The organism is Saccharopolyspora indica (assembly GCF_027853965.1).
GTDB lineage: Bacteria > Actinomycetota > Actinomycetes > Mycobacteriales > Pseudonocardiaceae > Saccharopolyspora > Saccharopolyspora indica.
In genome coordinates this window covers 343512-401182 of the sequence record NZ_JAQGLB010000005.1, presented here as the reverse complement: position 1 = coordinate 401182, position 57671 = coordinate 343512, and the positions used below count along the sequence as shown (strand labels likewise).

The window sequence follows — 57671 nt, the reverse complement described above, 5'->3', positions numbered from 1 at the left end:
CCGAGCTGCCCGCGGAGCTGTGCACGCACAGCTCGGCGCACGACGACCTCAGCTCGTTCGACGGCCAGGACGTCATCGTGGTCGGCGCCGGGCAGTCGGCGCTGGAGACGGCGGCGCTGCTGCACGAGAACGGCGCGAGGACGCGGCTGGTGGCGCGGCGGCGCCGGCTGAGCTGGAACGGCTACCCGCTGCTGCCGGACCGCTCGCTGTGGCAGCGGATGCGGGAACCGGAGGCCGGTCTGGGCTCGGGGCTGTCCACCTGGTTCTACTCCGAGCACCCGGAGTGGTTCCGGCACCTGCCCGAGCAGGTGCGCATCGAGCGGGCGCGCACCGCGCTGGGCCCGGCGGGCGGCTGGTGGCTGCGGGAACGGGTGGAGGGCTGCTTCCCGGTGCACGTCGGGCACCGGCTGGACTGGGCGAAGGCCACCGGTGACCAGGTTCGGCTGGGCGTGCGGGTCGGCGGGCAGGTGCGCGAGTTCGCCGCCGACCACGTCATCTGCGCCACCGGCTACCCGCCCGCGCTGAGCAGGCTGCGGATGATCGGCTCCGGGCTGCGGTCCTCGATCGCGCTGGTCGGCGGAACTCCGCGGGTGGACGCCGATTTCGAGTCCTCGGTGCCGGGGCTGTACTTCACCGGCCCGATGGTGGCGCCGAGCCACGGCCCGGTCATGCGGTTCGTCTACGGGGCCGACTACGCGGTGCGGCGGATCGCCTCGCGGATCGAGCGGAGCGCGACCCGGCCGCTGGTCGCCGGAGGTGCCGGATGAGCTTGACCGACGCCGCCGCGACCCGGCGACCGCCCGAGGTGCGGCCGCTGCGGCATCGGCGGGTCGGCGGTCGGCTGCTCCCGGCGGCCGACCTGGTCGCGCTGGCGCTGGTCGTGCCGGTCACCGGTGCGCGCTGGCTGCTCGGCGCGGCGTTCGCGCTGCTGGTGCTGCTGGTGCTGGCCGCCCAGGGGCAGCACCGGATGCGGATCTGCTCGCGGGTCTCCGACCAGGTGCCGCAGCTGGCCGTCGCGTCCGGGCTGCCGCTGGTGGTTCTCGCGCCGTGGTCGACCGGCAGCGGGTTGCTCGTGCTCGCCGCCGCGGGGTTCGGCGGGTTGGTGCTGGGCCGCGGGATCTTCTACGCGGTGGTGCGCGGCGGCTACCGGCGCGGGGTGTTCGGCGAGCCGACGCTCGTGATCGGGTCGGGAGCCTTGGCCGCCCGGATCGTCGAAAGCGCTGCGGTGCACCCGGAGCTCGGGTTGCGGACCCTGCTGGCTCGTCCGTCCGAAGTGGATGATCTGGCCGGTTTCACCCGGGTGCTGATCTGCCCGGACGATGCGACCGAGGAGTCGCTGACGGCGCTGATCCGGTCGAACCGGCCGCTGTCCGCCGACGTGTGCGTGGTGCCGAGGCTGCCGGAGATCGGCACGGCCCTGCCCCGCGGCGCGACGGACGAGCTGTGGGGCGTCCCGCTGATCCCGCTGCGTCACTTCAGGGGTTTCGGGGCCAAGCGCGCGTTCGACGTGGTCCTCAGCGGACTGCTGCTGGCCCTGTCCGCGCCGCTGCTGCTGGTGCTGGCCGCGGCGGTGCGGCTGGACAGCCCCGGCCCGGCGTTCTTCCGGCAGCTGCGGGTGACCGGTCCGGGCCGGATGAGCGAGGTGCTCAAGCTGCGGACGGTGCGCACCGGTGCGGCGCAGGGCTGGGCGGTGACCGCCGAGGAGTGCACCGCGCTCGGGAAGTGGCTGCGCCGCACGCACCTCGACGAACTGCCGCAGCTGTTCAACGTGCTGCGCGGCGAGATGTCGCTGGTCGGGCCGAGACCGGAACGACCGCACTACGCCCGGGACTTCGGCCGGGAGATACCGGGCTACCGCGACCGGCACCGGATGCCCGGCGGGATGACCGGGTGGGCGCAGGTGCACGGCCTGCACGGCGACACCTCCATCCCGGACCGGGCGCGCTTCGACAACCAGTACATCGAGCACTGGTCGCCGTGGTGGGACGCGGTGATCGTGCTCCGCACGGCAGCGGTCGTGCTCCGGGCAGCGGTGGCGGCCGGCCTCCGATGGGAGCTCGACGGCCGGCGACCCCGCCACCGGCGCCCGGCACGACCGCGCCGACGACCCGGCGCCCACCGAGTCCCGGGCCGGGGACGGCGGGTGGTCAATTTCGTACGAAATTGACCAGCACCCGGGTGAACGTCAATTTCGTACGAAATTGACACCGCACTGCGTGACGACAGCGATGGGGGAGAGGGATGAAGGTCCTGCACGTGATCACCGGGCTCGGCGTCGGGGGCGCCGAGCTGCAGCTGCGGCAGGTTCTGCAGCACACCAGGCACGACGCCGAGGTGGTGTCGCTGTACAACCCCGGCGACGTGGCCGGGATGATCGCCGGCGACGGCGTGCGGGTGCGCGACCTCGGCATGACGCGCAACACCCAGATCGGCGCCGTGCTGACGCTGCGCGACGTGATCCGCCAAGGTCGCTACGACGTGGTGCACACCCACCTGTACCGGGCCTGCGTGTACGGGCGCCTCGCGGCGCGGCTGGCCGGGACCGGGGTCGTGGTCTCCACCGAGCACTCGATCGGCGAGACCCACCTGGAGCGGCGGCGGATGACGCTCGGCGTGCGCGCCCTGTACCTGGGCACCGACCTGTGCTCGGACGCCACCATCGCGGTCTCCGACACCGTCGCCGACCGGCTGCACAAGTGGGGGATGCCGGCGCGCAAGATCACCGTGATCCCCAACGGCGTCGACTTCCGCCGGGTCGAGTACGACGAGGACGCTCGCGGCAGCGTGCGCCGGGAGCACGGCATCGACCCGGGCGCCCACGTGGTGGGCGTGCTCGGGCGGCTGGACCCCAACAAGCGCTTCGACCTGGTCATCGAGGCGATGGCGCCGCTGCTGGGGCAGCAGACCAAGCTGCTGGTCGTCGGCGACGGGCCGGACCGGGAGCGGCTGGCGGCGGTGGCCCGCGCCCGCGAGGTCGGCGAGCACGTGATCTTCGCCGGGCAGCGGCACGACGTGGCCGCGATGCTCTCCGCGCTCGACCTGTTCGTCGCCTCCTCCGAGCAGGAGACCTTCGGCCTGTCGGTGCTGGAGGCGATGGCCAACGGCGTCCCGGTGCTCTACACGACCTGCCCGGCGCTGGTCGGCATCGACACCGACCGGGCCCGCCAGGTGCCGGGCGATCCGGAGCGGATGCGCGCCGAGATCGCCGCGGAGATCACGGCGGCCCGGCCCCGCGCGGACGAACCCGCGATCCGCGCCCGCTACGGCATCGAGGCGGTCACCGGGCGCATCGACGACCTCTACGCGCAGCTGTGGCGGCGGCGCCGCGCGGGCGTTGCGGCGGGGAGGGCGTGATGCGCGCACTGGTCACCGGCGCTGCCGGTTTCATCGGATCGCACCTGGTCGAGCAGCTGCTGGCCGACGGCCACCAGGTCGTCGGGCTGGACGACCTCAGCACCGGGCAGCTGGCGAACCTGCCGGTCGGGCACCCGGACCTGCGGCTGGTGCCGGGCTCCGTCCTGGACGAGGCGCTGGTCGACGAGGTGATGGCGGGCGCGGACGTGGTGTTCCACCTGGCCGCGGCGGTCGGCGCGTTCGTCATCCAGGAACGCACCCTGCAGGGCCTGCTCACCAACGTGCACGGCACCGAGAACGTGCTCGACGCCGCGCTGCGGCACGGCACCCGCGCGCTGATCGCCTCCACCAGCGAGGTCTACGGCAAGAACACCAAGGTCGGGCTGGTCGAGGGCGACGACCGGATCATCGGATCGCCGCTGAAGTCCCGCTGGACCTACGCCGAGGCCAAGGCCATCGACGAGAGCCTGACCTCCTCCTACGTGCGGGAACTCGGGCTCAGAGCCGTCATCGTCCGGCTGTTCAACACGGTGGGGCCGCGGCAGAGCGGCCGCTACGGGATGGTCATCCCGCGGCTGGTCGGCCAGGCGTTGCAGGGCAGGCCGCTGACCATCTTCGGCACCGGCGAGCAGATCCGCTGCTTCTGCCACGTCGCCGACGTGGTGCCCGCGCTCATCCGGCTGGTGCGGCTGGACCGCGCGCAGGGCATGGCGGTCAACCTCGGCAGCACCGAGCAGGTGTCCATCGAGGACCTGGCGGCGCGGATCCTCGCGATGACCGGCTCGGCCAGCGGCACGATCCACGTGCCCTACGAGGAGGCCTACGGGCCGGGCTACGAGGACATGCAGCGGCGGGTGCCGGACTGCTCGCGAGCCCGGGAGCTGATCGGCTTCCGGCCGCGGCGCAGCCTGGCCGACATCGTCCGCGCGGTGATCGACGAGCAGGCCCGGGCCGGCGAACCGGCCACGGCGTGAGCGGAGGCGACATGCGACGCCGGTTCGTCGAAGCGGTGCGCGAGCACCGGGATCGGCGCGAGCGGTTCGAGGTGCTGCCCACCGGGCCCGGCGCGGCGCACCGGGTGCGCACCTTCAGCAGGCTCGGCGGGTCGATCTGGCTGCTCGCGCTGATCGCGGTGTCGATCCTGGTGGTGGCCTTCCTGGTGGTGCCCCGCGGCGGCGGCCCGGTGGCGCAGAGCCCGGTGGTGGTCGCCTCGCTGCCGTTCTGGAACCTGGGCAACGGCACCGAGATGGTGGTCAAGCACCGGGATTCGGTCAACGAGGTCTCGCCGTGGATCTACGGCCTGGACGCCGACGGCGGCGTGCTGGAGCAGTACCCGCCGGAGCAGACCGCGGAGGTCGGCGGCCGGATCGCGGAGCTGCGCGCGGCGGGGATCCCGATCGTGCCGTCGCTGGCCAACATCACCGACGGCAAGTGGGCCTACGAACCGGTGGCAGCGGTGCTGCACGATCCGGTGCGGCGCCACCGGCACGTCGCCGAGATCGCGGAGCTGGTCGAGCGGGAGAACTACGCGGGCATCGACATCGACTACGAGAACCTGCGCGCCGGCGACCGGCAGGTGTTCAGCGACTTCGTCACCGAGCTCGGCGCGGCGCTGGACGCGGCGGGCAGGACGTTGTCGGTGGCCGTGTTCGCCAAGGACACCGACGCCGGGTACGACGAGCGCAACGTGGCCCAGGACTACGCGGCGATCGGCCGGGCCGCCGACCAGGTCCGGCTGATGGGCTACGACTTCCACTGGAACACCTCGCCGCCCGGAGCGGTCGCGCCGATCGACTGGATCCGGTCGGTGCTCGACTACGCCAAGACCCAGATCCCGCCGGAGCGGATCGTGCTGGGCGTGCCGCTCTACGGCTACGACTGGGTGGCGGGCGGCGAGGGCACCGGAGTGACGTGGCTCAAGGCGTTCCAGCTGGCCACCGAGCACGGCGCGCAGCCGCAGTACGACACCCGGACCCAGTCGCCGTGGTTCCGCTACACCGACGAGCAGGGCCGCGCGCACGAGGTGTGGTTCGAGAACGCGGCCAGTTCCAAGGCGAAGTTCGAGGCGGCGCGCGGCGCGGGCATCGGCGGCGTCTACCTGTGGATGTTCGGCTACGAGGACACCGACACCTGGCACGAGCTCGCGCGCAGCCTGCCGGCGGAGAAGTGACCGGCGGGGGTGGGTGGGATGGTTCCGTGGTGGTTGCTGGCAATCGCGGTCTTCGGCGCCAACTTCGCGCTGTGGGGGATGATCGGCCTGCTGCGGCTGCTCGACGGGTGGCGCACCCGCCGCAGCGCCGTGGTGGACCGGGACCGGTTCGACCGCGAGCTCGGCGTCGACGACGTCGCGGTGCTGATCCCCGCGCACGACGAGGAAGCGGTCATCGCCGACAGCCTGGCGGCGATCACCGCGCTCGTGCCGCCGGAGAACGTGCACGTGGTCTCCGACGGTTCCACCGACCGCACCGTGGAACTGGCCCGCGAGTGCGGCGTGCAGGTGATCAGCACCGCGCGCAACGTCGGCAAGGCCGGTGCGCTCAAGGAGGCGATCCGCCGGTTCGACCTGGTCGCGCGCTTCCCGGTGGTGATGCTGCTGGACGCCGACACCCACGTGCAGCCCGGCTACTTCACCGCCGCGCTGCCGCTGTTCGACGATCCCGAGGTGGTCGCCGTGGCCGGGTGCGTCGAGACGAACTGGCGCGGGCGCGGGCTCGGCCCGATCGGCAAGCTCGTCGCCCTGCACCGGCAGCGGATCTACACCATGACGCAGTACCTGCTGAAGTTCGGCCAGACCTGGCGGCGCACCAACGCCACCCACATCGTGCCCGGCTTCGCCAGCATGTACCGCACCGAGGTGCTGCCGCGCATCGAGGTGAACCCGCCGGGACTGGTCATCGAGGACTTCAACATGACCTTCGAGGTGTACCAGAAGCGGCTCGGCAAGGTCGGTTTCACGCCGTCGGCGGTGGCCGCCACCCAGGATCCCGGCTGCCTCAAGGACTACGTGAAGCAGTGCAAGCGCTGGGCGCTGGGGCTGTGGCAGACGGTGCGGTTGCACCCGCCGCGGGCCAACCTGTTCACCGCCATGCTCGCGTTGCTGCTGCTGGAGATGCTGACCAGCAGCGTGCTCCTGGTGGTGCTGCCGGTGGTGGTCCTGGTGCTCCTGCTTCCGGAGTTGCTGCCGGGACTGCTCCAGGTGCCGGTGTTCGGCGAAGCGCACCAGTTCGTCAGCGGGTTCGCCGCGCCCTCCGCGCTGCTCTTCGGCGTGCTGGTACCGGATCTGCTGCTGACCTGCGTCGTCGCGCTGCTGCACCGCCAACCGCGCTACCTGCTGGTCGGCCTGCTGTTCCTGCCGCTGCGGGTGCTGGACGCGGCGATCGCGCTGTACGCGATTCCCGGCGCATGGCTGACGAAGTCCTCCGGCCGCTGGCGCAGCCCGGCCCGCGCTCCCTCGTGACCGGCGAACAGGCGTTCTCGTGCGCCGGGACGAGGACTCGCGGCCGCGGTTCGGTGATGCTGGGGCGGTGAACGTGCTGCGACTGCTCATGGTGGACGACCACGTGATGCTCGCCGAGGCGCTCGGTGCCAAGCTGGCCGAGCGCAGCGAGCTGTGGGTCGTGGGGCATTGCGCCACCAGCGATCCGCGACTGTCCGATGTGGTCAGACAGGCCCGGCCCGACGTCCTGACGCTGGACGTGGAACCGGCGGGCTCCGGCACCGGGCGCCTGGTGACCCAGGTGCAGCGGATCCGGCCCGGCACGGCGATCGTCGTGCTGACCGGCGCCCGCGAGCCCGACCAGGCCGTCGCGGCGGCCCGTGCGGGCGCCGCCGCCTGGGTGCCCAAGGAGCGGAGCCTCGACGAGCTCACCGAGGTGCTGCTCGGCGTGTGCCGCGGGCGCAGCTGGTACCCGCCGGACCTGCTCGGCCCGGTGCTGCGCGAGCTGCGGGAGGACGCCGTGCGCGCCGGTCAGCGCGACGGCCCGCTGGACGTGCTCAGCGACCGCGAGCGGGACGTGCTGACCGGCATGGTCAACGGCAAGCGCGGCGCGCAGATCGCCGCGGAACTGCTGATCTCGGCCGAGACCGTGCGCACGCACACCCGCAGCATCCTGGCCAAGCTCCAGGTGCACAGCCAGCTCGAAGCGGTCAGCGTCGCCCGCGCGGCGGGGCTGACCGCCGACGAACCGGATCCCGCCAGGTGAGCCTGCGGGTCGCCACCGTCATCACCCGGCTGGAGGGCGGCGCCGGAACGATGGCGCTGCGCGGGGCGGAGGCGCTGGACCCCGACGAGTTCCAGGTGACGGTGATCGCCGGTTCCGGCCGCCTGCTGCCCGCCGCCGAGGTGCCGACGCACGTCGAGCCCGCGCTGCGCGCGCCCATCGCCCCGGCCCACGACCTGCTCGCCCTGCACCGGTTGACCGCCCTGCTGCGGGACTTCGACGTGGTGCACACGCACTGCTCCAAAGCGGGCGCGGTGGGCCGGGTCGCGGCCCGGCGGGCAGGGGTCGACAGGGTGGTGCACACCTTCCACGGCTTCGGCTTCCACCGCTTCCAGCCGGTCCACCGGCGCCGCACCTACATCGAGGTCGAACGCGGCCTCGGCCGCATCACCGACCTCGGGCTGTGCGTCGGAACGGGTGTCGCCGTCGAGGCGCTGCAGCGCGGCCTGCTGCGGCCGGAGCGGATCCGCACGATCGGCGTGGCCGTCGACCACTCCGCACCGCCCCGCACGGCGGCGAGCAGACAGCACGCTCGCCGGTTGCTCGGCCTCGCTCCCGGCGACGTCGTGGTCGGCGCGGTCGGCCGCCTGACCTACCAGAAAGCTCCGGAGCACTTCGTCGCCGCGCTGGCCGCCCTGCGCCGCCCGGGCGTGGTGGGAGTGTGGATCGGCGGCGGCGAGGAGGCCGCGCGGATCCGGGCGCAGGCCGCGGCGGCGGGTGTCCGCCTGGTGCTCACCGGCGAGCGCGACGACGTGGCGCGGCTGCTGCCCGCGTTCGACGTGTTCGCCCTGCCCAGCCGCTACGAAGGGCTGCCGCTGGCGATCGTCGAGGCCATGGTGTGCGGGGTTCCGGTGGTGGCCACCGCCGTCAACGCCGTCGGCGACGTCGTGGCGCCCGGCGAGACCGGGCTCCTCGTGCCACCGCAGCGGCCCGACCTGCTGGCCACCGCGGTGGCCCACCTGATCGACAACCCCGGCCGGGCCGCCCGCCTGGCGGCGACCGCGCGCGCCCGGCTGGACGGACGTCACGAGATCGGGGCGTTGGCAACCGCCCTGGCCGAGGCGTATCGGGCGGAGTGACGCACCGTAGCGACTCGCGACGCGAGCCACACCCGGCACGGCCTGGAAGACCGATGTCCTTCCGCACGTGGAGTAGTCGCACTCCCCGTTCTGCAGCAGCTGCAACACCGCGACTGCAGTAGCCGATGTGCCGGGTAGCACAGACTGCTGGGGGAGAGGAGTCGCTGTGCAGACGATTACCGGAACGGTCCGGGAGCTTCCCGGGCCGCGCAGTTCGCGAGGTGGCGCGGAGTTGCGCAGCCTGCTGCACGACCTCGGGCACGGGCTGGCGACGCTGTCCTACCTCGCGGACGGCTTGCGCGCCGACCCGGGGCTTCCCGGCGACGCGCTGCACCGGCTGCGGCTGATGGAACTGGAGCTGGACCGGCTGGTGCAGCTGGTCGACCTGCGCGAGCCCGGCGAGGAGGCCTTCGCGCTGCGCGAGCTGCTCGCCCAGCTCGTCGCGGTCACCGCGCTGCGCGGACCGGCCGACGTGGTGCTGCTGGAGGGGCCGGAGCTCACCATCCGGACCGACCAGACGCTGCTGTGGCGGATGGTGTCCAACCTGCTGGACAACGCGGTGCGCGCGGCGGGGCGCGGCGGCCGGGTGGTGGTGGCCGTGCGCGAGGTCGTGGGGGAGGTGCGCGTCGAGATCACCGACGACGGACCGGGCTTCGGCAACGGGCCGCGCGGCTCGGCCTCGCTCGGGCTGGGCATCGTGCTGGCGCTGGCGCGGCGCTGCGGCGCCGAACTGAGCGTCGACCCGGCACCCGGCCGCGGAACCTGCGCGCGGCTGGTGTTCCCAGCGCACCTGGAGAGGTGAGCTCCGATGGCGAACCTGGTGCTCGGCGACGACCACGTGATCTTCATCGACGCCCTGGTGGCGACCCTGCCGCGGCACGGCCACCGCATCGTGGGCACCGCGGACAACGTCGGGGCGGTGGTCGCCGCGGTCCGCGCCCAGCGGCCGGACCTGTGCCTGCTGGACCGGTTCTTCGCCGACGGCGACGGCCTGGACGTGATCGGCGAGCTGCTCAGCGCGGGCGGTCACACCCGCGTCCTGGTGCTCACCGCCGACGGCGACGTGCAGGGCATGCGCGCGGCGCTGGGCAAGGGCGCGGCCGGTTACGTGAACAAGATGTGCGGGCTGGCGGTGCTGGCCGGGGCGATCCGCGGCGTGCTGGACGGCGAGGTGGTCGTGGAACTGGCGGCCTCCCGCGCGCCGCGGCTGGCAGGCACCACCGATGCCCGCAGGCTGGCCTCGCACCTGACCGCCCGGGAGCGGCAGTGCCTGCGCATGCTGGTCGACGGCGCGCACACGGCGGCGATGGCCAAGCAGCTGGGGGTGGCGCCGACCACGGTGCGCACGCACGTGCAGTCGGTGCTGACCAAGCTCGGGGTGCACTCCCGGCTCGAAGCGGCATCGTTCGCGATGCGCCACGGACTGCTCGACGACGAGCGGATGCTCGTCGCGGGCTGAGAGCTGGGGGTCCGCGAGTCCCTCCGGGCACCTGCCTGGGAGGGACTCGCGGCCGTTCGGGTGGCGGAGCCCGCTGTTCCGCCTCTCCGCGATTCACAGTGGTGGTTGCGTTTGGCCGGTTTTCGAGGTTTCTTGTGGCTGATCTGCGTCACGTTCCCCCGAGGTGCCGTTGCGCAGGGGGCAGCACACGGACTGCTCTGTTCGCCTCTGTGACTCGCAGCACCGCCTTCTCCGATAATTCGCATCTGAGATGCGGAATATATTAGCGTGCGGGTGTGCAGCTCACGGCGTTCACCGATCTCGCGCTCCGGATCGTGATGCGGCTGGCCGTGCTCGACGAGCACGAGCGGTCGACCACTCGCGCGCTCGCCGAGCAGCTCCGCGTCCGGCCCGCGCACGCCGCGAAGGTCGTGACCGCGCTGCAGAAGCTCGGGCTCGTCGAGACGCAGCGCGGTCGCGCGGGCGGCCTTCGCCTGGCCGCGGGCGCGCAGGAGATCTCGGTCGGGTTCGTCGTCCGCGAGCTGGAAGGTGCGGGAGAGGTCGTGGAGTGCGATGGCGCCAACCCGTGCCCGCTGCGCGGCGGCTGCCGGCTCAGGTCGGCGCTGCGCCAGGCCCAGGAGGCGTTCTTCGCCGCGCTCGAACCGCTGACCATCGCCGACGTCACCGCAGCGCCCACCCGGCGCCTGCTGCTCTCGCTCACCACCGGCCCGCCGAGCTGACGGGCCCCACCCACGAAGGCGATCGCATGCTCTCCTCCGCATCGACCGAGGTCGTCCGCGCCACCCTGCCCGTGATCGGCGCGGCCATCGACGACATCACCCCGGTGTTCTACCGCCGCCTGTTCGCCGCGCACCCCGAGCTGGAGCGCGACCTGTTCAACCGCGGCAACCAGGCCCAGGGCGACCAGCAGCGCGCGCTGGCCGCGGCGATCGCGGGCTACGCCACGCTCCTGGTCGCCGAGCACGGGCCGGACCCGCGAACGGTGCTCACCCGGATCGCGCACAAGCACGCCTCGCTGGGCATCACCGCGGAGCAGTACCCGATCGTCCACGAGCACCTCTTCGCGGCGATCGCCGAAGTCCTCGGCGAGGCGGTCGTGACACCGGAGGTCGCGGCCGCGTGGGACGAGGTCTACTGGCACATGGCGCAGTCGCTCATCGAGACCGAGCGCGGCCTCTACGCCGGAGCCGGGGTGGTGCCGGGCGAGGTGTGGCGCACCCTCGCGGTCCGCCGGAGGAGGCAGGAAGCGCCCGACACGGTGAGCTTCGTGCTGGAAACCCTCGACGGCACGGCACTACCGGCCGCCCGGCCCGGCCAGTACGTCTCGGTCGCGGTCGGGTTGCCCGACGGAGCCCGCCAGATCCGGCAGTACAGCGTCACGCACGTGCCCGACGAGAAGTCCGTGGGCATCTCGGTGAAAGCGGTCCCGGCCGTCCGCTCCGGCGACGCGCTCGTCCCCGCGGGCGAGGTCTCGAACTTCTTGCACGACAACGTCTTCGAGGGTGATGAGCTCCAGGTCTCGGCACCCTTCGGCGAACTGGTCCTGACCGACGGCGAGACCCCGCTGGTCCTCGTCTCCGCGGGCATCGGCATCACCCCGGTCATCTGCTACCTGCACCACCTCCGCCGCACCTCGCCGCACCGGCGAGTGCTCGTGCTGCACGCGGACCGCTCACCGGCCCGCCACGCCCACCGCGCCGAGCTGAAGGCCCTCGTCGCCGAGCTCCCGGCGGCCACCCTGCACCGCTGGTACGAAGACCTCGGCCTCCGCCGCGCCGACACCCACCTGCGCCCAGGCCGCATCGACCTCACCGACGTCGAACTCCCCGCCGACGCGGAGGCCTACCTGTGCGGCCCGCTGCCGTTCATGGCCCACGTCCGCCACCAGCTGATCGACCGAGGCCTGGCCCCCGACCGGATCCACTTCGAGGTGTTCGGCCCGAGCCGAGAACTCCAGAGCGCCTGAGCGCCCCGGTGCCGACGGCGCTCGCCGTGGCGATGGCGGGCGGGGTTGGGGTGGTGACGGAGCCGGTGGAGTGCGGGGCCGGGGCCGGGTTCGAAGCGGTGGGTGGTTGCGTTGGTGGGTGGGGCAGTTTTGCCTGAAATTGCCCACGTTCTTGACGGAGCCTGCGGTGGGGTCCGGAGGCAATTTCAGGCAAAACTGCCCGTGTCACCACCCCGGGTTCCGCCGCACGGTCAGGCATCCGGTTCCCAGGGGTGGTGCTGACCGGGTCTGGGCTTCTGTCGCCACTGTTCGTGTGGTGGTGACATCCGGCGATTTTGCCTGAAACTGGCGTTCCTGCCTGGCCGCACCCTGCGTCGAGAACGTGGCCAGTTTCAGGCAAAATCGCCCCGCGCACCACGCAACCACCCACCGCAGTGCACCCGAACCCAGTCCCGCACCCCACCGGCTCCGTCATCACTCCAACCCCGCCGCGCTATTACCGCCGAACCACCAGCTCCCACACCGGTATCACCGCCGATCGCCAGGTGCCCGCGGTCCGGTCCGCCACCCACGGACACGCACAAGAGCCCCGAAACGCCTGCTCAGAGCCGAACGCAACCACCTCTGCGAATCGCGGAGAGGCGGAACAGTAACGTTGGAACCAGACCTAACGGACTTTGGAGGTGGCGTGGCTCGCGCTCGGAGATTCGGAAGCCTGCTCGCGGCAGCGGCAGTGGCGGTTTCGCTCGCCGGGTGCGCGGCACCACCGCCGCCCGCGGCGCCTCCGGTTCCCCCGGCCGAGCCCGCCGTCGAAGCCGAACCGGCGCTGTCCGAGCTGCCCATGCCGGAGATCCGCAAGGAGCAGGTCCACTCCGCCGCCCGCGGCACCGACACCGAGCTGTACCTGGCCTACCCGACCGGGCTGGAGTCCACCGAGAACCTGCCGGTGGTGCTCTACCTGCACGGCCGCGACGGGGTGAACCCGACGCCGATCCCGTACGACACGCTGGCCTCGCTGGAGCGGCTCTACCACGAGGGCAGGATCCCGGCGTTCGGGTTCGCGGTGGTCGACGGCGGCTACAACCCGTACTGGAACGACGGTTCGGCCAACGGCGACCTCGCCACCATGCTGAACGAGGAACTGCCGGGCTGGCTCGCCGAGCGCGGCTTCGGCGACGCGGAGGGCCTGCCCTTCGCCGCCGCGGGCATCTCCACCGGCGGTTTCGGCGCGCTGACCTACGCCGCGGACCGCAACGTGGCGGGCAAGCCCGTCGCGGCCGTCGCCGAGGTCGCCCCGGCGCTGCAGGTGAGCTGGGAAGGCATGCGGGAGAAGGAGGCCTTCGGCGCCGAGGACGAGTGGCTGGCGGTCGACCCGCTGCACCGCCTCGACGACCTCGGCGACGTGCCGATCGGCGTGTGGACCGGCGACACCGATCCGTTCCTGGACGGCATCGAGCAGCTGATCGACCGGCACCGCAACACCCCGGTGGTCACCTACCTGCCGGGCGGCCACGAGGGTGCGGTGTTCGAGGCGGTCGGCACGGAGTTCGTGGAGTTCCTCGCCGGTTCCCTGCCGCGCAACCACCCCTGACATCCCGGTGATCCGCGACTTCCCTTGAAATCGGACATCCGATTTCAAGGGAAGTCGCGCGTCTGGTCGGCGTGTCGGGGCCCGACATGCCGACGGGCGTCGGGAACCTCCGCGATTTCAGTGGAAATCGGACGCCTGATTTCCACTGAAATCGCGGCGCTTCCGGTCCGGCGGCGGGGGAGGTGGCCGCCGCGTCAGGCCTGGTGCGCGAGCAGGTGCTGGAGCAGCAGGCGGGTGAAGGTGTCCGGGGCCTCTTCCGGGATCCAGTGCGAGACGTCCTCCAGCATCTCGAACCGGTAGGGCCCGGTGACGTGATCGGCGGTGGCCAGCGCCGCGGTCGAACCGATCGCCACGTCCTCGGTGCTCCACACGTACAGCGTCGGCACCTCGACCGGGCCGATCTCGCGGCTGTTGTACCGGGCCGCCCGGTACCAGTTCAGCGCCGCGGTGAGCGCCCCCGGCTCGGTCAGCCGCTGCACGTAGTCGTCGACGTGGTGCTCCGGGACTCCCGGGTAGTAGATCCGCCGGAGCTTCCTGGCGTTGTCGGCCAGCAGCGCCTTCTCCGCGGTGGAGGAGCGGAACTCCTGGATGTACGCCGAGCGGGTGGCCTGGTCCTCGTCGGTGCGCAGCGCCGCGTTGAACGGGTCCGGGTGCGGGACCGACACCGCGGTCAGGGTGCGGATGCGCTCGGGGTGCGCGGCGGCGGTCGTCCAGGCCACCACGGCGCCCCAGTCGTGGCCGACCAGGTCGAAGCGCTCCCAGCCGAAGTGCTCGGCGATGGCCAGCACGTCGTCGACCAGATCCGTCATCCGGTAGTCGGCGACCTGCTGCGGGCGCACGCCGGGGGAGTAGCCGCGCTGGTCCGGCGCGACCGCGAAGCACTCGGCGGCGCCGAGCACCGAGAGCTGCTCGCTCCACTCCACCGCGGCCTCCGGGAAGCCGTGCAGCAGCAGGACCGGGCGGCCGTCCTGCGGGCCGGCGGTCAGGGCGTCGAACTTCCCGGCTGGCGTGGGGATCTGGATGTAGTCGGCCACGGCGGTCACTGTACTGGCCGTGCCGGGTGAGACCGGGAACACAGGGCTGCCCCTTGAGTAGGTGAGGCTTGCCTAATTAGTGTTTCCGCGTTTCACCGGTTGCCGCGGGGGGTGCGTCGGCGGTGCGACGACTGTTCGCCGACGGAGGAGAGAACCGATGATCCAGCGAAGGATCGCGCGCGCCGCCAGCGCGCTGCTGGCGGCCGGTCTGCTGGCCCTGACCGCCGCCTGCGGTGGCGCGGGGACAGCGCCGAGCAGCCCGCCCGCGGATGCGGGGATGGGCTTCCCGCGCACCATCGACACCGCCAAGGGACCGGTGACCATCCCGAAGAAGCCGCAGCGGGTGGTCGTCCTGGACACCGCCGAGCTGGACTCGGTGACGCTGCTGGGCATCCAGCCCGTCGGGGCGATCCCGCCGCACCTGGCCACCGGTGAGGGCTTCCCGTCGTACCTGGCGGACGAGCTGCCCGGAACCACACCGGTCGGGCCCTCGGCCTCGCCGAAGCTGGAGCTGATCGCCTCGCTCAAACCGGACCTGATCCTGTCCAACCGGGTCCGCCACGACGCGCTCTACGACCAGCTGTCCCGGCTCGCTCCGACGGTGCTGACCGAGACGACCGGATTCCCGTGGAAGGAGAACCTGCGGGTGCACGCCGCCGCGCTGGGCGAGGAGGCCGCGGCGGAGGCCGCGCTGCAGCAGTACGAGGCGCGCGCCAAGCGGATCGGCGCGGCGATCACCGCCGGCAACGGCGGTGCTGCGCCGACGGTGTCGGTCACCCGGTTCATGCCGGGCAAGATCAGGCTGTACCAGAAGGCCAGCTTCTCCGGCGTGATCCTCTCCGACGCGGGTCTCCACCGCCCGCCGTCGCAGAACGCCGAGGAGTTCGACAACGAGATCAGCCCGGAGCTGATCGACCAGGCCGACGCCGACGCCGTGTTCGTCACCACTGCGGTGTCGCCGGAGAAGACCCAGCAGAAGGCGGTCGAGGCGAGCGCGCTGTGGACGCGGATGGGCGCGGTCCGCGACAACCGGGTGTTCCCGGTGCCCGACGAGACCTGGATGTCGGGCATCGGCGTTCAGGCGGCCAACCTCGTGCTGACCGACCTGGCCCGCGCCTTCGGCGTGGACCCGGCCTGAGCCGGCGCTGCCGGTACCGGATCACCCGGCGATCCGGTACCCCCAGCTGCCGCGGTGGGTTTCGCCGGGCCGCAGCGTGATCAGGCCGTCGCCGGTGACGAACGCGTTGGGCGCGCAGGTCATCGGCTCCACGGTGATGCCCTGCCGGGCGGGCCGGTCCGCGCTCGGGCTGTCGTCGGTGTAGACCTGCAGGTAGTCGTGCGTGCCGTCGACCCACAGCTCGGCGGTGACGCCGTCCGGCCGGGCGAAGCGCACCACTGCCTCGCCACCGGGACCGCGGCGCAGGTCGGTGAAGGCGGTGTCCATCTCGGTGCCGCCGATCGGCCGGGCGGCGCGGAAGTCGTACCGCGTGCCCTCGACGGAGGCCTTGCCGGTCGGGATCAGGTTGTCGTCGACCAGGTAGTGGGTGCTCGCGGGCAGCTCGAAGGCGATGTCGTCGATGCGGTCGCCGCCCGCGGCCAGGTAGGTGTGGTTGGCGGTGCCGAACGGCGCCGCGGTGCGCCCGACGTTCTTCGCCGTCAGCGTGCTGCGCACCCCGCTGTCGTCCACCGCGAACTCGATCCGGAAGGCCAGCTGGAACGGGTAGCCGTAGGTCGGCGGCAGCAGGTGCTCCAGCTCCACCCGGTCGCGGCGGTGCGCCACGGGCTGCCACTCCACGAAGCTCATCAGCCCGTGCAGCGCGGCGTCGCGCTCCGGCTCGTTGACCGGCACCTGCAGCTCCTGGCCGTCGAAGGTGTAGCGGCCGCCCTCGATGCGGTTGGGCCACGGCAGGATCGTCTTGCCCCGGTAGCCCTCGCCGACCTCGTCGGGGCCGTGCGTGAGCAGCATCTCCCGCCCGTCGAACTGCCACGACAGCAGCGTCGCGGAGACTCCGGCGACCACCGCGCGCTGCTGCCCGGAGCGGATCTCGTACAGCCGGCCGTTGGCGGTCTGCCCGCCACCCGGCGGCCGGGCCGCCGCGGACCCGGCCAGCGCAACGGCTGTGGTCGCTCCAGCTGCGCTGACCAGCGCTGCCCGTCGGCTGAAACCTCGCATCGTGCTTCCTCCGGAGTGGATGGTCAATTTCGCGCGAAATTGACCAGTACCTGGGTGAACGGTCGCGGTGGCGGTCATGCCCGGTCAGCGCGGTGGTCACCCGGGCGGGGCGTCAATTTCGTACGAAATTGACGCTGCCGCGGGTGAACGGAGCGGACTCGGTCACTCGGCGTCACCGGGTCCACAGTGGTCGGTCGTGGTGGGGTGCGCCAGTCAGGGCGTGCCCGCGTCGATGGCCGCCTGGTTCTTCGCGCGGACCGCGGCCAGGTCCGGCTTGAGGATCCGGCGGTCGTAGGTGAGGAAGCCGTTGACCTCGTTCTCCACGTCGGTGGTCTGGGTGTAGATCGCCGCCGCGAGGCCGTTGGCCTCGATGATGCGCACCAGCTCGTCGGCGACCTCGCCGTAGCGGCGGGTCAGCGCCTCCCGGCTGTCGGTCATCTCGTAGGCGCCCGGCTCACCCGGCCACAGGTGGCCCTCCTCGACCAGCCCGAGCCCGCCGTACTCGCCGTCCACCACCGCGCGGCCGTCGCGCACCTCGGGACGGCCCGGCCCGACGTAGGTGTGGTCGTCGTAGATGTCGCCCGCACCGCTGTCGGGCAGCGAGTAGCAGCAGTTGACGCCGCTGCTGATGTCGATCAGGCGGGTGGGGTCGGCCCGCCGGGTCAGCTCGGCGATCTCGGCCGTCTCGAACTCGCCCCAGCCCTCGTTGAACGGCACCCAGGCCACGATCGAGGTGACGCTGCGCAGCTGGTCGATCATGGCGGTCAGCTCGGCGCGGAAGTTGGCGCGCGCCTGCTCGCCCGGCGGCGGGTTGCTGCCCGGCGGGTCGGCGAGGTCGATCGGCAGCGACGGCATGTCCTGCCACACCAGCAGCCCCAGCCGGTCGGTCCAGTAGTACCAGCGGGCCGGTTCGACCTTGACGTGCTTGCGGACCATGTTGAAGCCCAGTTGCTTGGTGACCTCCAGGTCGTAGCGCAGCGCCTCGTCGGTCGGCGCGGTGTAGATGCCGTCCGGCCAGTAGCCCTGGTCCAGCGGCCCGTGCTGGAAGAGGATCTCGCCGTTGAGCGCCAGCCGCGGCCTGCCCTGCTCGTCGGCCCGCAGCTCGACGGTGCGCAGCCCGGCGTAGCTGCCCACCTCGTCGCCGGAACCGGCCAGCCGCACCCTGATGTCGTAGAGGTACGGGTCGTCGGGCGTCCACAGGTGCGGCTCGGCCACCGGCAGCCGCAGCGCCGCACCGGCCTGGCCGGTGGCGCGGGAGACCTCCCGCCCGTCGCGGTCGACGACGACGGCCTCCACCTCCTGCCCGCCGCGGGCCGAGGTGTGCGCGGTGAGGTCGAAGCCGGTCAGGTCCGGCGTGATGTCGAGCTCGGCCACGTGCTCCTGCGGCACCGGTTCCAGCCACACCGTCTGCCAGATGCCCGAGGCACCGGTGTAGAGGATCCCGCCGGGCTCGTTGCGCTGCTTGCCCACCGGGTACGGGTCGGCGTCGTTGCGGTCCGACACGGCCACCACGACCTCCTGCTCGCCGCCGGGGGCGAGGGCGTCGGTGATGTCCGCGCTGAACGCGGTGTAGCCGCCTTCGTGCACCGCCACCGGGCGCCCGTTGACCGACACCTCGGCCTTCTGGTCCACCGCGCCGAAGTGCAGCAGCACGCGCTGCCCGGACCAGTCCGGCGGCAGCTGGAAGGTGCGCCGGTAGAGCATGTGGTCGTCGTGGCGCTGAACGCCCGACAGCCCCGATTCCGGCGGGTACGGCACCAGGATCTGCTCGGTGGTCTGCTCCGGCGGCGTGCTGCCGCCGCCGTAGGCCCACAGCCCGTTGAGGTTGAGCCAGCGCTCCCGGGTCAGCTGCGGGCGCGGGTACTCGGGCAGGGCGTTGTCCGGGCCGACCTCCTCGGTCCACGGCGTGGTCAGCGGCGGCGGTTTCGGCCGCCACGGTTCAGCGGCGGCCACGGGAAGCCCGGAGGACGCCGCGAACAGCGCGGTGAGCAGCAGGGCGCGCAGCAACAAGGTCGCCTCCAACGGGCCTCGAGCGGGACTTCTGGATTCCGCCGCCGGGACGCGGGGCACGCGATCTCGATGGAAATCGCGGCGCGACGGGCGTGGCGGTTCGCGAGCCGGGCGCAGCACCGTTCAGGCCCATGCCGGAACCTCTCCTCACCACCGGGGGCGACATGCCGGTCTTGATCGAACACGGAGCACCATCAATCGACAACAATGACCATGAACGCACGGACAGTCAACGCGGCCGAAAGGGGGCCCGCAAATCGGAGCAGCGACGTGGATCCACCGGGTGCAGCGGGGTTACGTTGTTGGCCCGCTTCAGCTTTCCGGCGATGCTGCCGAGCCCAGGAGGGTGTGGACGTGACCGCTACCGAGATGTTTCTGACCGCGCGGGATTTCCTGCTGCGGCACCGGACGGACTACGACACCGCGCGGCGGGAGTTCCAGTGGCCGCGCCCCGCGGAGTTCAACTGGGCGCTGGACTGGTTCGACACCATCGGCGCGCGGCGCGACGGCACCGCGCTGTGGATCGTCGAGGCCGACGGCTCCGAGCGCAAGGTGTCGTTCCGGGCCATGACCCGGCGGTCGAACCAGGTGGCGAACTGGCTGCGCGGGCTCGGCGTGGCCCGCGGCGACCGGCTGGTGCTCATGCTGGGCAACCAGGTGGAGCTGTGGGAGACGATCCTGGCCGCGATGAAGCTCGGCGCGGTGATCATCCCGGCCACGCCGCTGCTGGGGCCCGCCGACCTGCGCGACCGCATCGACCGCGGCCGCGCCAAGCACGTGGTGACCACCGCGGCCGATGCGCCGAAGTTCGCCGACGTGCCGGGCGACTACACCCGGATCGCGGTCGGCGGAGCGGTTCCGGGGTGGACGTCCTACGCGGACAGCTCCGAGGCCGCCGAGGAGTTCGCACCGGACGCGCCCACCCGGGCCGACGATCCGATGCTGCTGTACTTCACCTCCGGCACCACGGCGCTGCCCAAGCTGGTCGCGCACACCCACTCCTCCTACCCGGTCGGGCACCTGTCCACGATGTACTGGATCGGCCTGGAACCGGGCGACGTGCACCTCAACATCTCCTCGCCGGGATGGGCAAAGCACGCCTGGAGCAACGTCTTCGCGCCGTGGAACGCCGAAGCGACGGTGTTCATCTACAACTACGAGCGCTTCGACGCCGCCGCGCTGATGGCGCAGATGCAGCGGTGCGGGATCACCAGCTTCTGCGCGCCGCCGACGGTGTGGCGGATGCTGATCCAGGCCGATCTGACCACTCTGGACACCCCGCCGTCCAAAGTGGTCGGTGCGGGTGAGCCGCTGAACCCGGAGATCATCGAGCAGGTCCGGCGCGCCTGGCGGGTGACCATCCGCGACGGCTTCGGGCAGACCGAGACCAGCGTGCAGGTGGCCAACACGCCCGGGCAGGAGGTGCGGCCGGGCTCGATGGGGCGGCCGCTGCCCGGGTTCGAGGTCGAGCTGCTCGACCCGGTCACCGGAGAGCCGGCCGAGGAGGGTGAGATCTGCCTGGCGCTGCAGCCGCGCCCGGTGGGGCTGATGACCGGCTACGCCGATGACACCGAGCGCACCGCCGAGGTGACCCGCGGCGGTCACTACCACACCGGGGACGTCGGTTCCCGCGACGCGGACGGCTACATCACCTACGTGGGCCGCACCGATGACGTGTTCAAGGCCTCCGACTACCGGATCTCGCCGTTCGAGCTGGAGAGCGTGCTGCTGGAGCACGAGGCGGTCGCGGAAGCGGCGGTGGTGCCCGCGCCGGACGCCATCCGGCTGGCGGTGCCGAAGGCCTACGTGGTGCTCGCCGGGCAGCACGAGCCGAGCCGGGAGACCGCGCTGTCCATCCTGAAGTTCGCGCGTGAGCAGCTGGCGCCCTACAAGCGGGTGCGGCGGCTGGAGTTCTACGAGCTGCCCAAGACGATCTCGGGCAAGATCCGCCGGGTGGAGCTGCGCCACCGGGAGGACGAGCTGGCCGGCGCCGACGGCCGGTCCGGGGAGTACCGCGAGGAGGACTTCCCCGAGCTGAAGGGGTGAGGTCGAGTGGCGCGCACCCCCGGTGCGTGCCACTCTTCAACACGGTCTTCCGGTGGATTCCGGTGGGCCGGGCGGGGGAGCGGACTGGGGGTGGTGCGCCGGGCGGGCGCCCGGTTGGTGGAAAGCGGTCGCGCCGCGCGGACGGCCATCGTAACATCCTGGGTCCGCGCCGCGATGGAATCGCTGAAAAGGGAAGCGGTCAACCGCCGTGTCGCCTCATTTTCGAATTCTTATCGACACGCGGGTTGCGGAGTATTCAGTTGTCGTGGTAAGCGGATTGGCGCGGATTGTACACAACTTCGTGACGATCTGCACGTGCCCAATCGTTACCCTCCGCGCAAATGGTCTGAATCGGCGCTGGTGGCAGCGCATTCATTCACCCAGGGTGACTTTTCGAATCACGCTATCATCGCATTCCGGTGATTAGCGTCACACGTTCGTACGCTTGCTTTGAGATCTCCTTCGCCTAGGTTAGTTAACCGACGCAGGAATTCCGCGTCAGCGCTGATCGGCAAAGATGCCGATCGAGTGCGACCGGCGCTCGTGATTGCGGCCTTGAGCGTTTCTCGGCTGCCCGCGCCGGTCTGAGGTGTTGCCTTTTTCGCAGTGGCGACCCGGCACGGCCACGGACGAGCTCGGGTGCGGATTTTTCGCGTGCTCGAGTTGTGTCCGGTGGTGCATGACCAACGTGAGTGGTGGGAGTGAAGCATGGCCAAGAGCGTGGACGACCTGGACTCCAGCGCAGGCTCCGGAACTCCGGATACCGCCGACCTGGTGGCGCGCGAGGAGCAGGTGTTCGGCGAGAATCCGTTGGATGTGCGGGAGTCGGACCACTACACCCACGAGTACGTCGGCAGCTTCGTGGAGAAGTGGGACGAGCTCATCGACTGGAAGAAGCGCTACGAGAGCGAGGGCTCGTTCTTCATCGACCAGCTCAAGGCCCGTGGTGTGCGCTCGGTGCTCGACGTGGCCACCGGCACCGGTTTCCACTCGGTGCGGTTGCTGGAGGAGGGCTTCGACGCGGTCAGCGCCGACGGCAGCCCGCAGATGCTGGCCAAGGCCTTCAGCAACGGGCTGACCTACGGCGGGCACATCCTGCGCGTCGTGCACGCGGATTGGCGCTGGCTGAATCGTGACGTCCACGGCGAATACGACGCGATCGTCTGTCTGGGAAATTCGTTCACCCACCTGTTCTCCGAACGGGACCGGCGCAAAGCGCTCGCCGAGTTCTACGCGATGCTCAAGCACGACGGCGTGCTGATCATCGACCAGCGAAATTACGACTCGATTCTGGACAGCGGATTTTCCTCGAAGCACACCTACTACTACGCGGGTGAGGACGTTTCCGCTGAGCCGGATTACATCGACGAGGGACTGGCCCGCTTCAAGTACACGTTCCCGGACAAATCTGAATTCTTCCTGAACATGTACCCGCTGCGGAAGAACTACGTCCGCAGGCTCATGCGCGAGGTCGGGTTCCAGCGGATCGACACCTACGGCGACTTCCAGGAGACCTACCACGACGCCGAACCGGACTTCTTCATCCACGTCGCGGAGAAGAAGTACCGGCCGGACGAGGAGCTCTCCGACGTCTACTCCACCGCGGTGCACACCGCCCGCGACTACTACAACTCGGCGGACGCGGACAACTTCTACTACCACGTGTGGGGCGGCAACGACATCCACGTCGGCATCTACGAGACGCCGGACGAGGACATCGACGCCGCGTCCCGCCGGACCGTGGAGCGGATGGCGGCCAAGGTCGAGATCACCCCGGACACCCGGATCCTCGACATCGGCTCCGGCTACGGCGGTGCGGCCCGGCACCTGGCGGCCACCTACGGCTGCAAGGTGTCCTGCCTGAACCTCAGCGAGGTGGAGAACGCCCGCAACGCGGAGTTCAACCGGGCCGCGGGCCTCGACGAGCTGATCGAGGTCAAGGACGGTTCCTTCGAGGACATCCCGTTCCAGGACAACGCCTTCGACATCGTCTGGTCGCAGGACGCGATCCTGCACAGCGGCGACCGGGAGCGGGTGCTGGAAGAGGTGACCCGCGTGCTCAAGCGCGGCGGTTCCTTCCTGTTCACCGACCCGATGGCCGCCGACGGCGCCAAGGTGCAGGACCTCGGACCGATCCTGGACCGGCTCAGCCTGGAGACCATGGGCTCGCCCTCCTTCTACCGCCGCGAGCTGGCCCGGCTGGGGCTGCAGAGCTTCGAGTTCGACGACCTGACCGAGTTCCTGCCGATCCACTACGGACGAGTGCTGGAGGTTCTCGAGAGCAGGGAGTCAGAACTCTCGGAGAAGATCAGCGACGAGTACCGGGCCAAGATGAAGACCGGTCTGAAGAACTGGGTCTCGGGTGGTAAGGCGGGCAACCTGGCATGGGGCATCATCCACGCCCGGGCCTGAGACCCCCCGGTGCCGTAAATGGTCACCACCGTACGCAAGGATCAATGCCGCAGCAGTGTGAGGTGAGGAGCAGTCGTGAGTGAGATCAACCGCAGGTTGTTCACCAGTGAGTCGGTGACCGAGGGACACCCGGACAAGATCTGCGATGCGATCAGCGACGCCGTGTTGGACGCGTTGTTGGCCCAGGACCCCAGGTCGCGCGTCGCGGTCGAGACCCTGGTGACCACCGGTCAGGTGCACGTCGCCGGTGAGGTGACCACCGCTGCCTACGCCGACATCCCGACCATCGTCCGGGAGAAGATCCTGGAGATCGGCTACGACTCCTCCGCGAAGGGCTTCGACGGCGCGTCCTGCGGCGTCAACGTCGCGATCGGCTCGCAGTCGCCGGACATCGCGCAGGGCGTGGACACCGCGCACGAAGCGCGCGTCGAAGGCGCCGACGACGAGATCGATAAGCAGGGCGCCGGCGACCAGGGCCTGATGTTCGGCTACGCCTGCACCGACACCGACGAGCTGATGCCGCTGCCGATCGCGCTGGCGCACCGCCTGTCGCGGCGGCTGACCAAGGTCCGCAAGGACGGCGTGCTGCCGTACCTGCGCCCGGACGGCAAGACCCAGGTGACCATCGAGTACGCCGGTGACCAGGCGGTTCGGCTGGACACCGTGGTGCTCTCGACGCAGCACGCCGCCGACATCGACATCGAGGGCATGCTGGCCGGGGACATCAAGGAGAAGGTCATCGACCCGGAGATCGAGCGGGTCGGGCTGGACTCCGGCGACACGCGGCTGCTGGTCAACCCGACCGGCCGGTTCGTGGTCGGCGGTCCGATGGGCGACGCGGGCCTGACCGGCCGGAAGATCATCGTCGACACCTACGGCGGCATGGCCCGCCACGGCGGCGGCGCGTTCTCCGGCAAGGACCCGTCGAAGGTGGACCGCTCGGCGGCCTACGCGATGCGCTGGGTGGCGAAGAACGCCATCGCGGCCGGGCTGGCCAGCCGGATCGAGGTGCAGGTGGCCTACGCGATCGGCAAGGCCGCCCCGGTGGGCCTGTTCGTGGAGACCTTCGGCACCGAGAACGTCGACCCGGTCAAGATCCAGGCCGCGATCAACGAGGTCTTCGACCTGCGCCCGGCCGCCATCGTGCGTGACCTGGACCTCCTGCGCCCGATTTACGCGCCGACCGCGGCGTACGGTCATTTCGGGCGCAGCGACGTCGACCTGCCGTGGGAGCGCACCGACCGCGCCGAGGCGCTGAAGAGCGCCGCCGGCATCTGAGAACGATCGCCGGAGCGCGGACTGCGGGGCGCGGGCAACTGCGCCCCGCAGTCCGGCGCGCCGGTCGTCCATGGGAGCTTCGGGGCGACCCGCCCCCCGGTTAAGGAGTAGTGCAGTGCGGATTGCGGTGACCGGATCCATCGCCACCGACCACCTGATGACCTACCCCGGTAGGTTCACCGAGCAGCTCGTCGCCGACCGCCTGGAGCAGGTGTCGCTGTCGTTCCTGGTCGACGAGCTGGTGTTGCGCCGCGGCGGGGTGGCGCCGAACATCACCTTCGGCCTCGGGCAGCTGGGCGTCGGCTCGATCCTGGTCGGCGCCGTCGGCCGCGACTTCGACGACTACCGCTCGTGGCTGGAGCGCCACGGCGTGGACACCGCATCGGTGCACGTCTCGGAGACCAAGCACACCGCCCGGTTCCTGTGCACCACCGACACCGACTTCAACCAGATCGCCTCCTTCTACGCCGGTGCGATGTCCGAGGCCCGCGACATCGAGCTCAAGCCGGTCGCCGACCGGGTCGGCGGGCTGGACGTGGTGGTCGTCTCCGCCAACGACCCGGACGCGATGCTGCGGCACACCCAGGAGTGCCGGGACCGCGGCTACCGGTTCATCGCCGACCCCGGCCAGCAGCTGGCCCGGATGGACGGCGACGGGATCCGCAAGCTGGTCGAGGGCGCCGAGTACCTGTTCACCAACGAGTACGAGCACGGCCTGCTGCTGCAGAGCACCGGCTGGAGCCACGACGAGGTGCTCGCCCGGGTCGGCAGCTGGGTGACGACGCTGGGCCCGAAGGGCGTCCAGGTGGAGTCCAACTCGCAGCCCACCGCCGAGGTCGTCCCGCCCAAGGAGAAGCAGAAGGGCGACCCGACCGGCGTCGGCGACGCGCTGCGGGCCGGGTTCCTGGCCGGTCTGTCCCACGATCTGGGAGTTGAGCGTTCGTTGCAGCTAGGTTGCACGTTGGCGACCGTTTCGCTGGAAGCCGACGGCCCGCAGGAGTACCAGGTCGAGCGCGACTCGTTCCTCGCCCGGATCGCCGAGGCCTACGGTGACGTGGCGGCGGGCGAGGTCGGGGCGAAGCTCCGCTGAGCAACGGGGAGTAGGCACGGCATGGCAGACCGGCAGAACGATCCGAGCGGGTTCCTGACCGCCCTCGGCGAGCGCGTCCTCGTCGCCGACGGCGGCATGGGCACCGCGTTGCAGGGCTTCGACCTGACGTTGGACGACTTCGCCAACCTGGAGGGCTGCAACGAGATCCTCAACGTGACCCGGCCCGACGTGGTGTCCTCGATCTACCGGGGCTACCTGGAGGCGGGCTCGGACGCGATCGAGACCAACACCTTCGGCGCGAACTGGGCCAACCTCGCCGAGTACGACATCCCGGAGCGCATCCGGGAGCTGGCCGAGAAGGGCACGGTGCTGGCCCGCGAGGCGGCCGACGAGTACGCCACCGCGGACCGGCCGCGGTTCGTGCTGGGCTCGGTCGGCCCGGGCACCAAGCTGCCGACGCTGGGGCACGCGCCCTACGCGCAGCTGCGCGACGCCTACCTGGAGCAGGTCCTGGGCATGCTCGACGGCGGCATCGACGCGGTGCTGGTCGAGACCTCGCAGGACCTGCTGCAGACCAAGGCCTCGATCGTCGCCGCCAAGCGGGCGATGGCCCAGACCGGGCGGCACGTGCCGATCATCGCGCAGGTCACCGTGGAGACCACCGGCACCATGCTGGTCGGCTCGGAGATCGGCGCGGCGCTGACCGCGCTGGAACCGCTGGGCATCGACCTGATCGGGATGAACTGCGCGACCGGTCCGGCGGAGATGAGCGAGCACCTGCGGGTGCTGGCGCAGAACTCCCGGATCCCGCTGTCGGTGATGCCCAACGCCGGCCTGCCCGAGCTGGGCCCCAACGGCGCGGTCTACCCGCTGCAGCCCGACGAGCTGGCCGAGGCGCTGGTCGGGTTCGTCAACGACTACGGCGCACGGCTGGTCGGCGGCTGCTGCGGCACCACCACCGAGCACGTGCGCGCGGTGGCCGAAGCGGTCCGCGAGATCACCCCCGCGCCGCGCACCCCGGAGCACGTCCCGTCGGTCTCCTCGGTGTACCAGTCGGTGCCCTTCGAGCAGGACGCCTCGATCCTCAACGTCGGCGAGCGGACCAACACCAACGGCTCCAAGGCCTTCCGCGAGGCCATGCTGGAGGGCCGCTACGACGACTGCGTGGAGATCGCCAAGGCCCAGACCCGCGAAGGCGCGCACATGCTCGACCTGTGCGTGGACTACGTGGGCCGGGACGGCACCGCCGACATGCGGGAGCTGGCCTCGCGGCTGGCCACCGCCTCGACGCTGCCGATCATGGTCGACTCCACCGAGCCGGAGGTCATCGAGGCCGGGCTGGAGCACCTCGGTGGCCGCTGCGCGATCAACTCGGTCAACTGGGAGGACGGCCACGAGCCGGGCTCCCGGTACGAGCGGGTCATGCGGATGGCCGTCGAGCACGGCGCCACCGTCGTGGTGACCTGCATCGACGAGGAGGGGCAGGCCCGCACCGCGGAGTGGAAGCTGCGGGTCGCCGAGCGGCTGATCGAGGACATGACCACCAACTGGGGTCTGGACGAGTCCGCGATCATCATCGACTGCCTGGTCTTCCCGATCACCACCGGTCAGGAGGAGGTCCGCAAGGACGCCATCGAGACCATCAACGCGATCCGGGAGCTCAAGGCCCGCCACCCGCGGGTGCAGACCACGCTGGGCCTGTCCAACGTGTCCTTCGGGCTCAACCCGGCGGCGCGGCAGGTGCTCAACTCGGTGTTCCTCAACGAGTGCCGGGAAGCCGGGCTGGACACCGCGATCCTCAACGCCTCCAAGATCCTGCCGATGAGCAAGATCGACGAGGAGGCGCGCGACGTCGCGCTGGACCTGGTCTACGACCGGCGCCGCGAGGGCTACGACCCGCTGCAGAAGCTCATGGAGCTCTTCGAGGGCCAGACCGCGAAGTCCAGCAGCGCCTCGCGCGCCGAGGAGCTCGCGAAGCTGCCGCTGTTCGAGCGGCTGGAGCGGCGGATCGTCGACGGCGAGCGCAACGGCCTGGAGGACGACCTGCAGGCGGCGATGGCCGAGAAGGCGCCGCTGCAGATCATCAACGAGAACCTGCTGGCGGGCATGAAGGTCGTCGGCGACCTGTTCGGCTCCGGGCAGATGCAGCTGCCGTTCGTGCTGCAGTCCGCCGAGGTGATGAAGGCCGCGGTGGCGCACCTGGAACCGCACATGGAGAAGGACGACTCCGGCGGCAAGGGCAGGCTGCTGCTGGCCACGGTCAAGGGCGATGTGCACGACATCGGCAAGAACCTGGTCGACATCATCGTCTCCAACAACGGCTACGACGTGGTCAACATCGGCATCAAGCAGCCGATCGGCGCCATCCTCGAAGCCGCCGAGGAGCACCAGGTCGACGCCATCGGCATGTCCGGGCTGCTGGTGAAGTCCACGGTGATCATGAAGGAGAACCTGGAGGAGATGAACTCCAGGGGCCTCGCCGGCAAGTACCCGGTGATGCTCGGCGGTGCGGCCCTGACCAGGTCCTTCGTCGAGCACGACCTGGACGAGGTCTACCAGGGCGACGTGCGCTACGCCAAGGACGCCTTCGAGGGCCTGCACCTGATGGACCGGCTGATGGCCATCAAGCGCGGCGACAGCCCCGAGGAGGACGCCGCCGAGGAGGCCAAGAAGGCCGAGCGCAAGGCCCGCCGCGAGCGCTCGCTGCGCATCGCCGAGAAGCGCAAGGCCGAGCAGGGCGAGGAACCCGGCTACGACGACACCACGCGGTCCGACGTGGCCACCGACTCGCCGGTGCCGACCCCGCCGTTCTGGGGCTCGAAGGTGGTCAAGGGCGTCGCGGTCGCCGACTACCTGGCGCTGCTGGACGAGCGGGCCACGTTCTTCGGCCAGTGGGGCCTGCGCGGCGCCAAGAAGGGCGAAGGCCCCTCCTACGAGGAGCTGGTGGAGACCGAGGGCAGGCCGCGGCTGCGGCACTGGATCGACGAGCTGTCCACCGCGGGCATCCTGCAGCACGCGGCGGTGGTCTACGGCTACTTCCCGTGCGTGACCGAGGGCAACCACCTCGTCGTGCTGGACAAGGAGGAGCCCGACGCCCCGGAGCGCTGCCGGTTCTTCTTCCCGCGGCAGAAGCGCGACCGCAGGCTGTGCCTGTCCGACTTCTTCCGCACCCGGGAGCAGGCCGAGCAGACCGGCCAGGTGGACGTGCTGCCGATGCAGCTGGTCACCATGGGCCAGCCGATCGCCGACTACGCCAACGAGCTGTTCGCCAAGAACGCCTACCGGGACTACCTGGAGGTGCACGGCCTGAGCGTGCAGCTCACCGAGGCGCTGGCCGAGTACTGGCACCGCCGGGTCCGCCGCGAGCTGGCCTGGTCCAGCGGCGGCACGGTGGCCCAGGAGGACCCCGAGGACGTGCGGGAGTTCTTCAAGCTCGGTTATCGCGGCGCGCGGTACTCCTTCGGCTACGGCGCCTGCCCGGACATCGAGGACCGGGCCAAGATCGTCGACCTGCTGGAGTCCGAGCGCATCGGCGTGGTGCTCTCCGAGGAGTTCCAGCTCCACCCGGAGCAGTCCACGGACGCGATCGTCGCCCACCACCCCGAGGCCAAGTACTTCAACACGTGACGGGTGTCCGCACCCGAGAAGCAGCACGGATCGACGCAGGTCGGCGCCACCGGAAGGGCGCTACCCTGCAACTCGACACCCGATCCCACCAGACCTGACAAGATCGGGAAACCAGAAAGGAAGCCATGAGCGCGAAGCTGCAGAAGGTCAACGGCCTGGAGTTCGCCGTCAGGGATCTGACGCTGGCCGAGGCCGGGCGGCACCAGATCCGGTTGGCCGAGCACGAGATGCCGGGCCTGATGGCGACCCGCGAGGAGTACGCGGCCGCTCAGCCGTTGAAGGGCGCGCGGATCGCCGGCTCGCTGCACATGACAGTGCAGACCGCCGTGCTGATCGAGACCCTGGTCGCGCTGGGCGCCGAGGTCCGCTGGGTGTCCTGCAACATCTTCTCCACCCAGGACGAGGCCGCGGCGGCGATCGTCGTCGGCCCGAACGGCACCCCGGAGGCGCCCGAGGGCATTCCGGTGTTCGCCTGGAAGGGCGAGACGCTGGAGGACTACTGGTGGTGCACCGACCAGCTGTTCCAGTTCGGCGAGCAGGGCCCGAACATGATCCTCGACGACGGCGGCGACGCCACCATGCTGGTGCACAAGGGCGTCGAGTTCGAGGCCGCCGGTGCGGTCCCGCAGGCCACCGATGAGGACTCCGACGAGTTCAAGGTGTTCCTGGAGACGCTGCGCAAGAGCCTGGCCGCCGACGCCAAGCGGTTCACCCGCCTGGCCGCGGACATCAAGGGCGTCACCGAGGAGACCACCACCGGTGTGCACCGGCTCTACGAGCTGGCCAAGACCGACGACCTGCTGTTCCCGGCGATCAACGTCAACGACTCGGTCACCAAGTCGAAGTTCGACAACAAGTACGGCTGCCGCCACTCGCTGGTCGACGGCATCAACCGCGCCACCGACGTGCTCATCGGCGGCAAGGTCGCCGTGATCTGCGGTTACGGCGACGTCGGCAAGGGCTCGGCGGAGTCGCTGCGCGGCCAGGGCGCCCGCGTCATCGTCACCGAGGTCGACCCGATCTGCGCGCTGCAGGCGGCGATGGACGGCTACCAGGTCACCACCCTGGAAGAGGTCGTCTCGATCGCGGACATCTTCGTCACCACGACCGGCAACTTCAACATCATCACCGCCGACCACATGGCGCAGATGAAGCACAACGCCATCGTGGGCAACATCGGCCACTTCGACAACGAGATCGACATGGCCGGCCTGGAGAAGGTCCCGGGCATCAAGAAGCAGGAGATCAAGCCGCAGGTCCACGAGTTCGCGTTCCCGGACGGGCACTCGATCATCGTGCTGTCCGAGGGCCGCCTGCTGAACCTGGGCAACGCCACCGGCCACCCCAGCTTCGTGATGTCGAACTCCTTCACCAACCAGACGATCGCCCAGATCGAGCTGTTCACCAAGCCGGGCGAGTACGACAAGCAGGTCTACGTGCTGCCCAAGCACCTGGACGAGAAGGTCGCCCGCCTGCACCTGGACGCCCTCGGCGTCAAGCTCACCAAGCTGACCAAGGAGCAGGCGGCCTACATCGGTGTGGACGTGGACGGCCCCTACAAGCCGGACCACTACCGCTACTGAGTTTTCGGGCTTTAAGGAGCCGTGCTCGTCCTGCGTTGCGGTGCGGGTAGCGGAACCTCAGAGGCTTTCTCGACTCCGGGATCGGCGGACTTGAGTACCGAGGCGTACGCGGCGTCCGGGCTGTCCTCGCGAGAAAGCCTCTGAGAACCCGCGGCGGTGCGAGTTGCGAGGGTGGGCTATGCGCCTGCGGCGCATGCGGCACCTTGCGATCGGTGCCGGTCGAGCGTCGCGGTCGCTGTTTACCGCCGAAAGCGCCTCCGGCGCTTGCCTGACGGTGGTTGGTTGTCCGTTCGGCTCGCCGCTGCTGGCTCCGTGTCCGTGAGCGTTTTGGGGCGCTATGACGCCCCAAAACGCTCACGGGCCTTGGCCGGGCCAAATCGCCTGCCGCGCTGGACGAGGTGGTTCTGCCGCTGGACGAGGCGGTGCTGCTGTTCTGGACGAGCGGTTCTGCCGCTTGACGAGACCAAGCTGGGAATGAGGGAGGCCAGGAATGACCAAAGTCATCGACCGGCTGCGCCCCGGCAAGACGGTGTTCTCGGTGGAGTTCTTCCCGCCGAAGACCGACGAGGAGGAACGCCAGCTGTGGCGGGCCATCCGGGAGCTGGAGCCGCTGGACCCCGCCTACGTGTCGGTGACCTACGGCGCGGGCGGATCCAGCCGGGACCGCACGGTCCGGACCACGGGCCGGATCGCCAGGGACACCACGCTGGTGCCGGTGGCGCACCTGACCGGGGTGAACCACTCGATCGCCGAGCTGCGCCACGTCATCGGCTCGTACGCGGCCGAGGGCATCACGAACGTGCTGGCCATCCGCGGCGACCCGCCGGGCGACCCGCTGGGCGAGTGGATCCCGCACCCGGAGGGCATCACCTACGCCGACGAGCTGGTCCGGCTGGTGCGCGAGTGCGGTGACTTCAGCGTGGGCGTCGCGGCGTTCCCGCACCTGCACCCGCGTTCGCCGGACCTGGAGTCCGACACCGAGCACATGGTCAACAAGCTGCGGGCCGGGGCGGACTTCTCGGTGGCGCAGATGTTCCTGGAACCGGAGTACTTCCTGCGGCTGCGGGACCGGCTTGAGCAGCGCGGCTGCCACCAGCCGCTGCTGCCGGGCGTCATGCCGATCACCACGCCGAAGGTCCTGGGCATGACCACCCAGCTGAGCAACATGACCATCCCGGACGAGGTGTCGGCGGTGCTGGACCCGCTGCGCGAGGACGCGCCCGGATTCCGGGAGGCGGGCCTGGAGATCACCACCCGGCTGTGCGAGAAGCTGATCGCCGAAGGCGTTCCGGCGCTGCACTTCTACAGCCTCAACCGGGCCAAGGCCACCCGCGAGGTGCTGGCCAACCTCGGCCTGATCGACGGCGTGCTCAAGGCCGCCTGACCGGCCGAACCGCCCCGCCGCCCGGTCCGACCGCCGGGCGGCGGGGCTTTCGGCGTCAGCCGCGGCTTTCGATCCGCAGATCGCCCCTGGTCACGGCGCGGATGTGGTCGCCGGCGAGCAGGTCGTGCGGGTAGCCGAGCTCGATCGAGCTGGCCGTCTCCAAGCGGTCCAGCTGCGCGGTGGTGAACTCGACCTCCAGCGCGCCCAGGTTGCCCTCCAGCTGCTCGGGCGTGCGAGCGCCGATGACCGGCGCCGTCACGTCCGGGTTCTGCAGGAGCCAGGCCAGCCCGACCTGGGCGGGTGTGCGGCCCAGCTCCGCGGCGACCTCCTGCACGGCATCGGCGATGGTGAGGTTGCGCTCGGTCACCAGGCCCACCCCGGCGTTGAAGCTCTTGCGCGCGCTCTCAGCGGACCCGGCGCCCGTCAGGTCGGCGCGGCTGTACTTGCCGGTGAGCAGGCCGCCCGCCAGCGGTGAGTACGGGGTCACGCCCAGGCCCAGCTCCCGCGCCATCGGGATCAGGTCGCGCTCCGCGGCCCGGTTGACGAGGTTGTACTCGACCTGCAGCCCGATCAGCGGCGACCAGCCGCGCAGATCGGCGATCGCCTGCATGCGCGACACCTGCCAGGCGGGCGCGTTGGACATCGCCACGTACAGGACCTTGCCCTGCCGGACCAGGTCGTCCAAGCTGCGCAGGACCTCCTCGACCGGTGTCGTGAAGTCCCAGACGTGCAGGAAGAGCAGATCGACGTAGTCGGTGCCCAGTCGCCGCAGACTGGCCTCCACCGAGGCGACCAGGCTCTTGCGGTGCGCGCCGCCGGAGTTCGGGTCGCCGGGTTTGCGCAGCGTCGAGTACTTCGTCGCCAGCACCAGGCTCTCGCGGTTGTCGCGGGCGAACTCGCCCAGCAACCGCTCGGAGCTGCCCTCGGTGTAGGTGTTGGCGGTGTCGATGAAGTTGCCGCCGCGCTCGACGTAGGTGTCGAACAGCTTGCGCGCCTCGGCCTCCTCCGCGCCCCAGCCCCACTCGGTGCCGAAGGTCGCCGTGCCCAGCGCCAGCGGTGAGACCCGCAGCCCGGAGCGGCCCAGCAACCGGTAGGTGTCGAGGGTGAGCGACATGGTGTTTCTCCCGTGCTTTCGGTCCGTTGTCGGAAACCGAGTCTGCGACCGCCGGGAGCCGGGGATAAGGGGCGGAACTTCCTGGGAACGCCAGTCCTACCCCGGCGGTAGGATCGGCGTGATGACCCGCACCGTGCACCGGACGCAGGAGCTGGCCGCGTTCCTGCGGTCCCGGCGCGAAAGCCTGGACCCGCGCGACTTCGGCCTGCCGGAGCGCAGGCAGGCCCGGCGGACTCCGGGCTTGCGCCGCGAGGAGGTCGCCGAACTGGCCGGGATCAGCATCGACTACGTCGTGCGGCTGGAGCAGGGGCGCGGGTTGCGGCCTTCGGCCGAAGTCGTGGAGGCGCTGGCCGGAGCGCTGCGCCTGGCGCCGGACGAGCGCGCCTACCTCTTCGGCCTGGCGCAGCAGCGCCCCCGCAGCGCCGACGAACCCGCCACCACCGCGGCGCCGTCGCTGGCCGGGCTGGTCGCCGATCTCTCGCCGCTGCCCGCCATGCTGATGAACCACCGGTACGACATCCTCGCCTGGAACGACCAGATGGCGGCGCTGCTGCTGGACTTCGGGGAGTTGCCGCCGAAGCAGCGCAACTCGATGTGGCTGTGCCTGATGCACCCGGAGATCCGCGAGCGCTACCTCGACCGCGAACGCGTCGTGCGTGACGGCATCGCGCACCTGCGCGCGGCGTGGGCAGCGCACCCCGAGGACCGGGCGCTGACCGATCTCATCGCCGAATTCACCATGCGTGACGAGGAATTCGCGCGGTTGTGGGCGGAGCGGGACGTCCAGGTCAACGGCCGCGGGAGCAAGGTGCTGCGGCATCCGGACGCCGGCGTGCTCGCCCTGGACTTCGAAGTGCTCATGCCGCTGCAGGATCCGGATCAGCGGTTGCTGATCTACCGCGCTGCCGACGAGCAGACCCGGTTGGCGCTGAACCGGTTGTTCAGCTGATCGCCCACGGACCGGACCGCGGATGGTTGTATGGACGCATGGATCTCGTGGTGCGGACTGAGCGCGGTGCGGTGCGGGGCACCGCCGGTGGAGAGTTGTGCGTTTTCAAGGGGATTCCGTACGCGGCGCCGTTGGACGGGCCGCGCCGGTTCCAGGCCCCGCAAGCCCCGGAGCGGTGGGAGGGGGAGCGGGACGCGTCCGCGTTCAGCGCGTCGGTCCCGCAGCCCGCGATCATGCCGGGCATCCCGTCGTCGTGGAATCCCGGTGACAGCGCGGAATCCCTGACGGTGAACGTGTGGACGCCGGATCTCGGCGGCGGGCTGCCGGTGCTGGTCTGGATCCACGGCGGCGCCTTCCTCGGCGGGTCGAGCAGCGAGTACGACCCGGCGAGGCTGGCGCAGGCCGGTGTGGTCGTGGTGACGGTGAACTACCGGGTGGGCTACGAGGGGTTCGGCTGGGTGGCCGATGCTCCGGCCAACCGGGGGATCCTGGACCAGCTGGCGGCGTTGCGCTGGGTGCAGGACAACATCGCCTCCTTCGGTGGTGATCCGGGCAACGTGACGATCTTCGGCGAGTCCGCCGGTGCGACCTCGGTGGCGACGCTGGTCGCCGGTTCGGCCGAGCACGGGTTGTTCCGCCGCGCCATCGCGCAGAGCCTCGGTTCGCTGTTCTGCGCGGAGGACGAGTTCCACAAGGTCAGCGAACTCGTCCTCGGGCGGCTGGGAACCTCCGCGACGGCGGAGGAGCTGGGCGCCGTCGCGCCGGAGGCGATCCACACCGCGCAGGCCGCGGCGATGGCGGAGATCAACGAAGACCGAGCGGCCTGGACGAACTCCACGCCGTACGCGGTGGTCTTCGACGGTGCCGTCCTCGACGACCTGCCGTGGGCGATGCTGCGCCGCGGTTCGGGGCGGGGCGTGGAGCTGATCTGCGGTTACAACACCGATGAAGCCCGGATGTTCACCGTCGACCTGCCCGCGGCGGCCAAGGACCCCGCGCTGCTGGCCCGCGGCCTGCGGCTGGACCCGTCGGTGGTGGAGCAGTACCGCGCCGGGTACCCGGGCGAGCCCGACTCCGAGCTGCACGCGCTGATGCTCAGCGACCAGCTGTTCCGGATGCCGGGGCTCTGGAGCGCTGAAGCGCACGCGCAGGCGGGCGGCCGCAGCTACCTCTACGAGTTCGCCTGGCCCGCCCCGGGCAGCGGTGGTGTGTTCGGCGCGTGCCACGGCCTGGACGTCCCGTTCACCTTCGGTGTTTCCGGCGGTCTCCTCGGCACGACCCTGCTCGGCGAAGAGCCGCCCGCGGACTTCGAGACCCTCTCGGCGGAACTGCGCGGGTCCTGGATCTCCTTCGCCACCAGCGGAGATCCGGGCTGGCCCGAGTACACCGCGCAGGACCGCCGGACCCGGATCTGGCACGTCCCGTCGACGGTGGTCGCCGACCCGATCAAGGCGTCCCGCGAGATCTGGCAGCACCGGTTCTGAGCCGCTGGCGAGTTCCCGCCAATCGGTCCGCTCCCGCGGCCGGGGCGGAATTCTGTGCGCATGTCTGGGAAGGCGGTTCGCGCGGCAGCCGTGCTCGCGCTGGCGTTGTCCGTTGCGATGGTGCCGGGAACTGCGGCTGCCGCGCCGTACTGCCAATCGGTCAAGGACGCGTCGAACCCGGACTGGATGGCCGGGCTGCCCGACGACGCGAGCCTGGCGCAGCTGTCGATCCCGGGCACGCACCAGACGCTGTCGCTGCACGGCGGCGAGCTGACCCAGACGCAGGAGAACCACGGCGACAGCGCGGAAACCCTCGCCGTCCAGCTGCAGTCGGGCATCCGCGCCATCGACATCCGGGTGCGCCGCTACGACGACAAGTTCACCCTGCACCACGGGCCGTTCTACCAGAACGCGAACTTCTCCGACGTGCTGCAGAAGGCGGGCGACTTCCTGTCCGCGCACCCGGGCGAGACGGTGCTGATGCGGCTCAAGGCCGAGTGCACCGGCGAAGTGGCCTCGTGCACCGACGAGAACAGCAGCCTCGAGGTCGATCAGATCCTGGACTGGTACCGCGACAACGATCCCAACGGCAAGTACCTGCACGACCCGGCGGGCGGCGGAGTCCCCGCGCTCGGCGAAGTGCGCGGCAAGATCGTGCTCGCGACGCTGCAGGGCGCGGGCGGCGGCCTGTACGGCGGGCGCGGCATCGGCCAGTTCACCAACGACACCTGGGGCGAGTACGTCCAGGACGAGTACACCGTCCCGACGCTGTTCGACATCGACGACAAGTGGAACAAGGCCCGCGCCCACCTGGACAAGACCGCGGCGGCGGACCGCGGCGAGATGTTCCTGAACTTCACCAGCGGCTCCAGCCCTGCGGCCTTCCCGAACGCGGTGGCCTGCGGAGCGGCGGGCTTCCGGGGCGTGAACGACTACGCCCTGGAACACCTGAAGTCCAACGACCTCCCGCGCACCGGCGTGATCATGATGGACTACCCGGGAGCAGACCTGATCAACACCATCATCGCCACCAACGGCTGACCTCGGCGCTACCGCGCGCCGCTGCGCGAATCGCGTTTCCCCGTGGGGGATCCGGGCGTGGTCAGGTAGGCCACGGCCAGCTCTGCCGTCTCGTCGGCCCAGCTGCTCCAGGTCAACCCGTCCGGCCACGCCCGGCAGGTGGCGGCTCGGTGCACGCACGAGCTGGTGATCGTGCGGGCGGCTACGCGCAGGGCCAGCCCCCGATCGGCCCTGCGGATGTCGTCCTCGTGCGGCGCAGCAGCTTCGACGAGGATGCCCTGGATCGCGGCGAGTGCCTGCAGGCCGCGCTCTACGCCGTCCGCGCGTTGCCCGCTGAGCAGATCGGGAAAGATGCGGTCGTGCTGGGAGAACGTGCGCGCCATCGCGTGGGTGAACGCCGCGACGACGCCGTCGAGTCCCTCCGCTGAGCTGAGCGCCTCCTCGACACCGGTTTCCAGCTGACCGAGCAGCTGGTCCTTGACCGCGTGGAGCAGTTGTTCCTTGCCGGTGAAGCGCCGGTAGATCGTGCCGACGGATACGCCGGCCCGCTCGGCGACCGCTGCGACGGTGAACTCCTCGATGCCGCTGGTGGCCAGCACCTGCTCGGCGGCGGTCAGCACCTTCTGCAGGGACATCCGGCTGCGGGCTTGCTGGGGCGGGCGGAAAGCGGCGTCGGCGTGCGGCTGGCTCACCGGTCCGACCTTACTGCCTGCACTGGGGTGGCGAACACTCAGATGTGAACGATAATTTACATTCACATTTTGCTGCGAAGGCCCGCGACAGGAGGGGATTCCATGCGGATCGAGCGCGATGTGGTTGTTCCGGTCAGGGACGGCACCTCGATCGTCGTCGACGTGTTCCGGCCCGATGGCGAGCGGCCGGTGCCGGTGATCGCTTCGATGAGCCCTTACGGCAAGGACGTGCACTGGCCGGAGCGGTTTCCGATGTACGAGCTCGTCGAGCAGGGCGCGCACATGGTGTGGGAGACGCCGAATCCGGAGTGGTGGACCGAACGCGGGTTCGCGGTCGTCCGCGCCGACGCGCGCGGCACCGGCAAGTCCGGGGGCGCGCTCGACGTCTTCAGCAGGCAGGACGCCGAGGACTTCTACGACGTCGTCGAGTGGTGCGGTGCGCAGCCGTGGTCGACCGGGAAGGTCGCCAGCAGCGGCATCTCCTGGTACGCGATGATGGGCTGGCACGTCGCCGCGCTCCAGCCGCCGCACCTCGCCGCGGTCGTCGCGTGGGAGGGCTGCACCGACTTCTACCGGGACTGGGGCCGCCAGGGCGGCATCTACACCAACGCCACCGAGAACTGGTGGCGGCAGCAGATCATCCCGCAGCTCAACGGCGAGCACGCCAGCATGCCCCAGGACCTGAGCTCGCGCGAGCTGGTCGACGACTGGTACCGCGAGCGGACCGTCGACCTCGCCCAGGTGCGGGTGCCGGTGCTGTCGGCGGGGAACTGGGGCTCGATCCACCTGCACCTGCGCGGCAACGTCGAGGGCTGGCTCGGTGCCGCATCGGAGCACAAGTGGCTCGTGATCCACGTCGGCTCGCACGTCGATCCGTACTACGCGGACTGGGCCAAAGACCTGCAACTGCGGTTCCTGCGGCGCTTTCTCGGCGGTGACCGGACCGCGATGGACGGCGTGGCACCGGTCCGGCTCGCGATCCGCCGCGGGCACGACGTCGAATGGCGCGACGAGCAGGACTGGCCGCTTCCGCGAACCCGGTGGCGCCGGCTCTACCTGGGTCCGGAGGAACTCGGCTGGGATCGGCCTGCCGAGGGCCGGACGCCGTATCCGGCCACCTTCGACTTCACCGCCGCCGAAAGGCTGGAGATCACCGGCCCGGTCGCGCTGCGGCTGTGGGTCTCGCACGTCGCCGACGACCTCGACGTCTTCGTCCAGCTGGAGCAGTACGACGCCGGTGGGCAGCGCATCCCCGGGATCGGCCCCGGCGGGGTGGCCACACCGGTGCCGATGGGCATCGGCTGGCTGCGCGCCTCGCACCGCGAGCTCGACGCCGAGCGCAGCCTCCCGCACCGCCCCTGGCACAGCCACGACGAGGTCCGGCCGCTCGAACCCGGTGTGCCGACGCTGCTCGAAGTGGAGATCTGGCCGACGTCCATCACGCTCGAACCCGGGCAACGCCTCCAACTGCGCGTCCAGGCCGATGACGACAACATGGGCCCGCTGGCCCATGACGACCCGGACGACCGCAAGCACGGGCGCGGCGCCACTATCCACTTCGGCGGCGACCACGCCTCGCACCTGTACGTGCCGGTCATCCCGGACTGACGGTGACCGTCTGATCACTGCGCGAAATGTCGTTGCTCTGGCTAACCGGCTCGCTGGCGGGTTGGTTAACGTGGGGGCGGTTCGACGCGGATGGAGGACGACATGTCGGAGAAGGCGCTGGCGGCGTTGCGCGCGGTACTGCCGGAACCGGTGCTGCTCACGGACCCGGACTCCACCGGCCGGTTCGCCCACGACGAAGCCGAGTGGGCGCCGTGCGGCAAGCCGCTCGCCGTGGTGCGGGCCAGGAGCACCGACGACGTGGTGGCCACCGTCCGGATCTGCGCTGAGCTGGGCGTTCCGGTGGTTCCGCGAGGCGCGGGAACGGGGCTGTCCGGCGGGGCCAACGCCGTCGACGGCTGCGTGCTGATCTCGCTGGCGGACATGAACCGGATCCTGGAGATCAACCCGCGCGAGCAGCTGGCCGTGGTGCAACCCGGCGTGGTGAACGACGACCTGCGCGCGGCCTGCCGCGAGCAGGGCGCCTGGTACCCGCCGGACCCGGCGAGCTCGCCGTGGTCGACCATCGGCGGCAACGCCTCCACCAACGCCGGCGGCGTGTGCTGCGTGAAGTACGGCGTGACCCGCGACTACGTGCTGGGCCTGGAAGCGGTCGTCGGCAACGGCGAGGTCGTCCGGCTCGGCCGCCGCACCGCCAAGGGCGTGGCCGGTTACGACCTGTGCGGCCTGTTCGTCGGATCGGAGGGCACGCTCGGCGTGATCACCGAGATCACCGTCAAGCTGCTGCCGGGCCTGCGCGCCCCGGAGCGCACGGTGGTCGGCTACTTCGATTCGCTGGTGGAAGCCGGAGAAGCGGTCGCGGCGGTGGCTGCGGCGGGCGTGGTGCCCTCGGCGCTGGAGCTGCTCGACCAGCACTGCCTGCGCGCGGTCGACGAGTGGAAGAACATGGGCCTGAGCGCTGAGGCGAACGTGCTGCTCCTAGGCCGCTCGGACACGCCCGGCGCGGCGGGGGAGCAGGAAGTCGACGCGCTCCTGCGCTGCTTCGACGAGGCCGGAGCCACGTGGAGCGCCCGCTCCACCGACGAACACGAGGCCGATGCCCTGTTCGCAGCCCGGCGCCTGGCCTACCCGGCGCTGGAACGCCTCGGCCCGGTGCTCACCGAGGACGTCTGCGTGCCGCGCGCGAAGGTCCCGGAAATGCTGGCCCGCATCGAAGCCTCCGCCCAGCGCCACGAAACCCAGATCGCCAACATCGCCCACGCCGGAGACGGCAACCTGCACCCCCTGATCATCACCCAGCCCGGGGACGAAGCGGCCCGCGAACGAGCCCAGCTGGCCTTCGACGACATCGTGGCGGACGCGATCGCCATGGGGGGCACGGTGACCGGTGAGCACGGCGTCGGCCTCCTGAAGCGAAAGGGCCTCCACGCAGAGCTGAGCCCCGCGGTGATCGGCATGCACCACGCGATCAAGAGCGCCCTCGACCCAGCGGGAATCTTCAACCCCGGCAAGGTCTTCGCCGACCCGCACGACTGAGGCATCCGCTGCCTGCTCGTCGTGCGTGGACTTCTGGCAGGGCCGGAATCCCCGGTTCACAGCGGAGAACGCGGGATCCGCTCCGGCAGTTCGCCTTCGGCGTTGAGCCCCTTCTCGATGAGGACGATGGTGCGGTAGCAGTGGATTCCGGAGATGTGGCGCTCGGTGAGTACTTCCTGCAGTGGTGGGGAGCCCTCGCGCACGCCAACGGCGTGGTCGAACAGGGCGTCGGCCTGTACGGGGCCGACTCCGACCACGTCACTGCCGGCGCGCTGCGGGAGGACCTGGTGCGCGTGCTGACCGAACCGTCGTTCCGGGAGAACGCAGTCCGGCTCCGTGACGAGACCAAGGGGATTCCCACCCCCCCGGGGACCTCGTTGCGGTCCTGGAGCGGCTGACCGCGGTGCACCGCGACCGGCCCGCCCGCTAGGCCTACCGGTGCGGGCCTGGCCCGGCCAGGCCCGCACTCCGGTCACCTGGGCACAGCCTCCAGCAGCGAGTAGCCGGACGGCGTCGTGGGCAGCGGGTGCACGGTCAGCTCGAAACCCGCACCGGCCAGCAGAGCGCGGTACTCCGGCTCGGTGCGGTGCCGTCCGCCCACGTTGACGATCGAACCCAGGTCGTCGACGTACACGTGCGCGGGGACCGATCCGTCGACGGCGGCGGGCAGCATCTGCTCGACCAGCAGGAACCGCCCCCGGTCCGGGATGACCTCGCGGCAGTTGGCGAAGATGGCCGAGACCTGCTCGTCGGCCGCCCAGTTGAAGACCACGCTCTTGCAGAGGTACAGGTCCCCGGACGGGAGTGACTCGAAGAAGTCGCCGGTCCGCACCTCGCACCGGTCCGCAACACCGGCCTCGGTCAGCACCCGCGGCGCGAGCGCGACACCGTCGGCGGTGTCGAACACCACCCCGCGCAGGTGCGGGTTGGCGGCCAGGACCGCGGCGGCCAGCGGACCGCTGCCGCCCCCGATGTCCACGATCGTGGAGAACGGGCCGAAGTCGTAGGAATCCACGATGGACGGGGCGACCAGCCGGGTCTCGTCGAGCATCGCCTGGTCGATGTGCTCGCGCATCGACGAGCCGTCGGCGAATCCCGTGTAGCTCATGTAATCGGTGCCGAAGACGTGGTCGAACGCGCGCTCACCGGTCCGCACCGCGTGGTCGAGCGCGGGCCACGCGCCCCACATCGACTCGTCGAGCAGCACCGTCGCCATCCCGTGCATCGATCCGGGGGTGCCGGCTCGCAGCAGGGTTCCGCGCGGGGTGAGCCGGAAGGCTCCCGGCTCGTCCTCGGCCAGGAGGCCCAGGGCGGCCAGCGCGCGCAGCATCCGGATGAGCGACGGCTCGTGGGTCGAGGTGGCGCGGGCCAGCTCCCCGGTGGTCCTGGTGGATTCGCCGATGGCCTCCGGGATGTCCAGTTGCAGGGCGGCGCCGATCAGGAAAGCGGGCATGTAACCGGTCAGCATCCGGAAGAGCTCAAGATCCTGCTGCGGGGGACTCGGCACGGGTATCTCCCATTCGTCTCGGAGGTGGTCGAGCTGCACAAGCATGTCCGTTCAAGCCCACTTGAGGGCAAACCGGCGATCGTGGGACGCGATTGCCGGACGGATGGCGTCCGGCCCCTCCTGGCGCGCTGGCCGCCGCGCGCCTCGTCGCGGTTTCCCCCAGCAGAGGTTAGGTTAACCTAATTTCCGTCCGTCGACTGGCTGACGGTCAGTCCGAGAGGGGAGGACGTTCGGGTGATCGCTTCCGGGGAACTGCCCGCGGGAACGTGCCGGCGGAGAATCACCCGTGGAGAGGCGGGCGGCTCGCGACACCGACGCTACCGAGTCCGGGGTGGAGGTTCAACCGCCGAGCGAGCGTGCGAACCGGCGCCGGGACCCGAACCCCGCCAGCCCTGGTCGGCGGGGCGGAGTTCTAAGACCATCGGACAATACCGGTGGTGCTGATCGTGTTGCCATGCTGGCGAATATGGTTCGAACAGCGGAAATAGCCGGGGCCGGGTTCGCCGGTCTCACCGTCGCCATCGAACTGGCGCGCCGGGGCTGGCGCGTCCGAGTGCACGAGGCCAGTCCCGAGCTCCGGGCTTTCGGGGCCGGGATCTTCCTCTGGGAGAACGGTCTGCAGGTGCTGGCGGAGCTCGGCGTGCAGGACCGGGTGCTCGCCACCTCCTACGAGGCCACGCGCTGGGAAGAGCGCGACTCCGACAACGGCGAGCTGGGCAGCCGGCCGCTGCCCGTGCCCGGTGGGCTCCGGATGATCACCCTCACCCGCCGTGACCTGCTGACCGCACTGGTGGACGCGGCGCTCGAGAGCGGCGTTTCGATCACCACCGGATCCCGCGCCGTGCGCGCCGATGACGGTGCACTGTGCACTGAGGACGGTTCAGTGCGGGACGCGGACCTGGTGGTGGGTGCGGACGGGATCCGATCGGCGGTGCGCGACTCGCTCGATCTGCTCGCCGAGCACGAGGTCTTCGACCTCGGCCTGTACCGGTTCCTGGTGCCGCTGGACCGCGCGCCCTCCTTCGACGGGCAATGGCGCTGCTACGCGAACTACTGGAACCTGCGCAGCAAGCGGCGGGTCCTCTACGTCCCCTGCAACGAGCGCGAGCTGTACCTGGGGCTGGGCGCCCACGCTTCGGATGGAGCTCTCTCGCAGCCGCTCGATTCATCGGTGTGGTGCGAGAGCTTTCCCGTGCTGCGACCGGTTCTCTCCGAACTGCCCGCGGCACCGCGCTACGACCGGTACGAGGTGCTCCGCGCCAGGAAGTGGTCCAGCGGGCGGGTGGCCGTCGTCGGCGACGCCGCGCACGCGATGCCGCCATCGCTCGGGCAGGGCGCGGGAACCGCGATGATGAACGCGCTGAACCTGGCCCGCTCGGTCGCCGACCACGACGACGTCGTGGCGGCACTCCGGGACTGGGAGGCGGAGAACCGACCGCTGACCGAGCACGCGCAGCAGGAATCCGTTGCCATCGCCCGGAATCTGTTCCCCGTCACGCCCGAGCGGCGGGACGGCTGGGGCGAAGGCGCGGTGGCCGTCGCCAGGAACGTGCCCAAGGCGGGCGAATCCTCTCGTAGCTAGGTGGACCATTGGCATGAACGAAGCGCACGAGTGCCGGACACCGAACATCTCCTGCCCGCCAAGGCCGTCGCCGAGCGGGGGGCGGCTGTCCGACCGGACCGTCGAAGTGCTGCGCTAGACCGGCTACTTCGGCCTGCCGGTCCCGGCCGAGCTGGGCGGCGCGGGCGCGTCGCTGGTCGAGTGCTGCGCGGTGCAGCGCCGGATCGGCGCGGCCGACCCGGCGTTGTCGGTGGGCGCGAACATGCACCTGTCCTCGATGGGATTCATGGTCGAGCACTGGAAGCGGCAGTGGGCGCTCGGCCTGCCGTGGACCTTCGAGCTGACCGAACAACCCGGCTGAGAACCCGGCCCTGCGCGGTGGTTTCGCGTCAGGACACCGTCATCTCGACCAGCGAGTAGCCGGTGTGCGGGGGTAACGCCCGGACACCGGAAACCGTGAGCGCGGCCCGGCGCGCCAGCCGCTCGTAGTCGCCGCGGGTGCGTTCCTCGCCGCCGGTCATCACCAGCATGTTGACATCGCTGAGAAACGCCTCCGCGGCGTCGGGTCCGGCGATGTCGGGGAGAACGGGCTCGACGACCAGCAGCCTGCCGTCGGCGGCCACCGCCTCGGTGTATCGGTGATCTTCGTCGGACATCACTCCGCGAAGGCCGGTTCCGACGCCGGCTGCGCGAGTCCTCGGGCCCAGGTGGCGGCGATGACGGTACCGGCAGCGGCGATCACGACGGCACCGCCGACCAGCCAGCCGAACCCGACGGCGTGCGCCAGTCCCAGCCCGGCCGAACTCGCCACCGTCACGCCGATTCCCTCCACCGACATCGGCACGGTGTAGTCGGTTGCCCCGGAGGATTTGCGGGCCTGCGACATCGAGACCGTCGCGAACCAGGTCATCTTCGCGCCGAACACGATCGAGAGCAGCACCACGGCAGTGACGGTGGGCAGCAGGCTGCCGTTGCCCCCGGCCAGCGGCAGCATCGCTGTCACCGCCACGATCCCCAGCCCTCCGATCACCAGCACCGTGCGCTGCTTGCCGAACCGGTGGATCGCGATCCCGGTGCCGACCGCCGCCGCGATCTGCACCGTGATCGCCGCCGACTGCAGCAGGGCGATCTCGTCCAGCGACCACCGGGCGGCCAGCAGCATGGCCGACTGCGAAGAGGACACGAGCCAGTCGCTGAGGGCGAAGACCGGGATGACCACGAGCGCCCACATCGCCATCCGGGGGCGCTGGAAGAAGCTGACCAGCGCCAGCCACGACGCGGCCCGGTGCGTCGGCTGCTCGGCCGGAGGTTCGGTGAGCACCGCGAGCACGGCCAGCGGGATCACGAACACGGCGGCCAGTGCGAGCGTGGTCATCGCCCACCCGGTGTGGGCGTAGAGCAGGAGCGCGCCGCCGGAGCCGATCAGGATCGAGCCGCTGGAGGCCGCGATCTGGATTCCGTTGGCGACACCGTGGTCGGTGGGCAGCAGCAGCCGGACCGCCAGCCCGTTGATGGCGGTGTCGTGGAAGGCCGAGAGCACCAGCACCGCGGCCATGATCGCCAGCGTCGCGGAGAGATCGGTGACCGGATCCAGCGGGGCCAGGCAGACCAGGGCCGCGATCAGGGCCAGCTGGGTGAGGATGAGCCAGCTGCGGTAGTGCCCGAGTCGGGGCCAGCAGAACCGGTCGATGACCGGTCCGATCAGGACCCGGCCGAAGTAGATCACGCCGAGCAGGTTGACCAGCGCCACCGTGCTCAGCGGCACGCCGCGGCCCAGCAGGATCGCGCCCAGCGCGAGGTAGAAGAACGAGTAGCCGATGTAGGAGACCAGGTAGAGCGCACCGACGACGGCCAAGCGCCGCCGCCGTGCCGACGCGGTCACGCCGCTCCCGCCTGGTCGCTCCGCCGTCCTCCGGCGGTGGGCCGCGGGCCTGGAGTCGATCTTGTCGCCACGTCTCCTCCTGAGTACTTTTCCTATTTGGTGACTGACCGTCAGTCACTCTAGATGAAAACGATTGGCGATAACGCTGTGGTGTGGGACACAGGGAGGCGGTCGATATGCTGCCCGCCGGAGCGAGAGGGGTCGACGTGGCGCGGACGAAGCCGGGCGAGCAGCGGCGCAGTGAACTGCTCGACGCGGCGGAGTCGATCGTGCTCCGGAGCGGCATCGAGTCGCTGACCGTCGATGACGTCACCACCGCCGCCGGTGTCGCCAAGGGCACTTTCTACCTGCACTTCGGCAACAAGTACGAGCTCGTCACCGCGTTGCGGAACCGGTACGTGAACCGGTTCGTGCTGCGGCAGCGCGATGAGTCGCGCGAGGGTGTCGGCGTCGACCGGATCGAGCGGTGGGTGCAGGTCGGGATCGAGGAGTACCTGCGCGACGTGCGGCTGCACGACGTGCTGTTCCACCACGCCTCCCGGCCGGATCCGTCGGCGAGCAACCCCTCGGTGGACGCGCTGGCGGAGCTGATCGGTGAGGCCGGTGTCGGCGCGCCGGATCCGCACGCGACTGCGGTTGTCCTCTACTGCGCGATGCACGGGGTGGCCGATCACATCGTGCACGCGCCTGACCAGCGGGAGCGGATGCTCGCCGAGGTCAGCAGGCTCTGCCGCGCGCTGGTGGGTGGCGCCGGCGGCTGACCGCCGAGCGCTCGGGGTGCAAGCGCTGTCGTCGATGCTGTCTTCGCGTGGTGCGGTGCTCGCGTGAGCGGATTGCATTAGGGTAGCCTACCCTACGATCGACTGACCGTCGGTCAGTGTGGGGAGGAGGTGCCTGGGTTGCGGCCGCCCGGAGTGGCCTGTCGTGGCGACTCGCGTTGTGGGCTGCTCGGTCGATTCATTGGCGATTTTCCCGGGTGGCGATTTCGGTTTCTGTCCACCGAATGGGTTCGGGCGCGTTTTGCTTGGTCGAGCGGGTCTGTTCGTGCGTTCGGACGGGCTTTTCCGGATGGGCGGTGAAGATATGCGCGGATGGCGATTCGGCATGCGTCCGTAGGGTGTCTCCGCAGGTCCGGACGCTGGTTGCTGCGAATATTCGCCGCGGGTAGGGCGGCGCTGGAAAGAATCCCGATGAAAGTCGAGTGCGGATCTCGAACGTCGGGCTGATTGCCATTCCGGTTCGGGTCCGGTTAAGCTCCACTAGTGACTGACTGTCGGTCAGTCGATCTGCTCATCGCAATCGAGGAAGGCTCATGACTAGCACGGAGACATCCACGAAACCGACCGTGGCGAACCCGCCCGGCGCAGTGGCGGGCGGGACCGTGCCTCGCCTGGTGCGCGCCGGTCCGCTGGCCCGGATGCTGCGCCCGGTGCGGGGCCACCTGATCGGCTGCGCCGTGCTCTCGGCGCTCGGCTCGGCGGCCGGCTTCGCTCCCTACGTGGCGGTCGCCGAGATCGCGCGGACCGCGCTCGGTGCGCCGAGTCCCGCCGCGGTGATTCCCGCGGTGTGGACGTGGGTCGGCATCGGCGTGGCCGGTGCGGTGCTCCGGCTGCTGCTGCTCTTCCTCTCCTCGCGGCTGGGGCACGTCGCCGACGCCGAGACGCTGCACGCCATCCGGGTGCGGATCGTGCGGCACCTGGGCGTGCTGCCGCTGGGCTGGTTCCGCGCGACCGGCTCCGGTGCGGTGAAGAAGGTGATGACCGACGACCTGGAGGAGATGCACCAGCTGATCGCCCACTCGATGGGGGAGATCATCGGTGCCGCCGTCGCGGTCGTCGTCGGCTTCGGCTACCTGGTGCTGGTGGACTGGCGAATGGCGCTGGTGGCGCTGGCGGTGCTGATCCCGACGCTGGTCAGCTACCAGGTGTCGATGCGCTCGATGTCCTCGCACCTCGCGCGGCTGATCGCGGCGGAACAGCGGATCAGCACTTCGGCCGTCGAGTACGCCGACGGGATCACCGTGGTCAAGACCTTCGGCACCGGCGGGCGGATCCTGGAGCGCTTCGCCCGCGCCGTCCGCGACTACGCGGGCGCGATGCGCGCCTGGGTGTCGGAGACCCGCTACAGCTCGGCGATCTGCCACCTGACGGGCACGGAGATGACCATGCTCGCGGTGCTCCTGGCTGCCGGGGTGGGATTCGTCGGCGCCGGCTGGCTGACGGTCCCGGACCTGCTGCCGTTCCTGATCATCGGCATCGGCCTGCCGACGTCGATCACGCCCGCGGTCCAGGGGGCGCAGGGCCTGCGCAAGGGGCGCATGGCCGCCGGGCACGTCGAAGACCTGCTCGAGCGCGCGGCGCTGCCCGCACCGGAGCACCCGCAGCGGCCGGTCGGGCACCGCATCGAACTGGACGACGTGCGCTTCTCCTACGACGGGGTTTCTCCGGTGCTGGCCGGGATCAGCGCGGTGTGCGAACCGGGCACCGTCACCGCGCTGGTCGGTCCCTCCGGCGCGGGCAAGACGACGCTGGCCAGTCTGCTGCCCCGCTTCTACGACGTGACGGGCGGCGCGATCCGCATCGGCGGGGTCGACGTGCGCGACATCCCCGGCGAGACGCTGCTGGCGTCGATGTCGCTGGTGTTCCAGGACGTCGTGCTGCTGCGCGACACCGTCGCGGAGAACATCCGCATCGGACGGCCGGTGGCCACCGACGAGGAGGTGCGCGAGGCAGCGCGCACAGCCCAGGTCCACGACGTGATCGAGAAGCTGCCCGACGGCTACGGCACCGTCCTCGACGCGCTCGGCGGCGGCCTGTCGGGCGGTGAGCTGCAACGGCTGACCATCGCCAGGGCGGTCCTGTCCGGTGCGCCGATCGTGGTGCTCGACGAGGCGACCGCGGCGCTGGACCCGGACAACGAGGCCGCGGTGCAGGACGCGCTGGCCGAACTGGTCGCGGGCAAGACGGTGATCGTGATCGCGCACCGGCTGCACACGATCCGGCAAGCCGACCAGATCCTGGTGCTCGACCACGGGCAGCTCGTCGAGTCCGGCCGCCACCACGAACTGCTCGCCCGCAACGGTCTCTACGCGCGGCTGTGGGCGGCTCAGCGAAACGGAGAACACGCATGATCGGCCACCTCTACCGGCTCTGGCCGCACCCCGGCCTGCTCGTGCGGCTGGGCCTGCTGCACGCCGCTTTCGCGGTCTTGCAAGGACTTCTGCTCGGCGCGCTGGTGCCGATCCTGCGCGCGCTGCTGCGCCCGCAGCCGGACTTCCACGCCGCCACGCCGTGGCTGGTGGCCGGTGCGGTCGGGTTCGCCGTCTACGCCGTGCTCCGGGTGATCGCGACCCCGGTGGGCTTCGCCGCCAGCGTGGAGTTGACCGTGCAACTGCGCCACCACCTGATGCGGCACGTCACGACCCTGCCGCTGGGCTGGTTCACCGGCACCGGCAAGGCCCGGCTGGGGCGCATCGTCACCGCGTCCGCCGGATCGGTGGGGCGGCTCGCGGTGGCGATCGGCGCTCCGGCCATCACCTGCACGCTCGTTCCGGTGACCATCATCGCCGTCACCTTCGCGGTGGACTGGCGGATGGCCCTGCTGTTCCTGGCGATCGTGCCCATCGCGCTGCTCGTGCTCCGGCGCTCCGGCCGGATCGCGTCGATCGCGGAGGTCGAGCTGGAGCAGGCCGCGACCGAGATCGCCGGTCGCGCGGTGGAGATCGGCCAGGCGCAGCCGGTGCTGCGCGCCGCGGGCCAGGGTTCCACCGGCAGTGTGCGCCTGCGCGCCGCGCTCGACGAGCACCGCATCATCTACCGACGAGGCCTGCGCCGCTCGCTGATGCCCGATCTGTCCTACACCGGCGTGGTGATGGCCGGCTTCGTCGCGGTTCTCGTGCTCGGCGGGGTGTTCCTGCTCGACGGCACCTACGCCGTCGCCGACACGGTCGCGCTGCTGGTGCTGGCGATCCGCTTCCTGGAGCCGCTGGGGCACCTGATCGAGCTCAACGGCGGGCTGCGCGCGCTGGACAACTCGGTGACCCGGCTGGAGTCGATCCTGCGGGTGCCTGCTCTCCCGCGCAGTTCGAAGCCGGTGCGGCGGATGGAGAACTCCTCGATCGAATTCCGGGATGTCACCTTTTCCTACGGGGAGGGGACTGAGGACCCTGCGTTGTCGGGAGTGTCGTTCGACTGCCCGGCGGGCAGCACCACCGCTCTGGTCGGTCCCTCCGGCTCGGGAAAGACCACCGTCACCCGCCTGATCGCCCGGTTCTTCGACGTCGACGCCGGCGGAATCCGAGTCGGAGGCGTCGACGTGCGAGACTACGAACCCGAAACCCTGCTGTCCGACATCGCCATCGTGTTCCAGGACGTGTACCTGTTCGACACGACGATCGAGGACAACCTCCGCCTGGCACGGCCGGACGCCAGCCACGAGGAGCTCGTGGCCGCGGCCCGGGCCGCCCGCGTCGATGAGATCATCGACCGCCTGCCCGACGGGTGGAACACCCGTGTCGGCGAAGGGGGCGCCCAGCTCTCCGGCGGTGAGCGCCAGCGCGTCTCCATCGCCCGCGCTCTGCTCAAGCAGGCCAGGATCGTGCTCATCGACGAAGCGGCCTCCGCGCTGGATCCGGAGAACGAGGCCGCGGTCAGCGAGGCCATCACTCACCTGACCCGCGACCCGGAGCGGACTGTGATCGTCATCGCGCACCGGCCGACCACGCTGGCCACCGCCGACAACGTCGTCGCCCTCCACGACGGGCGCGTCGTCGAAACCGGTTCACCCGCCGAACTCCACCGCACCGGCGGGCTCTTCGCACGCATCTACGACCAGTACGAGCAGACCCGAAGCTGGCACATCGTCACGAGCTGAACCGGCACGAACCGTGCTGCCGACGTTGGGAGTGAACAGCATGATGGAATCAAGCGTCACGCGCGGCGACGCGCACCGGTTGATGCAGTGGCTCTCCGGAGCGACCGCCACCCAGGTGCTCTCGGTCGTCACCAGGCTGGACCTGGCCGATGCCATCGGCGACCAGGCCCGGGACGTGGAGGACCTGGCCGTCGCCTACGGGATTCCCGCCGAACGCCTGGCCCGGCTGCTGCGGGCGGCGGCGGCGATGGGCCTGTGCGCCGAGCTCGCACCGGGCAAGTTCGAACTCACCGCCACCGGTGGCCTGCTGCGCAGGGGAACGCCGGATTCCCTCTACGGGACGGTCCGGTTGGTGTCGGCTCCGGTGACGCAGAAACCCTGGCTGCAGCTGGAAACCTCCGTCCGGACCGGCCGGGCGGCCTTCGACGAGGTCTTCGGGCAGCCGGTCTTCGAGTACTTCGCGAACGAGCCCGAGATGTCGGCGGTGTACGACGCGGCGATGGGCGAGTACGCGCGGGGCGTCGCCGCGTCCTTGCCGGAGCACTACGACTTCGGGCGGTTCTCCTCGGTGACCGACGTCGGCGGCGGGAACGGGACGCTGCTCACCGCGGTGCTGCGCCGCCACCCGGGACTCACCGGTGTCGTCTTCGACGACGAGCGGGTGGTGCCGCGCGCGATCGAAGTGGTCCAGCAGGCTGGGCTTTCCGACCGCTGCGAGGTCGTCAGCGGTGACTTCTTCCGCTCGGTGCCGCGGGAATCGGACCTCTACCTGCTCAAGAGCATCGTGCACGACTGGGAGGACGAGCAGGCCGTGCAGATCCTCCGGCGTTGCCGGGAGGCGATGACGCCCGGCAACCGGCTGCTGATCCTGGAGCCGGTCCTCCCCGACATGGTGGATGCCGAGGTCTCCGAGGAGCTCTACTTCCGCGACCTGCACATGCTCGTCCTCTACGGCGGGAGGGAACGCACCCGCGGTGATTTCGAGCAGCTCTGCTCCCGCGCCGGCCTCGTGATCGACGAGATCATCCCGCTGCCGCCGGAGACCGGGCACCAGATCATCGAAACGGCGCCGGCGTGATGGCGGCCGACGCGGACCTGGCGGAGGACGGAAGGCCGTTGGCCTCATGGGAGTTCACGCTGACGGCTGGACGCGAACCCAGGTTGAGGGAGCACGCTGAGAAGGTGACCGACAGACTCATCGACACCACGGAGATGTACCTGAAGGCGCTGTTCGAGATGGAGGAGGACGGCGTGATCCCGCTGCGGGCGCGGCTGGTGGACCGGTTCGGTCACCGAGCGCCCACGGTCAGCGGAACCGTGGCGCGGCTGGCTCGCGGCGGGCTGGTGCGGCTGCGCTCCGACCGCCGCATCGACCTCGCCGAGCCCGGGCGGCTGCAAGCCGTCCGGGTCGCGCGCAAGCACCGGTTGCTGGAGACGTTCCTGCACCAGGTCGTCGGCCTGGAGTGGTACCAGGTGCACGTCGAGGCCTGCCAGTGGGAACACGTGATCTCCGACCGGGTGGAGCAGCTCATCTTCGAGCTCTGCGGGCGTCCCCGGTTCTCCCCGCACGGAAATCCGCTGCCCGGGCTGGAGGAGCTGCTGCCGCCCGAAGTGGAGCCGGTCGCCCCGGTGGAGTCGCAGGTGCTGCCGGCGGCTGCGTTGGCCGGCCGGACCGAGGTCGCCATCAGCCGGGTCAGCGAGCGGGTGCAGGACGACGTGCCCTTCATCCGCGCGCTGCACGACGCGGGAGCGCTGCCCGGCACCCGGGTGGAGATCGAGGTCCGTTCCGGCCGTGAGATCGCGTTGCACGTCAACGGGAGCACGCTCGCCCTCACCCAGCACCAGGCCGAGACCTTGATGATCACCGAGGTGCCGGCCTGACCGCGTGCCGCGTGATCAGGGCTCACGACCGGCTCAGCCGTTGGCCAGTTTCAGGGCGGCGGTCTCGATGGTTTCCTCGTCGAGGAGGACGTGGTAGGCGGCGGCGCCGAGGGGGATGAAGCTGTCCTCGCTGGTCACCCGGGTGATCGCGCCCGTGAAGCCGCCGTCGACCAGGGCCGTCACCACGGGTTCGGAGACTCCTCCGGTGCGGCGGGTTTCGTCCACCACGAGCACGCGGCCCGTCGCTTCGGCTGCCGCGAGGAGGTCGTCGACCGGGAGCGGGGACAGCCAGCGCAGGTCCAGCACCCGGGCGTCGACACCGCGCTCCCGCAGGCGTTCTGCCGTTCGGAGGCTCATCGGGACGCCGTTGCCGAAGGTGACCACGGTCAGGTCCGGGCCTTCGCCGTACTGGCGGGCCCGGCCGATCGGGACGTGGTGCGAGCCCGGTGCCGGGTACGGTGCCAGCCAGCCGTCGTCGCCGGGTTCGTGCAGGTCGCGGGTGTGGTAGAGGGCGATGGGTTCCAGGAACACGCACACCCGGCCGTCCTCGCGGGCCGCCGCCACGCAGGTGCGCAGCATCGCCGCGGCGTCGTCGGGTCGTGACGGCGAGGCGATGACCACGCCCGGCAGGTCGCGCAGGGTCGCGACGCTGTTGTCGTTGTGGAAGTGGCCGCCGAAGCCCTTCTGGTAGCCGTAGCCCGCGATGCGCACCACCATCGGGTTCCGGTACTGGCCGTTGGAGAAGAAGCTCAGCGTGCCGGCTTCGCCGCGCAGCTGGTCCGCCGCGTTGTGCAGGTAGGCGAGGTACTGGATCTCCGGGATCGGCAGCAGCCCCGCGAGCCCGGCGCCGAGCGCGGTGCCCAGGATGCTCTGCTCGTCCAGCAGCGTGTCGAAGACCTTGGTGGCGCCGAACTTCTTGCGCAGGCCGCGCGTCACCCCGTACACACCGCCCTTGCGGGAGATGTCCTCGCCGAAGGCGATGACGCCCGGGTCCCGGCCCAGCTCCTCGGCCAGGGAGCGGTTGATCGCCTGCGCCAGCGTCAGCGGGCCTTCGTCCTCGGGCAGCTGGTCGCCGAAGTGCTCGCGCGACGGAACCTCCAGTGCCCGGCGTTCCACCGCGTCCGGGTGGTTCTGGCAGATCGCGGCCATGACCTCCGCGGCGCTGCCCAGCTTGCGGCGTCCCAGCGCCTCCTCGGCGACCCGTGCGACCTCGGCGCGCTTGTCGGCGTAGCGCGCGAGCACCTCGTCCGGGCGCAGGATCCCGTTGTCCACCAGGGCTTTCGCGGTGCCCAGCAGCGGATCGCGCTGGTAGTCGGTGGTGATCTCGGTGCGCGAGCGGTAGCTGGACTCCACGTCGGAGCCGGCGTGCCCCATCAGTCGCACGGTGCGCAGGTGCAGGAATGCCGGGGCGCGGTGCAGGCGAACCCACTCCGCGGCTTCCCGGGCCACCGCCAGGCACTGCACCGGATCGGCGCCGTCGGCGGTGAAGTAGCGCAGTCCGGCGCGGTCGCCGTAGGTGGACTCGATCCAGCCCTTCGGCGTCCGCACGCTGATCCCGATGCCGTTGTCCTCGCACACCAGCAGCAGCGGCATCGCGAGACCCTGGAAGGCGCAGTGCAGCGCCGAGTTGATCGCTCCGGTGGCGGTGGAGTGGTTGGCCGAGGCGTCGCCGAAGCTGCACACCACGACCGAGTCGTCCGGCCAGCCGCTGTGCACGCCCAGCTTGGCCGCCCGGCCCAGCGAGAAGGCCAGGCCGACCGCGCGCGGCAGGTGCGAGGCGATGGTCGAGGTCTGCGGGATGACCGCCAGCTCGTGGTTGCCGAACACCTTGTGCCGACCGGCGGAAATCGGTTCGTCCGCGGCGGCGACGACGCCGAGCAGCACGTCGCGCAGCGGGTGCTGGCCGGGCACCTGACCGGCGCGGCGCAGGTAGAACCCACCGGAGCGGTAGTGCAGCAGCGCCGGGTCCGTCGGGCGCAGCGCGGCGGCGACCGCGGCGTTGGACTCGTGCCCGGACGAGCCGATGCTGTAGAAGCCCTTGCCCTGCTTGCCCAGCTGACGCGCTTGCAGGTCGAGGTGCCTGCTGCCTGCCTGCGCGTCGAACAGCGCCAGCAGGTCGTCGGCGAGAGCCGATCCGGTCGCCGGCTGAGCGGACCAACCGGCCACGGTGCGGTGGAAGAACTCATCAACCGGCACTGTTCCGCCTCTCCGAGTTTTTCAGTGGTGGCTGCGTTCGGGATTGATCTTGCGTTTTCGGGGCTTCTTGTGGCTGGGTTGCGTCACGTTCCCCTGAGGTGCGGTTGAGCAGCACTCGAGTTGGCACAGGGGTGCTCATGCGTTCTCCGTGCAGTGGTCGTGCGGTTCGGCGTGCCAGTCGTTGGCGACCTGGGCGCAGTACTTGGCCAGGCACTCCAGGGCGATCGGCAGCAGCGGGTTGGTGTTCTGCTTGCGGTACAGGGCTTTCACCCGGCGGTAGGGCTGCCAGCCGGCGATGCGGCAGGTCCGCACCGCCTGGTCCGGCAGCGCCAGACCGGGCAGCACGGCCACCCCGAGCTCGCGGGCCACCAGGTCCCGGATCACCGAGTAGTCGTTGCTGCGGAAGGTGATCCGCGGGACGAAGCCGGCCGCGGCGGCCAGCCGAACCAGCGAGCGGGCGCCCGCGGTGTCCTGCCGGGTGCATATCCAGGCGTCGTCGGCGAGTTCGCGCAGGTCGACCTCGGCGGCGCGGGCGAGCCGGTGCGTTTCGGGCAGCGCGAGCCGCAGCGGTTCGGCCATCAGCTCCTCCACGCACAGGTCGATCGGCCACTGCCGCGGGTCCAGGTCGTACTCGAAGACCACCGCCGCGTCCAGGGTTCCGTCCAGCACGCCGCCGAGCACCTCGTCCGGCTCGCCCTCGTCGAGCTGTACCTCGGCGTTCGGGCGCTGCGCGATGACCGCGGCCAGCACGTCCGGCAGCACCCGGGCGTTGGCGGTGGCGAAGCTGGCCAGCCGCAGGCTGCCCTCCTCACCGGCGACCATCGCGCGCACCTCGCGCTCCAGCGCGTCTAACGCGCCGAGCGCGTCCCGGCTGCGATCGGCGAGCCGGACGGCCAGCGCGGTGCTGCGGGCGCTGCGGGCGGAGCGTTCGAACAGCGCGGAGCCGATCGCCCTCTCCAGCAGCACCATCTGCTGGGAGACCGCCGAGGCGGTGTAGCCGAGCGCACGCCCTGCTTCGGCGAACGAACCGGTGCGCACGCATTCCTGGAGGGTTCGCAAGTGGATCGGGTTCAGCATGCCGGCCCCTTCAACTCTCGACGTTCGAAGCAACGTTCGGCCTTCGGGGCGCCCCAGCGCAATACCCGGAGCCCGGCCAGGTCCCGTGAGCGTTTCGGGGTGCTATGGCGCCCCGAAACGCTCACGGCCGTTGACCTGCGGAAACCGGAGCATCAGGCGGGGCGGGGCAGTCGCCCGCGCAGCTCCATCGCGGTGCGGACCCGCTGCTTGGCCAGATCCAGCGCGGCTTCGTGCGGGAGCATTCCACTGCGGTCGGCGGTGTCGAGGACGAGCACGGTGTTGTTGCGGGTGCGCTCGGCGACCTCGGCCAGGATCGCGGTCGGCTCCGGGCGGAAGGGGGAGTGCCGCGCGTCCATGGCGAATCCGGCCGCGATCGCGCCGCCGGCGTTGGCGATGAAGTCGGGCACGACGGTGATCTCGCGTTCGGCGAGCAGCACCCGCGCTCCGGGCGTGGTGGGCAGGTTCGCGCCCTCCACGACCAGTCCGGCCCGGATCTTCGCTGCCACGCCGTCGTCGATGACGTCCTGCCCTGCTGCCGGGATCAGCACGTCGCAGTCCACCAGCAGCTCCTCGCCGCGCGGAACGCGCTGCGACGCAGAGGCTTTGGCCACGCAGGCGTCACCGAACTCGGCGCGGGCCTCCAGCCACTCGGGCACGTCGAGGCCGTCCGGCTCGTGCACCGAACCGTCGATGGTGGACAGCGCGACCAGCTGCGCGCCGAGCTCGTGCAGCCGCCTGGCCGCCGCAGCCCCCACCGCGCCGAAGCCCTGCACCGCGACCCGGGCGCCCGCGATGCCGCGGCCCTGGTGCGCCAGCGCGGCCTCGACGGCTTCGGCGACCCCGTGCCCGGTCACGCCGAGCTGGTCGTAGGGCACACCGCCCAACGGCTCCGGCACACCGACCGCCGCCCCGCGATCACCGAGCTCGTCCTGGATGATCGCCGCGTCGTGCTCGGTCATGCCCATGTCCAGCCCGGCGACGTAGCTGGCCGGGATCTGGTCGGCCAGCCGTCGCGCGAAGGCGCGCACGATCCGCTCCTTGTCGGGGGAGGCGGGGTCGGCGAAGATGCCCGCCTTGGCGCCGCCGTGGAACAGGTCGACCGCGGCCCACTTCCAGGTCATCACCCGCGCCAGCCGGGCGATCTCGCCGACGGTGACGGTCGGGCTCATCCGGGTGCCGCCCTTGCCGGTGCCGCGGGCGGTGTTGTCGATGACCAGCACGCCCCGCATCCCGGTGCGCGCGTCCGAGACGCACACGACCTTCTCCGGGCCCCACTCGTCGATCTCCTGCAACAGATCAGGCACGTTCGCGCTCCTTCGGAGAATGCGGAAATTGTTCTGCGGCAACGCCTCCGCAGCGATGCGACGCGCGATTCCCGGTGACATCGCGGCCGGTCAGACGCAGTTGTGCTCGGGGCGGATCTCGGCGGTGGCGAACCGGCGCACGTCCAGCGCCGAGACGTCGACGACCGGGCGGCGGCCCAGCACGAGGTCGCGCAGCACCTCGCCGATGGCGGGCCCCTGCAGGAACCCGTGCCCGGAGAACCCGGTGGCGTAGAGGAACCGGCCCGGCCCGTCGGCCTCGCCGACCAGGGCGTTGTGGTCGGGCGTGATCTCGTAGAGCCCGGCCCAGCCGTGCGCCACGCCCACCTCGGCTAATCGGGGCGCACGCCGGGCCACCGCCGCGGAGAGCCTGTCCAGCCAGCGGTCGTCGGTGCGCAGGTCGAACCCGTACTCCTCGTCGGGGTCGGACATGCCGATGAGCAGGCCGGGGCCTTCGTCGTGGAAGTAGAAGCTGGTGGCGAAGTCGATGGTGAACGGCAGCCGCGGTGGCAGGTCCGGCACCGGTTCGGTGACCAGGATCTGCCGCCGCAGCGGGCGCACCGGCAGCTCGACCCCGGCGAACTCGCCGACCGACGCCGACCACGCCCCCGCGGCGCACACCACGGTGGAGGTCGCCACCGGTCCCTGCTCGGTGCGCACGGCGGTGATCTGCCCGCCCGAGACGTCGATCCCGGTGACCGCGCAGTGCCGCCGGATCACCGCACCGTGCCGCCGGGCGGCCTGCGCGTACCCCTGCACCACGGCC

At 70.8% G+C, this 57671-nt stretch carries 46 protein-coding genes (2 of these 46 cut by a window edge); 34 read left to right on the top strand and 12 right to left on the bottom strand.

All coding sequences use genetic code 11. The features are described from left to right. The 13 genes from OU416_RS14895 to OU416_RS14835 all read left to right on the top strand — a co-directional run. Positions 1 to 767, top strand: partial view of an NAD(P)-binding domain-containing protein gene (locus OU416_RS14895; protein WP_270927522.1) — the 3' portion only. The gene continues 457 nt to the left of window position 1, outside the view; only the last 767 of its 1224 coding nucleotides appear in the window; the start codon falls outside the window, past its left edge; the stop codon is at positions 765 to 767. Next, positions 764 to 2167: a sugar transferase gene (locus tag OU416_RS14890; RefSeq protein ID WP_270927521.1), complete on the top strand. Its 1404-nt coding sequence runs from the start codon at positions 764 to 766 to the stop codon at positions 2165 to 2167. Before OU416_RS14895 ends, OU416_RS14890 begins: the two co-directional genes overlap by 4 nt. A 74-nt stretch (positions 2168 to 2241) precedes the next feature. Beyond that, positions 2242 to 3354, top strand: coding sequence for a glycosyltransferase (locus OU416_RS14885; RefSeq protein WP_270927520.1), 1113 nt, complete (start codon positions 2242 to 2244; stop codon positions 3352 to 3354). Next, entirely contained in the window at positions 3354 to 4328 is a 975-nt protein-coding gene (locus tag OU416_RS14880) for an NAD-dependent epimerase/dehydratase family protein (RefSeq protein ID WP_270927519.1), read from the top strand. Before OU416_RS14885 ends, OU416_RS14880 begins: the two co-directional genes overlap by 1 nt. Positions 4329 to 4339: 11 nt before the next feature. Beyond that, positions 4340 to 5524 carry a glycosyl hydrolase family 18 protein gene (locus OU416_RS14875; RefSeq protein WP_270927518.1) on the top strand — a complete coding sequence of 395 codons (1185 nt, stop codon included), beginning with the start codon at positions 4340 to 4342 and terminating at the stop codon, positions 5522 to 5524. Between the two features lie 18 nt (positions 5525 to 5542). Next, entirely contained in the window at positions 5543 to 6811 is a 1269-nt protein-coding gene (locus tag OU416_RS14870; RefSeq protein ID WP_270927517.1) for a glycosyltransferase family 2 protein, read from the top strand. A gap of 67 nt (positions 6812 to 6878) precedes the next feature. Then, positions 6879 to 7556: a LuxR C-terminal-related transcriptional regulator gene (locus tag OU416_RS14865; protein WP_270927516.1), complete on the top strand. Its 678-nt coding sequence runs from the start codon at positions 6879 to 6881 to the stop codon at positions 7554 to 7556. Further along, on the top strand, positions 7553 to 8653 hold the full coding sequence (locus tag OU416_RS14860; RefSeq protein WP_270927515.1) for a glycosyltransferase: 1101 nt from the start codon (positions 7553 to 7555) through the stop codon (positions 8651 to 8653). Before OU416_RS14865 ends, OU416_RS14860 begins: the two co-directional genes overlap by 4 nt. A gap of 166 nt (positions 8654 to 8819) precedes the next feature. After that, entirely contained in the window at positions 8820 to 9455 is a 636-nt protein-coding gene (locus OU416_RS14855; RefSeq protein WP_270927514.1) for a sensor histidine kinase, read from the top strand. Positions 9456 to 9461: 6 nt separating this feature from the next. After that, entirely contained in the window at positions 9462 to 10112 is a 651-nt protein-coding gene (locus tag OU416_RS14850; RefSeq protein WP_270927513.1) for a LuxR C-terminal-related transcriptional regulator, read from the top strand. Positions 10113 to 10387: 275 nt separating this feature from the next. Further along, a complete protein-coding gene (locus tag OU416_RS14845; protein ID WP_270927512.1) occupies positions 10388 to 10831 on the top strand; it encodes an RrF2 family transcriptional regulator in 444 nt (147 codons plus the stop codon). Between the two features lie 26 nt (positions 10832 to 10857). Next, positions 10858 to 12078, top strand: coding sequence for a globin domain-containing protein (locus OU416_RS14840; RefSeq protein ID WP_270927511.1), 1221 nt, complete (start codon positions 10858 to 10860; stop codon positions 12076 to 12078). A 667-nt stretch (positions 12079 to 12745) separates the two neighbouring features. Continuing rightward, complete coding sequence (locus tag OU416_RS14835) at positions 12746 to 13648, top strand: alpha/beta hydrolase-fold protein (protein WP_270927510.1); 903 nt, start codon at positions 12746 to 12748, stop codon at positions 13646 to 13648. Positions 13649 to 13842: 194 nt separating this feature from the next. Here OU416_RS14835 and OU416_RS14830 read toward each other — a convergent pair whose 3' ends face one another. Beyond that, complete coding sequence (locus tag OU416_RS14830) at positions 13843 to 14682, bottom strand: alpha/beta fold hydrolase (protein ID WP_270927509.1); 840 nt, start codon at positions 14680 to 14682, stop codon at positions 13843 to 13845. Positions 14683 to 14839: 157 nt separating this feature from the next. Between OU416_RS14830 and OU416_RS14825 the strand changes: the two genes are divergently transcribed. Then, a complete protein-coding gene (locus OU416_RS14825; protein WP_270927508.1) occupies positions 14840 to 15820 on the top strand; it encodes an ABC transporter substrate-binding protein in 981 nt (326 codons plus the stop codon). 21 nt (positions 15821 to 15841) lie between these two features. Here OU416_RS14825 and OU416_RS14820 read toward each other — a convergent pair whose 3' ends face one another. Together OU416_RS14820 and OU416_RS14815 are read right to left on the bottom strand one after the other, a co-directional pair. Further along, entirely contained in the window at positions 15842 to 16855 is a 1014-nt protein-coding gene (locus OU416_RS14820; RefSeq protein WP_270927507.1) for an aldose 1-epimerase family protein, read from the bottom strand. Positions 16856 to 17068: 213 nt separating this feature from the next. Then, the gene (locus tag OU416_RS14815) at positions 17069 to 18865 is read right to left on the bottom strand and encodes a glycoside hydrolase family 2 protein (protein WP_270927506.1); all 1797 of its coding nucleotides are present in this window, start codon (positions 18863 to 18865) and stop codon (positions 17069 to 17071) included. A gap of 369 nt (positions 18866 to 19234) precedes the next feature. Here OU416_RS14815 and OU416_RS14810 point away from each other — a divergent pair, with 369 nt between their 5' ends. From OU416_RS14810 to OU416_RS14780, 7 genes are all read left to right on the top strand, one after another. Then, a complete protein-coding gene (locus tag OU416_RS14810) occupies positions 19235 to 20911 on the top strand; it encodes an AMP-binding protein (RefSeq protein ID WP_270927582.1) in 1677 nt (558 codons plus the stop codon). Positions 20912 to 21619: 708 nt separating this feature from the next. Further along, positions 21620 to 23323 carry a glycine/sarcosine N-methyltransferase gene (locus tag OU416_RS14805; RefSeq protein WP_270927505.1) on the top strand — a complete coding sequence of 568 codons (1704 nt, stop codon included), beginning with the start codon at positions 21620 to 21622 and terminating at the stop codon, positions 23321 to 23323. Positions 23324 to 23398: 75 nt separating this feature from the next. Then, positions 23399 to 24601, top strand: coding sequence for a methionine adenosyltransferase (gene metK, locus OU416_RS14800; protein ID WP_270927504.1), 1203 nt, complete (start codon positions 23399 to 23401; stop codon positions 24599 to 24601). Positions 24602 to 24716: 115 nt separating this feature from the next. Next, complete coding sequence (locus OU416_RS14795) at positions 24717 to 25691, top strand: carbohydrate kinase family protein (protein WP_270927503.1); 975 nt, start codon at positions 24717 to 24719, stop codon at positions 25689 to 25691. 21 nt (positions 25692 to 25712) lie between these two features. Further along, the gene (gene metH, locus OU416_RS14790) at positions 25713 to 29279 is read left to right on the top strand and encodes a methionine synthase (RefSeq protein ID WP_270927502.1); all 3567 of its coding nucleotides are present in this window, start codon (positions 25713 to 25715) and stop codon (positions 29277 to 29279) included. 125 nt (positions 29280 to 29404) lie between these two features. Then, on the top strand, positions 29405 to 30862 hold the full coding sequence (gene ahcY, locus OU416_RS14785) for an adenosylhomocysteinase (RefSeq protein ID WP_270927501.1): 1458 nt from the start codon (positions 29405 to 29407) through the stop codon (positions 30860 to 30862). Positions 30863 to 31352: 490 nt separating this feature from the next. Then, complete coding sequence (locus tag OU416_RS14780; RefSeq protein ID WP_093146400.1) at positions 31353 to 32246, top strand: methylenetetrahydrofolate reductase; 894 nt, start codon at positions 31353 to 31355, stop codon at positions 32244 to 32246. Between the two features lie 55 nt (positions 32247 to 32301). Here OU416_RS14780 and OU416_RS14775 read toward each other — a convergent pair whose 3' ends face one another. Continuing rightward, positions 32302 to 33360 carry an aldo/keto reductase gene (locus OU416_RS14775; protein ID WP_270927500.1) on the bottom strand — a complete coding sequence of 353 codons (1059 nt, stop codon included), beginning with the start codon at positions 33358 to 33360 and terminating at the stop codon, positions 32302 to 32304. Between the two features lie 118 nt (positions 33361 to 33478). Between OU416_RS14775 and OU416_RS14770 the strand changes: the two genes are divergently transcribed. Genes OU416_RS14770 through OU416_RS14760 form a run of 3 tightly spaced genes read left to right on the top strand, consistent with a single transcriptional unit; the run spans position 33479 to position 36834 of the window. After that, positions 33479 to 34309 carry a helix-turn-helix transcriptional regulator gene (locus OU416_RS14770; protein ID WP_270927499.1) on the top strand — a complete coding sequence of 277 codons (831 nt, stop codon included), beginning with the start codon at positions 33479 to 33481 and terminating at the stop codon, positions 34307 to 34309. Between the two features lie 38 nt (positions 34310 to 34347). Then, positions 34348 to 35793, top strand: a complete 1446-nt coding sequence (locus OU416_RS14765; protein WP_270927498.1) for a carboxylesterase/lipase family protein — start codon at positions 34348 to 34350, stop codon at positions 35791 to 35793. Between the two features lie 60 nt (positions 35794 to 35853). Beyond that, positions 35854 to 36834, top strand: a complete 981-nt coding sequence (locus tag OU416_RS14760) for a phosphatidylinositol-specific phospholipase C (protein WP_270927497.1) — start codon at positions 35854 to 35856, stop codon at positions 36832 to 36834. A gap of 8 nt (positions 36835 to 36842) precedes the next feature. Here OU416_RS14760 and OU416_RS14755 read toward each other — a convergent pair whose 3' ends face one another. Then, complete coding sequence (locus OU416_RS14755) at positions 36843 to 37505, bottom strand: TetR/AcrR family transcriptional regulator (RefSeq protein ID WP_270927496.1); 663 nt, start codon at positions 37503 to 37505, stop codon at positions 36843 to 36845. Positions 37506 to 37607: 102 nt separating this feature from the next. Between OU416_RS14755 and OU416_RS14750 the strand changes: the two genes are divergently transcribed. The 3 genes from OU416_RS14750 (at position 37608) to OU416_RS14740 (ending at position 41005) form a co-directional block, all read left to right on the top strand. After that, on the top strand, positions 37608 to 39113 hold the full coding sequence (locus OU416_RS14750; RefSeq protein ID WP_270927495.1) for a CocE/NonD family hydrolase: 1506 nt from the start codon (positions 37608 to 37610) through the stop codon (positions 39111 to 39113). Between the two features lie 102 nt (positions 39114 to 39215). Further along, entirely contained in the window at positions 39216 to 40607 is a 1392-nt protein-coding gene (locus OU416_RS14745; protein WP_270927494.1) for an FAD-binding oxidoreductase, read from the top strand. Positions 40608 to 40747: 140 nt separating this feature from the next. Continuing rightward, complete coding sequence (locus OU416_RS14740) at positions 40748 to 41005, top strand: hypothetical protein (protein WP_270927493.1); 258 nt, start codon at positions 40748 to 40750, stop codon at positions 41003 to 41005. Positions 41006 to 41079: 74 nt separating this feature from the next. On the opposite strand, the gene OU416_RS14735 is transcribed toward OU416_RS14740, so the two are convergent. Further along, positions 41080 to 42114: a methyltransferase gene (locus OU416_RS14735; protein WP_270927492.1), complete on the bottom strand. Its 1035-nt coding sequence runs from the start codon at positions 42112 to 42114 to the stop codon at positions 41080 to 41082. A 466-nt stretch (positions 42115 to 42580) separates the two neighbouring features. Between OU416_RS14735 and OU416_RS14730 the strand changes: the two genes are divergently transcribed. After that, positions 42581 to 43696 carry an FAD-dependent oxidoreductase gene (locus OU416_RS14730; protein WP_270927491.1) on the top strand — a complete coding sequence of 372 codons (1116 nt, stop codon included), beginning with the start codon at positions 42581 to 42583 and terminating at the stop codon, positions 43694 to 43696. Positions 43697 to 43829: 133 nt separating this feature from the next. Continuing rightward, positions 43830 to 44036, top strand: a complete 207-nt coding sequence (locus OU416_RS14725) for an acyl-CoA dehydrogenase family protein (RefSeq protein WP_270927581.1) — start codon at positions 43830 to 43832, stop codon at positions 44034 to 44036. Between the two features lie 28 nt (positions 44037 to 44064). On the opposite strand, the gene OU416_RS14720 is transcribed toward OU416_RS14725, so the two are convergent. Both OU416_RS14720 and OU416_RS14715 read right to left on the bottom strand, forming a co-directional pair. Further along, positions 44065 to 44331: a methyltransferase gene (locus OU416_RS14720; RefSeq protein WP_270927490.1), complete on the bottom strand. Its 267-nt coding sequence runs from the start codon at positions 44329 to 44331 to the stop codon at positions 44065 to 44067. After that, positions 44331 to 45557 carry an MFS transporter gene (locus OU416_RS14715; RefSeq protein ID WP_270927489.1) on the bottom strand — a complete coding sequence of 409 codons (1227 nt, stop codon included), beginning with the start codon at positions 45555 to 45557 and terminating at the stop codon, positions 44331 to 44333. The genes OU416_RS14720 and OU416_RS14715 overlap by 1 nt, the downstream gene beginning before the upstream one ends. A gap of 206 nt (positions 45558 to 45763) precedes the next feature. On the opposite strand from OU416_RS14715, the gene OU416_RS14710 reads away from it, so the two are divergent. The 5 genes from OU416_RS14710 to OU416_RS14690 all read left to right on the top strand — a co-directional run bounded on the left by OU416_RS14710 (position 45764) and on the right by OU416_RS14690 (position 52310). Further along, positions 45764 to 46318: a TetR/AcrR family transcriptional regulator gene (locus OU416_RS14710; protein WP_270927488.1), complete on the top strand. Its 555-nt coding sequence runs from the start codon at positions 45764 to 45766 to the stop codon at positions 46316 to 46318. A gap of 551 nt (positions 46319 to 46869) precedes the next feature. Beyond that, positions 46870 to 48687 (top strand): ABC transporter ATP-binding protein, encoded by a 1818-nt coding sequence (locus OU416_RS14705; protein WP_270927487.1) that lies wholly within the window; start codon positions 46870 to 46872, stop codon positions 48685 to 48687. Beyond that, a complete protein-coding gene (locus OU416_RS14700) occupies positions 48684 to 50429 on the top strand; it encodes an ABC transporter ATP-binding protein (protein ID WP_270927486.1) in 1746 nt (581 codons plus the stop codon). The genes OU416_RS14705 and OU416_RS14700 overlap by 4 nt, the downstream gene beginning before the upstream one ends. Before the next feature lie 40 nt (positions 50430 to 50469). Further along, positions 50470 to 51507 carry a methyltransferase gene (locus OU416_RS14695; RefSeq protein ID WP_270927485.1) on the top strand — a complete coding sequence of 346 codons (1038 nt, stop codon included), beginning with the start codon at positions 50470 to 50472 and terminating at the stop codon, positions 51505 to 51507. Positions 51508 to 51611: 104 nt separating this feature from the next. After that, the gene (locus tag OU416_RS14690; protein WP_270927484.1) at positions 51612 to 52310 is read left to right on the top strand and encodes a metal-dependent transcriptional regulator; all 699 of its coding nucleotides are present in this window, start codon (positions 51612 to 51614) and stop codon (positions 52308 to 52310) included. A gap of 33 nt (positions 52311 to 52343) precedes the next feature. Here the strand turns inward: OU416_RS14690 and OU416_RS14685 are convergent, their stop codons facing one another. The 4 genes from OU416_RS14685 to OU416_RS14670 all read right to left on the bottom strand — a co-directional run. After that, the gene (locus OU416_RS14685; RefSeq protein WP_270927483.1) at positions 52344 to 54506 is read right to left on the bottom strand and encodes a thiamine pyrophosphate-dependent enzyme; all 2163 of its coding nucleotides are present in this window, start codon (positions 54504 to 54506) and stop codon (positions 52344 to 52346) included. A 135-nt stretch (positions 54507 to 54641) separates the two neighbouring features. After that, a complete protein-coding gene (locus tag OU416_RS14680) occupies positions 54642 to 55583 on the bottom strand; it encodes a LysR family transcriptional regulator (protein WP_270927482.1) in 942 nt (313 codons plus the stop codon). Positions 55584 to 55735: 152 nt separating this feature from the next. Continuing rightward, positions 55736 to 56887: a Glu/Leu/Phe/Val family dehydrogenase gene (locus OU416_RS14675; RefSeq protein WP_270927481.1), complete on the bottom strand. Its 1152-nt coding sequence runs from the start codon at positions 56885 to 56887 to the stop codon at positions 55736 to 55738. Between the two features lie 90 nt (positions 56888 to 56977). Beyond that, positions 56978 to 57671: the 3' portion of an NAD(P)/FAD-dependent oxidoreductase gene (locus OU416_RS14670; RefSeq protein ID WP_270927480.1), read on the bottom strand. It continues 455 nt past the right edge of the window; 694 of the gene's 1149 nt are visible here — the last part of the coding sequence; its start codon lies beyond the right edge, outside the window — the gene reads right to left on this strand; the stop codon is at positions 56978 to 56980.

What these genes read in the sequence shown, in the direction of transcription:
- OU416_RS14890 (WP_270927521.1), top strand. Translation starts at nt 764, where the DNA reads ATGAGCTTGACCGACGCCGCCGCGACCCGGCGACCGCCCGAGGTGCGG.
- metH (WP_270927502.1), top strand. Translation starts at nt 25,713, where the DNA reads ATGGCAGACCGGCAGAACGATCCGAGCGGGTTCCTGACCGCCCTCGGC.
- OU416_RS14680 (WP_270927482.1), bottom strand. Translation starts at nt 55,583, where the DNA reads ATGCTGAACCCGATCCACTTGCGAACCCTCCAGGAATGCGTGCGCACC.
- OU416_RS14810 (WP_270927582.1), top strand. Translation starts at nt 19,235, where the DNA reads ATGTTTCTGACCGCGCGGGATTTCCTGCTGCGGCACCGGACGGACTAC.
- OU416_RS14745 (WP_270927494.1), top strand. Translation starts at nt 39,216, where the DNA reads ATGTCGGAGAAGGCGCTGGCGGCGTTGCGCGCGGTACTGCCGGAACCG.
- OU416_RS14805 (WP_270927505.1), top strand. Translation starts at nt 21,620, where the DNA reads ATGGCCAAGAGCGTGGACGACCTGGACTCCAGCGCAGGCTCCGGAACT.
- OU416_RS14820 (WP_270927507.1), bottom strand. Translation starts at nt 16,855, where the DNA reads ATGCGAGGTTTCAGCCGACGGGCAGCGCTGGTCAGCGCAGCTGGAGCG.
- OU416_RS14885 (WP_270927520.1), top strand. Translation starts at nt 2,242, where the DNA reads ATGAAGGTCCTGCACGTGATCACCGGGCTCGGCGTCGGGGGCGCCGAG.
- OU416_RS14720 (WP_270927490.1), bottom strand. Translation starts at nt 44,331, where the DNA reads ATGTCCGACGAAGATCACCGATACACCGAGGCGGTGGCCGCCGACGGC.
- OU416_RS14850 (WP_270927513.1), top strand. Translation starts at nt 9,462, where the DNA reads ATGGCGAACCTGGTGCTCGGCGACGACCACGTGATCTTCATCGACGCC.
- OU416_RS14825 (WP_270927508.1), top strand. Translation starts at nt 14,840, where the DNA reads ATGATCCAGCGAAGGATCGCGCGCGCCGCCAGCGCGCTGCTGGCGGCC.
- OU416_RS14750 (WP_270927495.1), top strand. Translation starts at nt 37,608, where the DNA reads ATGCGGATCGAGCGCGATGTGGTTGTTCCGGTCAGGGACGGCACCTCG.
- OU416_RS14780 (WP_093146400.1), top strand. Translation starts at nt 31,353, where the DNA reads ATGACCAAAGTCATCGACCGGCTGCGCCCCGGCAAGACGGTGTTCTCG.
- OU416_RS14880 (WP_270927519.1), top strand. Translation starts at nt 3,354, where the DNA reads ATGCGCGCACTGGTCACCGGCGCTGCCGGTTTCATCGGATCGCACCTG.
- OU416_RS14705 (WP_270927487.1), top strand. Translation starts at nt 46,870, where the DNA reads ATGACTAGCACGGAGACATCCACGAAACCGACCGTGGCGAACCCGCCC.
- OU416_RS14840 (WP_270927511.1), top strand. Translation starts at nt 10,858, where the DNA reads ATGCTCTCCTCCGCATCGACCGAGGTCGTCCGCGCCACCCTGCCCGTG.
- OU416_RS14870 (WP_270927517.1), top strand. Translation starts at nt 5,543, where the DNA reads ATGGTTCCGTGGTGGTTGCTGGCAATCGCGGTCTTCGGCGCCAACTTC.
- OU416_RS14730 (WP_270927491.1), top strand. Translation starts at nt 42,581, where the DNA reads ATGGTTCGAACAGCGGAAATAGCCGGGGCCGGGTTCGCCGGTCTCACC.
- ahcY (WP_270927501.1), top strand. Translation starts at nt 29,405, where the DNA reads ATGAGCGCGAAGCTGCAGAAGGTCAACGGCCTGGAGTTCGCCGTCAGG.
- OU416_RS14700 (WP_270927486.1), top strand. Translation starts at nt 48,684, where the DNA reads ATGATCGGCCACCTCTACCGGCTCTGGCCGCACCCCGGCCTGCTCGTG.
- OU416_RS14875 (WP_270927518.1), top strand. Translation starts at nt 4,340, where the DNA reads ATGCGACGCCGGTTCGTCGAAGCGGTGCGCGAGCACCGGGATCGGCGC.
- OU416_RS14765 (WP_270927498.1), top strand. Translation starts at nt 34,348, where the DNA reads ATGGATCTCGTGGTGCGGACTGAGCGCGGTGCGGTGCGGGGCACCGCC.
- OU416_RS14695 (WP_270927485.1), top strand. Translation starts at nt 50,470, where the DNA reads ATGATGGAATCAAGCGTCACGCGCGGCGACGCGCACCGGTTGATGCAG.
- OU416_RS14775 (WP_270927500.1), bottom strand. Translation starts at nt 33,360, where the DNA reads ATGTCGCTCACCCTCGACACCTACCGGTTGCTGGGCCGCTCCGGGCTG.
- OU416_RS14760 (WP_270927497.1), top strand. Translation starts at nt 35,854, where the DNA reads ATGTCTGGGAAGGCGGTTCGCGCGGCAGCCGTGCTCGCGCTGGCGTTG.